Consider the following 56769-nt stretch of genomic DNA (forward strand, 5'->3'; position numbering starts at 1 on the left):
GGAAAATCTCGTCCCGCGCGTCGATCTCGTCAATCACACCGGCCAGCTGTTTGCACGGCACCGTGGTGACAAAGGAGATACCGTTGGCGACAAGATCATCCGTGATCTTTTTGTCTATGTTCATAGCAGAGGAGGCCTTTCAGAGAGATAGGGGCCGCTCGAGGCCCTGTGTAATTAAGATCGAAACGCCGTCAGCGCGTCACCCATCCGCCGACAGATCAAAATTCTCGCCCGGGAAGTATTTGGCCAGACGGACATCAGCGGCGCGCGCATGCCCCTCCATCCCCTCCAGCCGGGAAATCCGCGCCGTCGCTTCAGCGACCGGGCGCGAGCCCTCGCGGGTGGCGCGCTGCCATGTGACGATCTTCATGTATTTGTGGACACTGAGGCCACCCGTATAGGACGCAGCGCCCGAGGTCGGCAAAACGTGGTTCGTGCCCGTGGCTTTGTCGCCATACGAAACTGTTGTCTCTTCGCCAAGGAACAAAGAGCCATAGCAAGTCAACCGGTCCAGCCACCAATCCAGATCATCGGCCTGAACGGTCAGGTGTTCGGGTGCATATTCATCGGAACAGGCAGCCATATCCTCGCGACTTTCACACACGATCACCTCAGCATAATCGCACCATGCTGCGAAGGCGTTTTCGCGGTTCAACTCTGGCAGATCGTCGATGAGATCAGGGACCAGATCCATCACTTTAACGGCGAGGTCGCGACTGTCCGTGACCAACCAGACTGGCGAGTTGTAGCCATGTTCAGCCTGACTGACCAAGTCAGTGGCGACGATATGTGCGTCTGCGTCCGTGTCAGCAAGGATCAGACTGTCCGTTGGACCAGCAATCATGTCGATGCCAACGCGGCCAAACAGAATGCGCTTGGCTTCTGCGACGAACTGGTTGCCCGGCCCGACAAGAATGTTGGCCTTCGGCAGGCCGAAGAGACCATAGGTCATCGACGCGACACCTTGCACGCCGCCCATGGCCAGAATGTTGTGCGCCCCACAAATATGAGCCGCATAGACAATGGCCGGCGCAACGCCAACACCCGGACGGGGCGGTGAACAGGCGGTAATGCTGCGGCACCCTGCGACGCTGGCAGTGGTGACCGTCATAATCGCGCTGGCGATATGGCTATAACGCCCGCCGGGCACATAGCAGCCCGCCGCATCAACCGGGATCACCTTCTGCCCGGCGACAAAACCGGGGCTGATCTCCATCTCTACATCCGTCGTCGTGCCTTTTTGCAGCTCAGCAAAACGGCGCACGTTGTCATGAGCAAAACGAATGTCAGCCTTCAGCTTTTCGGGCACAAGCGCGCATGCGGCCTCGATATCGGCCTCGGTCATGAGGATGTTGCCCTCATAGCCGTCAAAACGGGCCGCATATTCAATCGCTTTGGCATCCCCACCTGCTTCGATGTCGGCGAGAATAGTCTTTACTGTCTCATGAACTTCGGATGCGTCGGACTTTGCGGTCAGGGTCGCTTTTTTCAGGTATTCGCGTGTCATGTTTTGAGGGTCCTGGCCTTGAGCGGGTGATGGTCTAATGTCGGGTACGCGATCGTCTGAACCAGCCTTGGGCAGAGACTGCGAAGAATGTGCAAAGGTATGCTGTCACAAAGCAGCGACGCAAGCGCATGAGCCTCAATCGCAACCCATTTCGCATTTATGAAACTGGACGTTCAGACTACTTAAAACTTCGTCCTCAGACGAAGCCGGACAGGGGTTATTCCGGCAGCTTTTCTGGCTTTGATTCTTTGTCCCGGTGTCGGCCACTTTTCATCAGGTCGCTGACGCGGAAGGCCGCCGGCGTTCCAATTCGGGTGCGCGTGCGCAGAACCGGTGTATTGGTCGAATTGCCGCCGCGGCTTTCTCGGAACACAATGAACAGGCCTGAGGCGATGATGATGGCCGCGCCCACACCTGTGTAAAGATCCAGTGCTTCGTTAAAGAAGATGAACCCATAGACGGTGGCCCAGAGGATTTGGGAATACTGCATTGGGGCCACGATGGCTGCTTCGCCTGTCTGATAGGCAGTAATGATTACCCTGCCACCGGTCCAGGCGAGGACAGAGATGACCGCCAGAAAGGCAAGATCCATCAGGGGCATGGGCAGGTAGACGAAAGGCAACATTGCCCCCATGACGAGGAAGTTGGCCACCATCGGGTACAACATCACCACCACCGGGCGTTCGTCCGCACCAATCTTGCGCAACACGATGGACGCAAACGCCCCGGTAAACGCTGCGAGTAGGGCCGCTGCATGCCCAAGGCCCAGTTCGGTTCCCGCACCGGGGCGCAACACCACAAGGACTCCGATCAGACCGACCAGCACAGCCAGCCAGCGCGGCAGACGCACCTGTTCGCCAAGGATCGGAATGGACAGGACCGTAATGATCAGCGGCGTGGCAAACAGGATCGCATAGGTCTGCGTCAGAGGCAGATTGGCAAAGGCGTAAAATGCTGAAAAGCCGGTGATCACGGCCGCGATTGTACGGAGCGCAATCCACCACGGATGCACGGGCATCAGCGTGCCGGGCGCACGCTCGCTCATCAGATTGATCGTCGCCAGCGGAAAGCTGAGCAAAACGCTGAAAAACACCAGCTGGATCGGCGAATATGTGGCCCCCAGCGTTTTGATAAACACGTCATGGGTCGCGTAGACGCCGAATGCGATCAGGGACAGAATGGCACCTTTGGCATTCGGGGACATTACTGTGGACCCTTTCGCGGGTTGGCTAGAGGCTGGCGTCCAGCGCTTCGAGGATCACGTCACCCATTTCAGTTGTAGACAGCGGCGTGCCGCCCTCAGGGCCCATCAGATCAGCGGTGCGGGCACCATCTGCCAGAACCTTTTCGATGGCGCTTTCAAGCCGCGCCGCCTCGTCGCCTTGATCAAAGGAGTAGCGCAGAGCCATGGCAAAGCTGAGCATACAGGCGATTGGATTGGCCTTGCCTTGCCCGGTGATGTCAGGGGCGGAGCCATGCACGGGTTCGTACATTGCACGCGTGCGCCCGTTTTCCATCGGCGCGCCAAGGCTGGCCGAGGGAAGCATTCCGAGCGAACCGGTCAGCATCGCTGCGCAGTCAGACAGGATGTCGCCGAACAGGTTGTCAGTCACGATAACGTCGAACTGCTTGGGTGCACGCACTAGCTGCATGGCGCCGTTGTCCGCATACATGTGGGACAGTTCGACCTCGGGATACTCTTCGCCCACTTTGGTGACAACTTCGCGCCACAGGATGCCGCTTTCCATCACGTTGGCCTTTTCCATGCTGCAGAGCTTTTTGTTGCGCTTCATGGCCAGTTCAAAAGCTGAGCGGGCCGCGCGTTCGATCTCGCCTTCGGTGTAACGTTGAGTATTGATACCAACGCGTTCGTTGCCTTCTTCAAAGATGCCGCGCGGCTCTCCGAAATAGACGCCCGAGGTCAGTTCGCGCACGATCATTATGTCGAGGCCAGCGACGATGTCTTTCTTGAGGGACGAGAAATCTGCCAGCGCGTCAAAGCATTGGGCCGGACGCAAGTTGGAGAAAAGGTCCATCTCTTTGCGCAGGCGCAACAGGCCGCGCTCAGGCTTCACCGAAAAATCCAGATCGTCGTAGGCAGGTCCGCCTACAGCGCCAAGCAACACCGCGTCCACTTCAAGCGCTTTTGCCATCGTGTCGTCATGCAGAGGCGTGCCATGCGCGTCATACGCCGCGCCGCCTACCAAATCGGTTGAGACGTCAAAGGGCAGGTCCCGCTTGGCACCGAACCAGTCAATCACGCGGACAACCTGATCCATCACTTCGGGGCCGATGCCGTCACCGGGAAGGATCAAAAGGGATGGATTAGACATATGCGGAACTCCTCAGATCTTGGTTTGAGGTTCGACTACGCCCGTGAGGATGCGGCGTCAATAAGGTGGGCTTCAATAAGCCAGATCAACCCAGACAAGGCGGTGTCGGCTGGCACTGGCAACCGTTTCTGCGAAGGGGTCATCGGGGGCGGGCCAAAGCACACCGCTGTCTGTCACCCGCCAATGGGTTGAGGGCAGGACATAGTCCACCCGCAAATCGCCCGGCACCGGGTCGTCCCAGTCAACCGTATCGGTCCCAAAGTGCCCGATTGGGCCAACATCCTGAACGTCCGGCGCGCCGAGCAGAGCCTCGATCGCCGCCTTGATCCCAGAGCCGCCCACCGGGTCCAGATTGGCATCGCCCGCAATCACAAAGGGGCCGGCGGGGGCGGTGCCCACTGTCCCAGCCAGCAGTTGGAGCCACAGCATGATCTCATCATGGTTGCGCTTGCCATTGCGGTCCTCAGGACCGTCAAAGACCGGCGGGCTGGCATGAAAGGTCAGCAGATCGAAGGGGCCATTGAGGCCGATGATCGGAACAACCCAGTGGCCTGTGGTCGACAAGCGTTGGATCGCCTGCGCCTCTTCACTCGGGAACGGTGCGCCATCCACGTTCGGCAGCAAGGCTCCCGGCACATCGCGCCACAAGAGACCAGACAGATCCTGCACGTTGCCTTCATCGATAGGCAAGCGAGAGAGGATGGCCATCCCACCCTGCCCTGAAAACCGTCCATAGCCTTGGGCATCTCGCGGACCGCCAAGGCGACCGTCGCCATCCATATCAAGCCCGGTTGGCATGCCCGTATTGGGGCGCAGCGCAAAGTGGTGAGGATACCCGGCAGCCTTTGCAAAGCGGCTAAGCGCCTCGCTTGTCAGGTCGTAATCAATTCCTTGAAGCGCCAGCACATCGGCATTTGCTGTTGCAATGACGGCAAGGACAGCATCGATCTGCTCGTCCTCACCGCGCGCCAGATCACGCAGGAATAGGCCGGGACCGTCGCGTTGCAATTCAGTGTTGTAGGTGGCGATGCGCAGAGTGTCTGCGGTCGCGGCTGTGCCCACGGTCAGGCACAGCAGCCACGCAATCAGGCGACCTGAAGCTCGTTCTCTGCGGTTGCGTAGGCCCGCTTGCGCTGGTCGCGGATCATCTCGGCAATCCGCTGCAAGGCGATGCCGCGCATGATCATGCTGGCGGGAAGGAAGGCCCATGCACTCATTGTCCAGATCAGGGTTTGAGGGTTCTCAAGCGAGATCGGGTTTATCAGATCAGCGGCCGGTTTGACCACCGCCGGAATGGCGAAAGGCAGCAGGAAGCCAAAGGCGATGTTAATACGCGCATCACGGCTCAGACGGTTCAACACGTCTCCACCAGTGGTCGGATCGAACATAGGCAGGTTCACCCATACGTTGAATGCGCCTTTGCGGGAAGGCCAACCGAGAATACGCACCAGCACAAGGAATGCCCCCATCACGCTGAGCGAAGCGAGATACGCAAGACCAGCCGCAGTGCGTACGATTTCGACCACTTCATAGTCAGTACCCGCAGGCAGGGTCAGAACAACCATCCGGACCGGCGAGTACGGGAAATCGATGCTGTTGCCCACAATTGTGCCGACGGATGTCAGCGCTTTTGTGGTCAATGTTGGGTCAATCTGGCCCTTACAAATCATGCTGAGCATGAACACCGTGGCAAACAAAGCAGCAAAGCGCAGCCGGTTGAACGGCGCGGCATCACGAAATTCCACAATGCTGGGACTGCTGGAGTTATACTCAACGAATGTCAGGAAAGATGCCAAAAGCGCAATTAGAACAGTAGCTTGTGTCGCGTCCGCTGACATGCCCGGCACAATCAGCGCAGGCACGGCAATCATCAATGCCATGAGTAGACCGCGTATCGCGGCACCGTATAGTCGTGCTATCACGTCTCGTTCCCTTCAAACTGGCCAGCCGCGATACATTGCCGCGAACTTGTCCCAACTTGATCCCACCGGGTCAGGTGGGTGCCTCATTGTTGCCCCATTTGTGCCTTGATTGACCCGGTCGCTCAAGTCTTGTGGTTAGTGAAACGTAATAGCTGGGGCAATTTGAGGGAGGGGGTGGTGCCTTTGTGCATCATTTGTAAGGCGGGTTTTAGGCAAGACCCAAGATATTGTGCTTGGGCCTTGTGAGACGCATAGCAGCGTCCAATTTCTACCATAGGTGGCTAGACGATACTCAAACCCAAGGACGCGCCTGTGCCGCTTCAGCCTCAAAACTCTTGATGCTATCGGCTTTGGCCATGGTGAGGCCAATGTCATCCAGCCCTTCGAGCAGGCAGTGCTTTTTGAAGCTGTCGACTTCAAAGCTGAACACCTCGCCGTCCGATATCGTCACAGTCTGTGCGTCAAGGTCGACGGTCATGCGAGCGTTGGCACCCTTTTCGGCGTCCTTCATCAGCACATCGACAGCTTCGGCAGGCAAAGCGATGGGCAGAATGCCGTTCTTAAAGCAGTTGTTATAGAAGATGTCTGCAAAGCTGGTGGAGATCACGCAGCGGATACCAAAATCCTTGATCGCCCATGGCGCGTGTTCACGCGATGACCCGCAACCAAAGTTGTCGCCTGCGACCAAGATCTCTGCCTTGCGATAGGCGTCCTGGTTCAGAACAAAGTCAGGGTTTTCGTTGCCCTGCCGATCAAAGCGCATTTCGTCAAACAGGTTCACACCAAGGCCGGACCGTTTGATCGTTTTGAGGAACTGTTTGGGAATGATCATATCGGTGTCGATATTGACCAGCGGCATCGGTGCCGCGATCCCGGTGAGTGTGTCGAATTTGTCCATCGGCCCATCCTTGTCCCAAAAGCTAAAAGGAAACGGTGAAGGCACCGTCCCAAACGCGCGTGTCTTACTAAAAGACGTATTGGAAATTTACCATACATATAACGGTTGAAAAGCATCAGTCTGCAGCCGCTCAATGGCGCCAACAAATCGGAACCTGTCAAAAGAAATAGGCGGCGCATGTGCGCCGCCCTTAGAACTGTCAGACTTGGGGAGAGGCTACTAGGCCGCTTTTTTCCGGCGGCGCATCGCTGCAAGCCCACCCACACCAGCTAGCAGCATCCAACCCGCAGCCGGGAGCGGCACAGGAGTTGTGTGGATCGACGCGATAAAGAATTCCGGCGTATTTCTGGGGCAGTAGTTAGTTGTCAAATAACCCAATGCCAATTTATCTTTGCACTTGTTGTACCGTTCGAGCGAGGTCCGGCCTCTAGCCGGGGTAAAAAACTCTTCCTCCACCAAGGATGTAAAGTCAAGTTTCAGCAAATGATCACCTGCTTCCAGCCGTCCGAGGTCCATGGACAACGCCAATTGAGTACTTGCGTCGCCGCTCACAGTTACAGAAGGACCACTCCCTACAGTTGACGCAACGGGGTCAGCATTAGTGACAGCCACCGACCCCCCTTTTGTGTCAAAAAGCGTTACGCTTTCAGTAAAACCGACAGGGTCATTCGCGCCTATCAAGTCCAGATCTTCGAAGAAGAAATTGGCTGTGGCATCTCCTGCTTTCACGTCTTCAAAAAGCAACCACATCGTCAAAGACCCACCGAGCCCACGATCTGCGGTAAAACCGCAGTTTCCAACCCCAAAATCGCAACTGCCTAGCAGTGGGATATAGTAACCAATAACGTTGGCATCGCCGCCGTTAGAAGCCGTTTTGATCGCATTAATGCCAGCGCTATCGGATGTCCCCGGCGTTGGCATATCGCTTGTATTAACTTGCGAGTTCGCATCGTTGCCAACCAAAGCTTTTCCAAAGACCGTATCCATCGTAGCGGCGCCTGCCAGTGACGGCAGTGTCAAAGCGAACGCGGCAGCTATTGCAAAATACTTCATAATCAATCTTGCGTCTAACCAAGTTCGCCAAAAAACGAACACAATATAATATTGTCGGCATCGCAAAACACGCACCGTCACGGTTATGAGAATATACTAAAGGGGGCTCACCGTTAAGTCATTGCGACGTTTTTATGGCGGAGTTGCCCCAAAAAGGTCAGAAAATGCCTCCAGCTTGCTACCCCGGATAGAAATGTCCTGCGCGTCGCTTCCCAAAGGCGGATACGGCCATTTCAGACACCTTGCCCGATGTTCGATTCGCAATGTTCCCGGCAGTTGTCACAAAAACTATTTGCGTCAACCCATCAGTGCCGGTCTTACCAGCACTGATGGCTCAAAAACGTTCATGCTTTTGGGCGCGATAATAGTCATTGATGGGCAAACAACACTGGCAAACCCACCACTGCGTTAGCAATTTTTTATGTCAGCGCATCCGCTCTTTGGTTGTTGCGGCGGCCCGTCGGACCGCCACAACAATGTTCAAACACGTCGACGCCTTTCTGCTCTTCAATAAGCAGAAGCCCGAATTCGGGGCCGAATTGATCGATCACGATATGTGTACATTCGCGTCGACCTCGTCGATTTACTTTTCAAACCGGCCTTCGAGCTCTGCTTTGAGAGCGCCCTTGGCGGTGCGCAGGAAGACCGCCAGCGCAATCAGCCCGGCACCATTGAAAAGCAACTCAATACCCAACAGGATGCCCGGCAACTGTGGTCCGGCGTCAGCGAAATTCGCGATGATGTATCCCGCGAGCAGGATCGACACCGCGCCAGAAAGCAGCATCGGCCAGAACATTGGCGTGTCTTTCATCTGATAGCCGGTCATGATCCGCGTCACGCCGTTCAACCCGATCAGGATTGTTACGACGATCGACAATGAGATCAAGCCTTCCAAAGGTTTGAACGCAAACGAAACACCCAGAAACACCATGAGTATGCCGAGGCCGAGGCCCATAAATCGAGACGACCTATCGTCGGCTTGCCAGCCGGCATAGATTTGCGCCGCTCCCATGAGGATAAACATAAAGCCAATGATCATCGTCAATGTGGCGCCAGCGGCAATCGGGTTTGCCAGAACAAAGATACCGAATACGATCGAAAGAACGCCCAGTACCAGCCATTTTACCCAGAGTTTCATCTTAGTGCTCCAATTCTTGGATTAGTTTAGGTGTAGTAACGTCACCTGAGTCTACATCAATTCACGGACATCCGTCAGCCGTCCTGTGATTGCCGCTGCTGCAGCCATGCCGGGCGACACCAGATGCGTACGACCTTTGTATCCCTGTCGCCCTTCAAAGTTGCGGTTGGAGGTAGACACACAGCGTTCCCCCTCGCTCAGCTGATCAGGGTTCATTGCAAGGCACATGGAGCACCCAGCAAGACGCCATTCAAAGCCAGCCTCTTTAAAGATGTCCGCCAGCCCTTCTTCTTCGGCTTGCGCACGCACGAGGCCCGAACCGGGCACAATCATGGCCCGTTTGACCGCGACCTTCTTGCCCTTGAGTATCTCGGCAGCGGCGCGCAGATCTTCGATCCGCCCGTTGGTGCAGGACCCGATAAACACAGTGTCGATCTCAATATCCGTCAGCGGTGTGCCCGGTGTGAGGCCCATATAGTCGAGCGAACGTTGCGCTGCGCCGACTTTGCCACCTTCGAAGTCATCAGCGGACGGCACAGTGGCCGTGATCGGCAGCACGTCTTCTGGCGAGGTGCCCCATGTGACGACAGGTGCGATGTCTTCGCCCTTGATCGTGACGACTTCGTCCCAATGGGCGTCGTCATCTGAATAGAGCGTCTTCCACCAAGCTTCTGCCGCTTCCCATTGCGCGCCTTTCGGGGCGTGTGGGCGGCCTTTGCAGTAGGCGAACGTCTTCTCATCCGGTGCGATCAGGCCGGCGCGTGCGCCACCTTCAATCGCCATGTTGCAGACGGTCATACGCCCTTCCATGGAGAGATCGCGGATCGCCTCACCGCAATATTCGATGACATAGCCGGTGCCACCAGCTGTCCCAGTCTTGCCGATGACGGACAAAGTGATGTCCTTGGCTGTGACACCGGGGGCCAGTTTGCCAGTGATCTCGACCTTCATGTTCTTGGATTTTTTCTGGATCAGCGTCTGCGTTGCCAGCACATGTTCAACCTCGGACGTACCGATACCATGAGCCAGTGCGCCAAACGCGCCATGTGTGGCCGTGTGGCTGTCGCCGCACACCACGGTCATGCCGGGCAGGGTCCAGCCCTGTTCGGGGCCGACAATGTGCACAATACCCTGACGGACGTCAGACACAGGATAGTAGTGGATCCCGAAGTCTTTGGCATTTTTGTCGAGGGCAGCGACCTGAATGGCGCTGTCTTCGGTCATGTTTTTCGGATCGTCGCGGCCTGGCGTCGTTGGCACGTTGTGATCCGGCACAGCGATGGTCTTGTCCGGTGCGTGAACAGGGCGGTTCGCCATGCGCAGCCCTTCAAAGGCTTGCGGGCTTGTAACCTCGTGCACCAGATGCCGGTCGATATAGAGCAGGCAGGTGCCGTCTTCGGCCTCGTGGGCGACGTGGGCATCCCAGATTTTGTCGTAGAGCGTTTTGGGGGACATGGTCCTCTCCCTTTGATGTGCGGTGTTTGAATGGATAACGGGCGCGCGGCCTTATAGGTGCGCAAGCACCGTGTGCGTCGCCCCGAAAAAGCGTTCACGCAAGCGCGCGCGGTCATCCATGTCAAAGAGGCGGTTCATGCAGATGCTGTTAGCGGGATTCCCCCAACCAATCAAGCAAGCGCTGCGTTCGACTGGTTGCCACCCGATTAAGCAGACGGCGCGTCACATTGCCGTCAGATGCGGCATTCATTGAAATGTCACGTTAGCGTTGTTAGCATAGGGGTGTCCCAGCGCCGGGGATTTGGGCGGCGCGATGAAAAGGAGGACAATGTCCTGTCAATTTCTGCCGAAGCGGTACGCGCCGCTGATGGGGCTGCTGGCATGATCGCCACAGCCAAAACGCAAGCCACAAGCGAGACACTCCTTGCGGCTGTCCTTTCCTCTCTCTCTGATGACAAAGCCGAAGACGTGGTGCAGATCGATCTGCGCGGCAAGACCGAGATTGGTGATTACATGATCATCTGCTCTGGCCGTTCGTCACGTCAGGTTGCGGCGATGTCCGAAAAGCTGGTCGAGCGCCTGAAGGGCGAATTCGGAGTCGTTGCCCGAACCGAAGGCAAGGGCACTGGCGATTGGGTGCTTATCGATACGGGCGACGTGATCGTCCACATCTTCCGCCCCGAAGTGCGCGAGTTCTATCAGCTCGAGAAGATGTGGCAGCCGACCACGACCAACTGACGCCGCCCTGATGCGCGTACATATCTGTGCTGTGGGCCGCCTGCGCGGCGGGCCCGAGGCCGATCTGATCTCTGATTATACCACCCGATTTGACAGAACGGGCCGGGCCCTGGGCCTCGGTCCGCTGTCTGTCGTCGAGGTCGAAGACCGCAAAGGCGGCGGTATGGCGGCCGAGGCTGATCTGCTCCGCCGCGCGCTACCCAAAGGGGCCTTGATCTGCTGTCTCGATGAAAGGGGTCGGGTTGAAGCCTCACCCGGTTTTGCCAAACGCCTTGGCGGATGGAGGGATGCAGGACGCAGCGACGTCGCCTTCGTCATTGGTGGTGCTGACGGGATAGACCCGAGCCTACGGGCAGAGGCAAATCACCTTCTGTCCTTCGGAGCGATGGTCTGGCCGCATATGCTAGTGCGCGTGATGCTGTCCGAGCAACTCTACCGCGCCGCCTCGATCCTCGCCGGGTCGCCTTACCACCGGACTTGATATGACGACCGCCTTGCGGCGACGCCATGTGCAGTTTCACACTATTGTAGATCGACGATTGTCGTGCCGTCGTTCCAGCCTTCAGGCAGATCTCGCGCCTGAACCTGGACTTGAATGGTGCCGTTAGGGATTTTCACGCCATCTAGGCTGCGGGTGAAAGGCTGTTCATTGACATGAGGGTGGTACAGCACGCGCATGCCCAGCTCATTTCCGTCCAAATCCAACACACGCCATCCGTCGGCATAGTGATCCCAGCCGGTGTCCGGGTGTCGGATCGTGACGTCAAAGCGATAGGTTTCCGGCGCAGTACGCGTGACGGTCACATTTTCGATCACCGGTTCTTCGGCGAATGTCGGACTGGCCAGCAAGGAGAGGATAAAGACTAAGCGTTTCATACCGTGACTTTAAAACGGCAGATCCCGCTTTGTCTTGTCACGTCTGCGTGCCCAGCAGAATGTCGCGCGACTTGGATGCAAATTCTCGCCGCCAGATGACCCCAAGCGTGAACAGAGTCGCGATTACCAATGGCACCGGTCCAGCCAGCCACGCTGCACAAGTGAGACCGAAATAGACCGAGCGCAGACCCCGGTTGAACGAGCGAGCAGCGGCGACATTTACCTCTGCTGCTTGCATTGCACGAGGTTCACACAAGCTGTCGCTGACGTCATTGGGGACAGCGGCCATCACCACAGCCGCATACCCAAATAACCGGTTCGCCCATACAAACTTTAGGAAAGCGTTGGTGAGGAACAGCACCAAAACGACAAGTTTGATCTCCCACACAAAGGCAGGCGTATCCATTAGTGTCAGGTCATTGGCGACGGCCGTCACCCGGTCGGCGTTTCCGATCACCGCGAGCGTGCCACCAATCGCAATCACCGACGTGGAGGCAAAGAATGCGGTGCCCTGCCGCAGACTGGCCACAACCTGCGCGTCGAAAATGCGTGGCTGGCGCGTGATCATCTGGCGCATCCATTCGCGCCGATACCCTGCCATGATCTGCGATGTGGAAAGGTGATTGGCAGTTGAAAGCTCGATCCGCCAACCAATCCCAAGCCAGACGATCACAAGCAAAGCCAATGCTGCGCCATCAAGCGTGGAAAAAAGAGCAATGCGATCGATCCAAGTCATGCCTGCGCTCTTACACCGCAACGATAGAGATTGCATCTAGTCAAAATTGGTCATATTATTTTACCAATTCGAGAGGAAGCGCCCAATGGAAATGCCAATCCCAGATCCTGATGTCCTTGCCCGCAAGGCCCGCGTTGTGTCCCGGTTGCGCGAAGTGTTGCCAGCAGACGCGGTCATCGACGACCCGGCGGAAACCCGCGCCTATGAGTGTGACGCTCTGACCGCTTACCGCTGCCCGCCAATGGTGGCTGTTCTGCCGTCGACCACGGCAGAAGTGTCTGAGGTCTTGGCTATTTGTCATGCCGCAGGTGTGCCGGTCGTACCCCGTGGCTCTGGCACGTCACTGGCCGGTGGCGCGCTGCCCACCGCTGACTGCGTGATCCTGGGCGTGGCGCGCATGAATGACGTGTTAGAGACTGATTATGACAACCGATTTGTCCGTGTGCAGACTGGCCGCACAAATCTGAGCGTCACTGGCGCCGTCGAATCGGACGGGTTCTTCTATGCCCCCGACCCTTCTAGTCAGCTTGCTTGTGCCATCGCGGGCAATATCGCGATGAACTCGGGCGGGGCGCATTGCCTGAAATACGGTGTGACCACCAACAACCTGATGGGCGTCACTTTGGTGCAGATGGACGGCACTGTGGTCGAAATCGGTGGGGCGCATCTCGATTCCGGTGGTCTGGATCTGCTTGGGGTCATCTGCGGCTCCGAAGGACAGTTGGGCGTTGTGACCGAGGCCACCTTACGCATCCTGCACAAGCCCGAAGGTGCACGGCCTGTTTTGATGGGTTTTGACAGCGCAGAGATCGCCGGTGCCTGTGTTGCAGACATTATCAGGGCAGGCGTTCTGCCCGTGGCCATTGAGTTTATGGACAAGATGCTGATCGAGGTCTGCGAAGACTTCGCCAAGGCGGACTATCCGATGTGCGAAGCACTGTTGATCGTGGAGGTCGAAGGATCAGAGGCGGAAATCAACGACCAGTTGGCTCTGATCACCGAGATTGCCAAACGCCAAAACCCGGTCGCTCTGCGTGAAAGCGCCAGTGCTGAGGAATCCCAACGGATTTGGGCGGGTCGCAAGGCGGCATTCTCCGCCATTGGACGCGTGAGTGATTACATGTGTCTTGATGGTACAATCCCCGTCAGCGAATTGCCCTATGTCCTGCGGCGCATTGGCGAGATGTCCAAGGAATACGGCCTGCCGGTTGGAAATGTGTTTCACGCCGGCGACGGCAATATGCACCCGCTGATTTGTTATGACGCCAACAAACCCGGCGATCTGGAAATTTGCGAGGAGTTCGGTGCCGAGGTGCTTAAACTGTGTGTCGAGGTGGGCGGTTGCCTGACCGGGGAACACGGCGTTGGAATCGAGAAACGGGATTTGATGACCCATCAATACGCACCCAGCGATCTGGAAGCGCAGATGGCGATCAAGGATGTGTTTGATGCCAAATGGTTGCTCAATCCGGCCAAGGTATTTCCGCTCTCCGTGTCCGAAGCACGACGCAACACAGCAATTGCAGCCGAATAAGCCCCTCAAGGACCAAAATCAGAAAAGAGAAACTGATGAATACCGAAAGCGATGTGGCCGAGGCCGTCAAAGCAGCCAAGGGGCCATTGATCATCAAGGGTGGTGGAACGCGTTCTGTCGGGCGACCCGCAAAGGGCGATCTGCTGGATGTATCCGGACTATCAGGCGTGACGCTCTATGAACCCGGCGCGCTCACTCTTGTCGCCAAAGCGGGCACGCCAGTGACTGAAATTGAGGCAAAACTGGCGGAAGAAAACCAGCGCCTGGCCTTTGAACCCTATGATCTGACGGGACTTTTGGGCACGTCCGGCGCCACGACCATCGGCGGCATCATCGCCACGAATGCCAGTGGTCCACGCCGCGTGCAGGCCGGTGCAGCGCGCGATTTTGCCCTTGGTGTCCGCTTCGTGGACGGGGCTGGCAACATGGTCAAGAATGGTGGCCGCGTCATGAAAAACGTCACCGGCTATGATCTGGTCAAACTGATGTCCGGGTCCTGGGGCACACTTGGCGTTCTGACCGAAGTCAGCCTCAAGGTTCTACCGGCGGTCGAAGCCTCCACAACTCTTGTTATTGCTGACGTCCCCCCTGCCCAGGCGGTCGCTGCGATGAGTGCAGCGCTCGGCTCGCCTTACGAAGTGTCAGGTGCAGCATGGATCGACGGAGCAGTCTGGCTGCGCCTTGAAGGTTTTGCCAGTTCAGTCGACTACCGCGCCAACGCGCTGAGCACCCTTCTGGCCCCGCACGGTGAGATTGCGCGCAGCGACAGTTGTGACTGGACGCGGGTGCGTGACGCAGTCCCCCTGCATGGCTGCGGCCATGTGTGGCGCATCTCGGTCAAACCGAGCGACGGACCTGCGGTTATCGCCGCTTTGCCAGACGGGTCGCACAGCATCATGGATTGGGGCGGTGGCTTGATCTGGGCCGGGCGTGATGCAGCGGATGCAGCACTGCACGCTCAGATCCAGTCAACCGTGGCAAATCTTGGCGGCCATTCCACGCTGATCAAGGCGCCCAAGGCGTTGCGCGCAAGTGTACCGGTGTTCCAACCCGAGTCCGCAGGCGTTGCCTCCCTCAGCGCCGCTTTACGCGCGCGGTTCGATCCGCGCGGCATCCTCAACCCGGGGCTGATGGCGGCGTAGTGCCCACCTTTTCAGTCGACCGCGCAGACCCCTAAGAATGATGTAAGTTATGCAAACCAGTTTTACCTCCGAGCAGCTGACCAAACCAGCCATTCAGCGTTCTAACGACATCCTGCGCAATTGCGTGCATTGCGGGTTCTGTACGGCCACCTGCCCCACCTATCAGGTGTTGGGCGATGAACTCGATTCTCCGCGCGGACGCATCTACCTGATCAAGGACATGCTGGAAAACGAACGCAAACCGGATGAGAAGGTCGTCAAACATATCGACCGCTGCCTGTCTTGCCTCGCCTGCATGACGACCTGCCCGTCAGGTGTGCACTACATGCATCTGGTGGACCATGCGCGCGAATACATCGAAGACAATTACAAGCGTCCTCTGACCGACCGCGTGCTGCGCTGGGTGCTAGCGCAGATTCTGCCCTACCCCATGCGTTTTCGTGTGGCCTTGCTGGGCGCCAAGATTGGCCGCCCCTTTGCCTGGGCCATGCCTGATGCGCGCCTGCGGGCGATGCTGGAAATGGCGCCCAAACACATCCCGCCTGTCAGCCGCAATGACGATCCACAAAGCTTCGCCCCCGAAACAGCGAAGAAAATGCGTGTGGCCCTGATGACGGGCTGTGCGCAAAAGGCGCTGAACACCGACATCAATGATGCCACCATACGCCTGCTGACCCGGCTGGGGTGCGAGGTTGTGGTGGCCGAAGGGGCAGGGTGCTGTGGCGCGCTGACCCACCACATGGGCAAGACCAGCGAAAGCCACGGCACGGCAACCAAAAATATCGAAGCGTGGACCCGAGAGATGGACGGCGAGGGCCTCGACGCCATCGTGATCAACACGTCTGGATGCGGCACCACAGTCAAAGACTACGGACACATGTTCCGCAACGAGCCGTTGGCCGAAGACGCAGCCCGCGTGTCGGCAATAGCCATGGACGTCAGCGAAGTGTTGATGAAACTGGACTTGCCTAGGGGCGCCCCTCAGAACATGACCATCGCCTACCATGCCGCCTGTTCGCTGCAGCATGGCCAACAGATTAAGACTTATCCCAAGGACCTGCTGAAAAAGGCCGGATTCAAAGTTGTGGAGCCGCGCGACAGCCATTTATGCTGTGGTTCTGCGGGCACCTACAACCTGATGCAGCCCGAGATTTCAAAGCAGCTCAAAGACCGCAAGGTCGACACGTTGATGGCCAAAAACCCCGACATCATCGCTGCCGGAAACATCGGCTGCATGATGCAAATCGGGTCTGCGGCCGGGGTTCCTGTGGTCCATACGGTGGAACTCTTGGATTGGGCCAGCGGCGGACCGCGCCCTCCAGCACTTGATCGCGCTAACAGTGATGTGCCAATTTTACGCTAAATGCGATTTTTGCCCTAATTCTGCCCCTATGTTCTCCTAAACAGGGGGCGTTTAATTAGGTACGAAGTAAGGTAGTTTATGCGCCGTTGGATGGCCCTTTCGATCATGACGTTGGTTGTGACGACCACGGCGTTGGCTCAGGATTCGCATTTGCGCAGACTGTCCAACGGGGATGAAGCTAAGGCATGGGAAGCAGTTGGACGCCTGAATATCGGCGGCACAGGCTTTTGTACGGGCGCATTGATCGCCACGAACATGGTGCTGACGGCAGCACATTGTCTCTTTGACAAAGACACTGGCTCCCGGATCGATCATTCACAAGTCGAATTTCTTGCCGGATGGCGCAATGGACGTGCGTCGGCTTACCGGTCGGTGACGCAAGCCGTCGTGCATCCCGACTATGAATATACCGGCGGTATCAGTTCCGAAGGCGTAAGCAATGATCTGGCGTTACTGCAACTGGACCACCCGATCCGCAACGGCAAAATCCGACCATTCTCGACCGAGGCCAAACCCGAACGCGGGGCCAAAGTGGCTGTCGTCAGCTATGGTGCCGGGCGATCCGAAGCGCCTTCATTGCAGGAATTGTGTAGCGTGCTGGCCCTGCAACAAGGAATGCTCGTGACCTCCTGCACAGTGGATTCAGGCAGCTCAGGAGCGCCAATATTCATGGTGAAGGACGGCGAAGTGCAGATCGTGTCGATCGTCTCCGCCAAGGCCGAGGTCGAGGGACAAGCGGTATCTCTTGGCACATCACTGGGCGCGCCACTGGCTCAATTGCAGGCCGAAATGGTGGCCCAGCAGGACGGGATCACCCGTAGGCTTCAACCCGGGATGCGCAATGACACTGGCGCAAAGTTTCTGAAACCATGAAGTGGCTGGCAACCCTGATTTGCCTCGCGATGGGCAGTGTAGCGAGTGCGCAAACCACGTCTTTGCGCACGCTCGACACGGATTATTCGGCCGCCAGCTGGAAAGCTATGGGGCGCATTGATTTTGGACGCCGCGCCTTTTGCTCTGGCACGCTGATCGCTCCTGACCTTGTTCTGACAGCAGCGCACTGCCTCTACCGCCCCGGTTCAAACCGGTTGTGGCCCACCGACTCGATCCGCTTTCACGCAGGCCTACGCGATGGCGACGCAGTTGCGACACGTGCCGCAAGGGGTGCGGCGGCACATGAAAAGTTCGACCCAATTGGCCCACTGACAGCCCAAAACGTGGCCCATGATGTGGCTCTGATCCGACTGGATGAACCCATCTCGACCTTCGACGTACCCCCTTTTTACATTCACAATGATCGCATCGCGCCGGGCCCGGTTAGCGTCGTTTCTTATGGGCGTGACAGGGCCAATGCACAGTCGCAGCAAAAACAGTGCCAGATGTTGAGCCAATTGGGGGACGCCATGGTGTTTGACTGTGACGTAACCTATGGATCGTCAGGTTCGCCTGTGTTTTCACATTTGAACGGGCGGGGCCGGATCATGGCCGTCATCTCCGGCATGATGGAGATCGACGGGCAAAAGAGGTCAGTTGGCATGGTCTTGCCCGAGCGGGTCAATGAGCTGAAAGGGCAGTTGCGCATGCAAGTGGCCCCGCCCACGGCGAAAGCGCGCCGGATCACCGTTGGTGGTGGCGCGCGCAACAACACGGGCGCCAAGTTTGTCCGACCGTAAGGGTCTTGAACGGCCAAAAATCCTCACCACATAAATGTCATCGGATGCCCATTCGGGGTCCGACCATAGCAACCCTGCGGGTCTGTCCGGATCGGAAGGCTCGCCTGTCATCGCTCAAGTGAGGATTACAATGCGTACATATGACTTTGCACCGCTTTACCGCGCCACCGTTGGTTTTGACCAAATCGCTGACCTGATGGACCGCGCTCTGGCGTCTGATAGCAACGCCAACACCTACCCCCCCTACAACATCGAAAAGACCGACGATGATGCATATCGCATTTCGATCGCTGTCGCCGGATTCTCGGACGCGGACCTGCATGTTGAGGTGAAAGAAAAGAAACTGGTGGTTTCGGCGAAAAAGGCGGACGGCGAGAAGAAAACCTACCTGCATCGCGGCATCGCCACCCGCGCCTTCGAGCGCCGGTTTGATCTGGCCGACCATGTGGTCGTGACGGGTGCGTCCCATGTGGACGGAATGCTCCATATCGATCTGGTCAAGGAAGTGCCCGAAGCGCTGAAACCACGCCAGATCCAGATTGCCAGCCAAAAGGCGATTGAGACCGACGTGGTCGACGCCAAGGCCGTCAACTAAGTGATACAATGGAGGCCCGGTGCTCATGCATCGGGCCACACCTTAATTCCGGGGCTTTGCGCCATCGCTTTTGCGATTTCCCGGAGTTTATTTTGCGAAGTGATGGGCCAGGTCCCGATCCGCTGAACTCCATTTCACCCCAAAACTCAAACTTGTGGAGTTTGCCCCGCCAACACAGTGCGGAACCATGCTGTGTCAATGTTGCCACCACACAGGATCACGCCGATTTTGCGGCCTGCCATTGCATCACGTTCTTGCATGAGGCCCGCGAGCGGTGCCGCCCCGGCCCCTTCGGCTACGTTGTGTGTGGCGGTGAAATAGAGACGGATCGCCTCCGCAACTTCGTCGTCGCTGACAGAGATGATACGATCCGCCCCTTTCGAATAGATGTCGAACGCCTCTTGCACTGGGACACGCACAGCCATTCCATCCGCAAAGGTGTTCGCAGAATTGGTCTCAATCAGGCGCCCCGCATCGAACGACAGCTTCGCCGTCTGCGCCCGGTCCGATACGACCCCCACAACCTTGGTCGAAAGGCCCAGCGCATCACGAGCCAGAATAGTGCCGCAAATTCCTGACCCACAGCCGATGGGAACATAAACCGTGTCGAGGTCGGGCTGCGCCGTAAACATCTCAAACGCATAGGTGGCCACGCCGCGCACGAGTTCGGGGTGGTAGGGTGGGACGATGAACAAGCCTTCTTCGTCGGCCACACGATAGGCCTCTTGCCGCGAACTGTCGAAATCGTCGCCAAACTCGACCAACTCAGCCCCAAAGGCCCGCATGGCCGCGTTCTTTTCCACAGAATTCCCGTGCGGCGCATAGACTTTAGCCCGCAGTCCAGCAGTGGTCGCCGCCCATGCCTGCCCCTGCCCGTGATTGCCCCGCGTCGCCGTGCAGATGCCCGGGACCTCAGGGTGCGTGCGCACCAGCCAATCCATGAAGGTGATGGCGCCACGTACTTTGAACGCACCTGTGGGAGTGTGGTTTTCGTGTTTGACCCATACCTCAGCCCCCGCCGCCGCACTAAGGAGCGGCCAGTGGTGTTGCGCTGTGGGTGGCATCCGGGCGTGGACAAGGTCAGCGGCGGCGGTGAGGTCAGCAAGATCAAGCATAGGCCGGACTATCAGCCCAAACCTTGTCTATTGGCAACCCGACAGAGAGGGCCGCCTAGCCCACTGCCACCCGTGGCCGCCCAGCAGCCTCGACTGTCAGGGTCGCTTCGACAAACACTTCGCGCGCTTCGGCCTGCGCAGTGCGGATATCCCGATGGACGCGCACGTCAATCTCTTCGGCCCCCGCCGCCTTGGCGGCAGCCATCGCGCGATCCCGCAATGTCTCTTCCAACCGCGCCAAGGCTGGGTCAGCACCCGCAAAATCCTCTGGCCCGGTGTCCAGATGCACCCGGAACCGACCCTCGCTGGGCGAAGTCACTGTCCCGCTGTGGCGCATCGTGACACGTCCCACCACGGCGCCGATCGCATTGGCCACACCCGCATCACCGGGCAGGATCATCTCGGTCCCAACAAGGTCACCGACGGCAGGGTAATATGTGCCCGCCGACGCCCCCAAACCAATGACCGGCACACCAAGCCCGGCGTCTACACGTATCGCCCCTCGGTGCCCCTTCATCCCCTTCTGGATCAGAACATGCGTAGCGAAGGCCTCATCCAAACCATCCTCTGCCAAGGCAGCCTGCAACAGTGCCACACCGGTCTGATGGGTCAGTTGATCCACAACCATCTGTGCCATCTGTTCAGACGTTTCAGCCAGCTTTTCGCCTGCGCCGGTACGCCGGCGGCCAAAAAGCTGACAGACCATGGCTGCGGCCTGCGTATCCCACGCCTCAAGCCCTCCCAGAACGTGGCTCGCATCCGATGGGGTTAAAGCCGACACCTGGACCAGCCCGCGTGCCACAAGGCGTTTGAGGGCCCCTTGCTCCATTCGCGTGCGCAGGACGGCACCGAGCGGATGTACGTCCTCTCCGATGCGCGCCAGCAGGTCGGCCTCGCGCGCGCTCAATCCGCCCGCATGCATGCCCTGCACTGCCCGCACAAAACGACCATCGTGATCACCCGGCGTAGTATTGCGCATTTGCGCCTCAAGCGTTGGCAAAACCACATCCGGAGCCTCAACAGCCAGCAAGGACACAGGCACCACACGGCGCGGGCCAAGTGTCACGCCGCCACGCAGACCTTCGCCCACGAAATGTACCTCGCTGTCGCCGCCAAGGCCGGTGGTGCGCATGGCGATCGCTTCGACCATCGTGCGGTGCTGGCCAACGCGCGCGCCGTCCGGATCAATGGCCGGGCGCCCTGCCTTCAGCATGGCCACATCCGTGGTTGTGCCGCCAATATCGCTAACCAGCCCGGTGTCAGCCCCCGTCAACCAGCGCGCGCCCACAATCGACGCGGCAGGCCCGCTCAGAATAGTCTCAATCGGGCGCATCCGGGCCTGTGCGGCAGACATCAACGCCCCGTCCCCCCGGACAACCATCATTGGTGCATCAATTCCGATGGTACGCAATTCCGCCTCTGCCCGCCCGATAAGTGCGTCAATCATCCCAATCAACCGCGCGTTCAACACCGCAGTCAAAGCCCGTTTGGGGCCGCCCAACTTGGCAGACAACTGGTGGCTGGCCGACACAGGCGCGCCAGTGATGTCGCGGACAAGCTCAGCGACACGGACTTCATGCGCAGGGTTGCGCGTAGCAAATTGCGCAGCCACAGCAAAGCCGCTCACGTCCTCTTTATGTGTCTCTAAAAAAGCTAATAGGGCCTGCTCGTCCAATGTGGCTGCTTCTGAACCATCGTGATTGTGCCCGCCCTCCAGTACGCAAACCGGATCGCCCGCAAGGCCATCAGCAAGGCCCTGCGCCTCAAGATCCTTGGCTCGAAACCCGACATAGATCAGGGCAACGCGCCCACCCTGGCCCTCGACCAGCGCATTGGTGGCCAAGGTGGTGGACAACGATGCCAGCCCGACTTCTGACGGGTCAATCTGCGCTTGCGCCAGAACCGCGCGCACTGCGGCGCCTACACCGATAGCCAGATCATGGCGGGTGGTCAGTGCCTTGGCGCGCGCCAGCACGACCTCTTCATCGCGCAGCAAAACCGCATCTGTATACGTTCCGCCAGTATCAACGCCCAACAAGATGGCCATGAGCTAACCCTTACTCCGAACGAAGCTGTGTGACGGCCCACCGAGCCGCATCCGCAATAGCGCCATCTGGATCATCGCAAAGGCCCTGTGCAATCGAAATCAATCGCGGATCGCCTGAATTTCCGATCGCATACAGCACATTGCGCACAAACCGATCCCTTCCGATCCGCTTGATCGGTGAACCGGAAAAGCGTGTGCGAAACCCGGAGTCATCCAAGACCGCCAATTCGGCCAACGTTGGCGCGCCGACCGCCCCGAGATAGCGCATATCGCTGGCAGCGACGGCAAACTTGTTCCACGGACACACCGCCAAACAGTCATCACAGCCATAAATGCGATTGCCCATCAAAGTGCGGAGATCTTCATCTATGGGACCCTTATGCTCGATCGTCAGATACGAAATGCATCGCCGTGCATCGAGTCGGTAGGGGGCCGGAAATGCATTCGTTGGGCACACGTCGAGACATGCCCGGCATGACCCGCAATGATCCACCTCCTGAGCGTCCGGCTCCAACTCAAGCGTCGTGAAAACAGAGCCTAAAAATGCCCAATTGCCCCAATCACGGCTCACCAAGTTGGTGTGCTTGCCCTGCCATCCAAGGCCAGCGGCCTGCCCCAACGCCTTCTCCGGCACGGGAGCGGTATCCACAAATACCTTGATTTGACCACCGGCCTCGTCAATCAGCCAACGGCCCAACCGTTTCAGCCTCTTCTTGACGATATCGTGGTAGTCGCGGCCCTGCGCATAGACGGAGACTGTACCCAGATCAGGACGTTGCAGCACCGACAAGGGGTCATGTTCGGGGGCATAGCTCTCAGCCAGCATAAGGATGGAACGCGCCTCGGGCCACAAAGCGGCCGGGTCAGCGCGCCAATGCATCCGTTCCGCCATCCACCCCATCTGCCCTTGGTGACCCGCATCCACAAAGGCGGCCAATCGCTCAGCTACATCAGGCACAGCATTAGGGCGACAGACACGGGCCGCAACAAACCCCTCTTCAAGGGCGCGCGCGACAAGAACCTCTTTCAGTCCCATGTCTTTTTCTGACTAAAAATACCACGAGTTCTGGGGTGGAACCCCAGTGCGAACCAAGAATCAGAAATCCAGATCATTGTAGTGCTTGGGCGGCGGAAAGCCTGACACCTGATCGGCCAGAATCGAACGAAAGGCCGGGCGCGACTTGATCTTGGCATACCAATCCTTGACCACCTCACTGCGGTTCCAATCCACGTCCGAGATGTAGTCGAGAGCCGACAAGTGGGCAGCAGCAGCAAAGTCGGCCAGTGTCATCACGTCACCAGCCAGCCAGCGCCGGTGGTCCAGCAGCCACGTCATGTAGTCCAGATGATACTTGATCGCCTTGGCCCCGTCTTTGACGTTGCGACTGTCGGGAAAGCCCTCGCCGGTCATCTTCTTGTTGACCCGCTCGTAGAGGAGTTTCGAGGTTACTTCATTGTGGAACTTGTCATCGAACCACCCCACAATACGGCGGACCTCGAGGCGCTCTTCGGCACCTTTCGGCATCAGGGGCGGCTCTGGTCGGGTTTCCTCGATATACTCGCAGATTGCGGCACTCTCGGTCATGGTGGCCCCATCAAGGCGCAGGATAGGTACTTTGGCCGCCGGGTTGCGGCGCAGGAAATCCGGGTCAGCTTCCCAATACCGCTCTTCGACCAGTTCCACTTCAATCTTCTTTTCAGCGAGGCTCAGACGGACCTTGCGGCAAAACGGAGATAGAGGGACGTGAAATAGTCGGGCCATGATTTTTCCGGGCGTAGTACTGGTCAGGCATCCATGCACTTAAGGCGCAACATTTTCAACTCTGGAAACATGCCGCGCGCCCATCCGTGCGGATCGTGGCCGCCCCATCAAGGATTTGCCCCGCCCGTTTTCGTACAAAAGATGACGGTTTGCTGGCGGATCGGCCTTTGGGGTCGGGAAGAATGGCAGCCAGCCGGGCCGCCTGGGTATTGGACAGGGATGCAGCATCCACGCCAAAATAATGCTGCGCAGCCGCTTCAACCCCGAACACGCCCTCATCAAACTCGGCAACGTTCAGATAAACTTCCAGAATGCGCCGTTTTGACCACAAGGCCTCGACCAGTGGGGTCATGCCCGCCTCCAGCACTTTACGGATCCACGACCGACCGTGCCAAAGGTAGACGTTTTTGACCACCTGCTGGCTGATGGTCGAGGCACCACGACTGCCGCCCGCATCAATCGCCTCACGAATAGCGGTGACATCCAAACCCCAATGCAGGCAGAAATTGGCGTCCTCCGCAGCCACAGCGGCGCGCGGCATAATCGGTGCAATCTGATCCATATCGACCCACTCGCGTTCAACTCCACCAAGGCGTCGTGATTCTTGCAGCATGTAGAAGGTCGTCGGCGGGTTCAGCAGCCCCCAAAGCACGGTGAGAGCCACGGCCAGCAGGAAGACGACTGACACCACCCAAAGCGTCCAGCGCAACAGCCAGCGTTTAATCCCAAAGGACCGCTTCTTTGTCTTCTTCGATGTCTTGGCACTGCTCTTTTTCGCCATGGCGGACATATAGAACAGTCTCGATGCAAGACGGTAGAGCAGGATTTCACACGGCGGCCACCTGTGGCTTATCGACCAGCCACGGGGCACAATGCGGTATCAGTCTCTAAAAAAGCGATTGCGCGCGATCACCGCGCAACAGATTGCGCCAGGAACGCCCCGATCCGCCGCGCTCCCTGCGGAGAGGGGTGAATGCCATCAAAAGCAAAATTGCTACGATCCTCCCGGTTCACCGCCGCTTCACTGTCTACAAAGGTCAGCCCCGGCGTCTGCGCCGCCAGACGTGCGAGCCGTGCATCATACTCCAGCAGGTAAGGGCGACAGCCGGCGAACTGGCCCGAGCGCGCACTGGCATAGTACCCCATCCAGACCACCTCGACCCCATTGGCCAGGGTTTCTGCTAGTAGGTCGCAACTTCTCCGCTCAGATCGGGGGCGATCAACCCATCCAAAACTTCATCACAGGCACGACAACTGCAATCCGCAAGAAAATCATTCGCCCCGCCATTGATCAGTAAAAGGTCCCACGGACCCGGGCGGAACTGCGCCCGTACATCAAAGCCTGCAGCGCGGCCGAGGCCCGAGGCATTGGAAAATCGCGCGCCCGCTACCGCGTCATTTTCCACCTGCGCACCCAGCACCGCACCCATCGCAGACGGGATGTCGCGACCTGTCCACTTGTGCCAGGCCAAAATACTGTCTCCGATGGCCAGCACACGGAGCGGCTCCGCGCCCAAGGGTGCGGCCAGGCACAATAGCATCGCAAGAACATATCGCATGGCCAATCAGATATGCCGTCCCGCGAACGTTGCCAGAGATTAACGCCCTGCTCACCAGAACTTGAGAAAACTCTAATCAATTACAAAGCGTTAATTGCTCACGCCAAATCGCTGATTCTGGTAAACTGTTGGTATCGAAACCATACAAACCTTGTCGGAGATTGGAGATGATTGAACCAACCACAAACAGCATCCCAGGCGCAGTGCCGCCTCAATACCGCGTGTTGAGTGCAGCGGATGCCGCGATGGTTTGGGTGCTGAAATGGTCCGGTGACGCGGATCACGTGATCGCAAACAAGCTTGGCACCATGCCCAGCCGTGTTACCAGCATCCTGACCGAACAGACCCACGTGGGCAGCAAGGACAAGGCGACCAAGATGATCGCCTCGCCTGAAAAGGTCTGATCACTCGGCCGGGATCGCCCCTTTGTCGAGAGACAGCGGGGCTGGCAGATGCACTAGCATCTCCTTCGGGCACACCTGAAGGAAGTGATGCTGTTCGTTGTCCCAGTGCTGCAGAATGTCCGCCGCCTTGGCACTGCCAGTTTCGCGCAAATGCCGTTCCAGCAACTCTTCGAGCTGGGTCATCCAGTGCAGAACCGTCACGGGGCACGCCACCAGCGTTTCCATGTTCATCCGGTCCATGGCGATGCCGTCGGGATCATAGAGATACGCCATCCCGCCGGTCATGCCAGCGCCAAAGTTCGCGCCGATTTCGCCAAGGATCACTGCGACTCCGCCGGTCATGTACTCACACCCGTTGGATCCACAGCCCTCAATCACCACATGCGCACCCGAGTTGCGCACCGCAAACCGCTCACCCGCGCGCCCGGCAGCAAACAGGAACCCGTCTGTGGCCCCATAAAGCACCGTGTTGCCGATGATGGTATTGTCGGCTGCCACGATAGGTGAGGCCATGGGCGGACGCACAACAACAGTGCCGCCCGACAGACCCTTACCCACGTAGTCGTTGGCATCCCCGGACACTTCCAGTTTCAGCCCCGGCGCCGCAAAAGCACCCAAAGACTGCCCGGCGCTGCCGGTCAGCTTCACCGTCAGGTGATCCGGTTGCAGCGTATTGCGCATCCCGAACTGTTTCACGATGTGGCTGGACGTGCGCGTGCCCACAGTCCGGTGTGTGTTCTGCACCGCGTAAGACAATTGCATCTTTTCACCGTCTTCGAGGAAGCGCGCGGCATCCCGTACGATCTGAGCGTCGAGCGTGTCGGGCACCGCATTGCGATCCTTGTCACGGTTGTAAACGATGTCTGACGCCCCATCTACGGTGATGAGCAGAGGATTCAAATCCAGATCATCCAGATGGGCCGACCCACGCGATACCTGCGCCAGCAGGTCGGCACGGCCAATAACGTCATCCATGCTGCGCGCACCGATCTCGGCCAGCAATTCGCGCACCTCCTGAGCGTAGAAAGTGATCAGGTTGACCACCTTGTCCGCGTTGCCAGTGAACTTGTCGCGCAAGGCTTCGTCCTGAGTACACACGCCCACGGGGCAGGTGTTGGACTGGCACTGACGCACCATGATGCAGCCCATCGCAATTAGGGCTGCTGTACCAATGCCGTACTCTTCAGCCCCCAACATCGCAGCCATGACGATGTCCCGGCCCGTCCGCAAACCACCGTCCGTCCGCAATGTCACCCGTTCACGCAGGTTGTTCATCGCCAGCACCTGATGCGCCTCGGTGAGGCCCATTTCCCAAGGCAGACCCGCATATTTGATCGATGTCGCAGGCGACGCACCCGTCCCACCGTTGTGGCCCGAGATCAGGATCACGTCCGCCTTGGCCTTCGCCACACCGGCGGCAATCGTGCCGACGCCGCTGGACGCGACCAGCTTGACCGTCACCTTACAACGCGGGTTGATTTGTTTGAGGTCATAGATCAGCTGCGCCAGATCCTCGATCGAATAGATATCGTGGTGCGGCGGGGGTGAGATCAGAGTCACACCCTTGGTCGAGTGACGCAGGCGAGCAATCAGGTCAGTGACCTTCATCCCCGGCAATTGACCACCCTCACCGGGCTTGGCGCCCTGCGCGACCTTGATCTCCAGCTCTTCGCACTGGTTCAGATACTCGGCAGTGACACCAAAGCGGCCAGAAGCCACCTGTTTGATCTTGGCCGACGGGTTGTCGCCGTTGGGTTCAGGGTGGAAGTGAGCCGGGTCTTCACCGCCCTCGCCACTGTCCGACTTCGCCCCAATGCGGTTCATAGCGACGTTCAGTGTTTTGTGCGCCTCCGGGCTCAATGCGCCCAAGGACATACCCGGTGTGACGAACCGCTTGCGGATCGAAGTGATGCTTTCCACCTCTTCCAACGGAATGGATGCACCCAGCGGTTTGATGTCCAAAAGGTCGCGCAGATGGATCGGCGGCGCCGACTTCATCTTTGCCGAGTACTGCTTCCACATCGCATATGAGGCTTTGTTACATGCCATCTGCAGCATGTGCATGGATGTCGCTTCCCACGCGTGAGTCTCGCCCGAGTTGCGGGCCTTGTAGAACCCACCGATGGGCAGGACGTTGGTGCCGCCCCAACCCAAACTATGGATTTCTTCTGCCTTGGACTGGATGCCGGTGATGCCGATACCGCTGATGCGGCTGGTCATGCCGGGGAAGTATTCAGCACACATCGCTCGGGACAAGCCAACAGCTTCAAAGTTCAGACCGCCGCGATAAGACGACACGACGCTAATACCCATCTTGGACATGATCTTAAGCAGGCCCTGATCAATAGCGTTGCGATACCGCGCAACCGCCTCGGTCAAGGTTCCATCGATCAAGCCGCGATCAATGCGGTCCGCCAGCGAGTCTTCGGCCAGATAGGCGTTCACCACCGTCGCGCCACACCCGATCAGAACCGCAAAGTAATGCGGATCGATGCACTCGGCCGAGCGCACATTAAGCGAACAGAAAGTGCGCAAACCCTTGCGGGTCAGGTGGCTGTGTACGGCAGACGTCGCAAGGATCATCGGCATGGCGATTTTCTCGCCATCCGAATGCTGGTCGGTCAGCACAATGTGCCCCGCACCCGAGCGCACGGCATCCTCAACCTCGCGGCGGATCTTGCCCAGCTCGTTGTTCAGGGCACCGGGACCGGGGGTAAAGGTACAGTCGATCTCCACCAGTTCAGCATTGAACTGACGCGCCACCTCATCCCACTGCGCATTGCCAACAAAGGGGCTGTCGAGCGTGATGATCTCGGTCTGCGCACTGCTTTCATCCAGCACGTTCTTGAGGTTGCCGAACCGGGTCTTGAGGCTCATCACTCGGAATTCGCGAAGCGAGTCGATGGGCGGGTTCGTGACCTGAGAAAAGTTCTGGCGGAAGAAATGCGACAGCGGGCGATACTTCTTGGACAGAACAGCAGAGGGCGTGTCATCGCCCATCGAGGCGAGCGCCTCTTTGGCGTCCTCGGCCATGGGCGCAAGGATCTGCTCCAACTCTTCAATGGAGTATCCGGCTGCAATCTGACGGCGACGCAACTCATCCCCGGTAAACAGAGCATTTTCTGTAACCCCCGCGATGGCGGGTTCCAGTTCTTTGATCTTGCCGACCCACTCGCCAAATGGCTGGCTGGCCGCCAGTCTATCCTTGATTTCGGTGTCGTGGTACATCTTGCCTTCGGCCATATCGACGGCCAGCAATTGCCCGGGGCCCAGCGCGCCCTTTTCGACGATATTGCTTTCTTCCAGCGGGACCATGCCGGTTTCAGAGCCAGCAATCACCATCCCATCGCGCGTCACAACATAGCGCATCGGGCGCAAGCCGTTCCGGTCGAGCCCGGCACAGACCCAGCGGCCATCAGTCATCGCCAAAGCGGCCGGACCATCCCAGGGCTCCATCACAGAGTTGCAGTAGGAATACATATCGCGCCATGCTTCGGGCAGTTCGACGGCCTGCTTGGACCAGCTCTCGGGCACCAGCATCGTTTTTGCCATCGGTGCATTGCGCCCAGCGCGCACCAGCACCTCGAACACTGCGTCTAGCGCAGCAGAGTCACTCGATCCGGACGCCACAATTGGTTTGATGTCTTCGGCCATGTCGCCAAAGGCACCGCTTGCCATGCGAATCTCGTGGCTCTTCATCCAGTTGATGTTGCCTTTGAGCGTGTTGATCTCGCCATTATGGGCCAGCATGCGGAAGGGTTGCGCCAGCCACCACTGCGGGAATGTATTTGTGGAATAACGCTGGTGATAGATTGCAAAGGCGGACTCGAACCGCTCATCCATCAGGTCGGGGTAAAACTCCGCCACCTGTTCGGCCAGCATCATACCTTTGTAGATGATCGACCGGCAGGACATCGAGGCGATGTAAAGGGTCGGCACCTGTGCCGCCTGTGCCGCCTTTTCGATGCGACGACGGATCACATACAACTCGCGCTCAAACGTCTCTTCATCCACGTCCTTGGAGTTTGATATCAGGATCTGTTCAATCTCAGGCCGGGTCGCATTCGCCTTTTCGCCAAGGCACGAAATATCCACGGGCACGTGCCGCCAGCCATAGATGTAATAACCCATGCGCAGCACTTCGGTTTCGACGATGGTTCGGCAGGTTTCCTGCGCGCCAAAGTCGGTGCGGGGCAAAAACACTTGCCCTACAGCCATTAAACGATCGCGATCGGGCGTATGGCCGGTGCGCTCAATCTGATCATAGAAGAACGGCACAGGAATTTGCACGTGAATGCCGGCACCATCGCCAGTTTTGCCGTCGGCATCGACCGCGCCACGGTGCCAGATCGCCTTCAGCGCCTTGATGCCGTTTTCGACAACCGCCCGGCTCTTGGAACCATCCACCGACACAACAAGGCCAACGCCACAGGAACTGTGCTCTTCCTCTTGCGAATACAGACCCGTCTCGGCCATCAACGCGCGTTTGGCTTCCTCGCGGGCCACCCATTCGGCATCATATTTGGTCATTGGTCATATCCTTTCGCAGTCGGGACGTAGCGGGCCAAAGAGGCTTCGCAGTCATAAAGTGGGGTCTTTGAGAAGAAGCCGGGCTCGCCCGGGTAGATGAAATCGACAGGTGTCTTGTCAATCTCATAGGCACCGTTCGCGCCCTGGCCCTTGTAAGTTCCAGCGATGAAACGGCGATGACGGACAGAGACGTATTCGCTACCGGTCACTTCCAGCACGATTCCATCGGTGGTCTCGTGGCGAGCGTTGAACTCGGTGACAAGCAGAGGCTCACCATCAATCACCACTTCTTCGCCAGTCAGTCGGTCATAGCCGACCACACGAACGGGGCCGGACTCGCCACGTTGAACGAAGTCATAGGCATCGGTGCCAGTTTCCAGCAGTTCGGTCAGGCTCGCCGGATCATCCGCAGGCTGCACCAGAACCTCACGACTGATGGGGAAAAGATCATAGCTTTCCAGCCACTGGGTCTCGTAGTCGATCTTGGAAATAAAGAACGGCCCATCGACATCAAATTCTACGCGCCAGTTCTCACCAGGTTGATCGGCCTCACACGTATAGATGTTGGACAGGGAACAACTGCGCGATTGCACAGTCAGTTCCGCGGTGCACCCGTCGGGTGGATAAAACAGTGTAGGGTCCTGTGCCGCAACAGGCCCGGCCATCAAAGCGGCGCAAAGAGACAACGCATATCTCACTGCGGCCCCTCCAGATCAGGGTTCAACGCCAGAACATCCGCGCGGGTCAGTCGTTTATGACCTTCACCGGCATAGGCAAAGCTGTCAGGCTTATGGTCGATAAATATCTCGTGCGTTAGGGTGAACCCGTCAGGGTCGTCAAACAGACCAATGGGCAAATCAGTGCTGCCGAACCACTCGCCTTCCTTCGTCTGGCGGAAATAGAGATTGGTGCCGCACTGGCGGCACCACGCCCGCTCAGCCCAGTCGCTGCCAGCACGGGTCGCGATATGCTCTTGCCCATGCCAAGTCAGATCCTCAGTCTTGATGCTCACCTCAAGCAAAGCAGACCCTGTCCAGCGGCGGCACATCTCGCAATGACAGATGCCGAAAGTGTCAGGCACATTCGCGGCTTCAAAGCGCACAGCTCCGCAAAGGCATCCTCCTGACTTGTTCATCTCATTGCTCCGCGTTTGTCAGCCGAGCTGACCTATGTTTCTACCGTCTCAAAGGCTGTGCACGTTTCGGTGCACGTCCGGTGCACAGGTTGTGCACACTTAGTGCATCGTCTTTTCGGGTCTATTCCGCCGCAATCGCCGCTGTTCCAAAGTTGGCCAGGATCGCCTCCGCACAGTCACGCCCATCCCGAATGGCCCAGACCACAAGGGAGGCACCTCGCACGATGTCACCCACCGCATAAACGCCGTCCATCTGCGTCTTGCCGGTGGTAAAGGCCGCCTTGATCGTGCCCCAGCGGGTCACTTCCAACTCAGGTTGATCCCACATGGTTGGCAGCGCCTCAGGTTCAAAGCCCAGCGCCTTGATGACAAGATCCGCATCTTCGACATAATCCGCGCCCTCGATGACTTCGGGCGCCTGACGCCCTGTGGCATCGGGCGCGCCAAGACGCATCTTTTGCACCATCACGCCGGCGACCTTGTCGCCGTCCGTGGTGAACCCCTTAGGCGCACTCAACCATTCGAAGATAACGCCCTCTTCCTCGGCGTTTTGCACTTCGCGCTGGCTGCCGGGCATGTTGGCCCTATCACGACGATACAGACATTTAACAGATGTCGCACCTTGTCGGATCGACGTGCGTACACAGTCCATCGCCGTATCACCACCACCGATGACCACAACGCGCTTTCCTTCTGCATTCAGTCGGCCCGTATCGAATTCGGGAACCTCGTCGCCAAAGCTTTTGCGGTTGCTCGCGGTCAGAAAATCAATGGCCTTCTCAATGCCCGCAACTTCGCCGTTAGGCATTGTAAGGTCGCGGCTTTTGTACACACCGGTCGCAATAATCACGGCGTCATGTTCCGCCTTGATCGACGCAAAAATGTCAGCGTCAACCTCGCAGTTCAGTTCAAACTTCACGCCACCCTGCTCAAGCTGTTCGTTGCGGCGCATCACCACGTCTTTCTCCAGCTTGAAGCCGGGTATGCCATAGGTTAGCAACCCACCCGCACGATCGTAGCGGTCATAAATAATAACCTGAACGCCCGCACGGCGCAGCACATCGGCGGCGGCCAAGCCACCGGGGCCGGCGCCAATGATACCGACAGATTCGGCACGCTCAGTGACTGGTTTGATGGGCTGCACCCATCCTTTTTCCCAGGCCGTATCGGTGATGTATTTTTCGACCGATCCGATTGTGACGGTGCCGTGACCAGACTGTTCGATTACGCAATTTCCCTCGCACAGGCGGTCTTGCGGGCAGATGCGACCACAGATTTCCGGGAACGTGTTTGTCGCCTGGCTGACCTCGTAGGCCTCTTGCAGGCGTCCCTCAGCGGTCAGCCGCAGCCAATCGGGAATGTTGTTGTGCAGCGGGCAGTGGGACTGGCAATAGGGCACGCCACACTGCGAACACCGGCTGGATTGCTCAGCGGCCTTGGCAGTCGCGTACTCTGCATAAATCTCGTTGAAATCCTCACGGCGTATCTCTGCGTCACGCTTTTCAGGCATGTCGCGTTCGATCTTGGTGAATTTCAGCATCGGCTGTTCAGCCATAGTCGTCTCCTGCCAGTCTTGGGTAGTTCGGGCGCAATAGATGATCTGAAGTCGGAATAAAAGGCAGTACTGCTTACCTAATAGTAGAATCTTTGCGTGAATTAGGCAAGTTACCACACTTTATTTGCATGTTTTGGGTCCGAATCGGACTTTATTGGCCATTTGCGTTCAGAATCATGGGCTTGTAGACGTATGGTAGCACAAGGGCACATAGGCCATGACTCTTTTTCAACTTCTGATAGTGGCCATCGTGCAAGGGGTGACCGAATTCTTGCCGGTCTCATCCTCTGGCCACCTCATTTTGTTACCAGCGCTTACAGGCACACAAGACCAAGGACTCGCCATCGACGTGGCCGTTCATGTGGGCACCTTGCTGGCCGTCATCATCTACTTTTGGACTGATGTGCGGATCGCTGCAGGCGGCGTGAAGCGCCTTGTTCGCGGCCGCATAGACACTCCGGGTGCCTTCCTCGCGCTTTGTCTCATCATCGCGACAATCCCGGCACTGATCGTCGGCTTTGCGATCAAGGTCACGGGGTTTGATGAAGCCATGCGTTCGGTCGCAATAATCGGCTGGACCATGCTGATCTTCGGCCTTGTCCTCTTTTGGGCCGATCGCTTCGGGGCGACCACGCGCATGGCAAAAGAATGGACACTCAAGCATGCAGCCATCATGGGGATGGCCCAATGCCTTGCCCTGATCCCAGGCACTTCGCGATCGGGAATCACGATTACCGCCGCACGACAGTTGGGGTATGGGCGTGAGGGGGCAGCGAAGCTAGCTATGCTCATGTCTATCCCGGTCATCCTCGCCTCAGGCGCGGTTCTGAGTCTTGATATCGTCGGGCAAGCCAACTGGGCACTCGCTCGTGATGCTGGAATCGCTGCGGCCTTCGCCTTCGCTGCGGCCCTTGCAGCACTGGTGCTGATGATGCGTCTGCTGCGTAGCGTCAGCTTTACACCGTATGTGATCTACCGCGTGATATTCGGGATCGGACTACTGATCTGGGCCTATACTTAGGCGCGCAGGTTCTTGGCGCTTTCCTTGATCGCGTCATACTGACCCGACGGGCGGAACCGCCACAGGTAGTCAGGCAGGATCGACTCCATCGCAACAGGTTCAATTCCCAGATCTGCCAAACCCTTGGCTCCATTGGAAACAACGTTGTCGTTGCGCAGGTTGCACACCTGATCACGGGTAATCTGCGCGTGGATCAGACCAAGCGACAGGACCTGCACGGCCTCAAGTCCAAAGGCCATGATGTTTGCGACAAAGAACGGGATATTCACAACGGAACGACGACGACGAATGATGTCCAGCATCATGGTCATCAGTTCGCGGAACGACCGAACCTCCGCACCACCCAATTCGTAGACACCGGGATCAATATCGCGGGTGAAAGCAGCTTCAGCCGCTTTGGCCACATCATCCACATAGACAGGCTGAAACAGCGTGTCCGCCCCGACAACAGGCAGCACAGGGCCCATACGCGTCATACCGGCAAAACGGTTGAAGAATCCGTCCTCAGCTCCGAACACGATAGACGGGCGCAGGATCACAGCTTCTGGCATATGCTCCAGCACAGCCGCCTCACCCTCACCTTTGGTGCGGGCGTAGTCGCTGTCGCTGTTTGCATCCGCGCCGATGGCGGAAATCTGCACCATCTTGGCGACACCGGACGCCGCAGCAATGCGGGCAACCCGGCCTGCACCTTCGGCCTGCACGGAGTCGAACGTGTTCTTTCCATTGCGCGCCAGAATACCGACGCAGTTTACAACGGCATCGGCCCCTTGCATGACCTCGGCCACTGACGCGTCATCACGGATATTGCACAAGACCGGTTCGACCTGACCAACAACTCCATAAGGTTTGACAAACATTGCTTCGTTCGGGCGCCGCACGGCGACACGAACGCGCCATCCGGCCTTGGCCATCCGCCGCGCGATATACCGCCCGACAAAACCCGATCCGCCATAGATTGTGACCAGCTTGGACATAGCCCGCTCCTCGCGCTTGATGCATATGGTCTAGCGGTCCCATGTCAGCCAGACAAGACGCCAATTTGGCGCGGTGGTGTTCGTTTCACTGATTTTGAGACACTGACCTTTTAACCCTCTCAACGGGTCTAGAATCGGATTGACACCTTATGAGACTGCGCATACACGCCTGTCCACCAACCCGTGCCCAGATGGCGGAATTGGTAGACGCGCTGGCTTCAGGTGCCAGTGACCGCAAGGTCGTGGAGGTTCGAGTCCTCTTCTGGGCACCATTTTTTCAAAAAATTTTGTTTTATATTGGCGTTTTGGACGTTTTGATCTTTTTTATATCCCCCTTATTGTCCCCCTTGGTGCCGTTGGTGGATTTCTGTTTGGGACCTAGACCTACAAAATTCTAACGCACCAAAATGCCACAAAGCGGCCGTTCGCTGCAGTCTGCACCAATGACCGCCTTGCGGACTTTTCAGACCATCTTTCTATTTAGCACAACTGGTGCTTTCGGTCCGATGCAGCCATTAAACAGACACAGAGAAGTTGCGGCGCGGCTCGTCATTCCTACCGCTAATCACCAACTAAATGACGTTATGCTATAAAACGCAGCTAAAAATTTTACCTCTGCTCTCTCCTCAGGACAGCACTCTGCCTTCCTTGGCATCCAAACGCATCACAAGGATCAGGGGGTGCAACTATTTTCATGGCCAGATGTTGCCGCGAAATGTCAGCAAGGTTGGCGATCGACAAAAATAAACCAAAAAGCAGTCAGGGTCGCTCGAGGATGTAGTCCGGCTGGATTCCGGACGCTTTGGTCGGGCCAATGACATCGTGACCTGCGAAAAAACCGTATCCGGAGATCAGCGCTGTTCTGAGGCCTGCCGCCTGCCCACCAAGAATATCTGTATGAAGACTGTCACCGACCATGACGGTGCGGTCCGGGTCAAAGCTGCCCAATCTTGCAAATACCAGATCAAAAATGTTCTGGAAGGGTTTGCCAAAAAAGCGCGGTTCAACGCCTGTAGCATCGCCAAGTCGGTGCGCAAAGCTGCCGGGTTCAGTCGAAAACCCTTTTTCGCGGGGGGCCACGATATCTGGATTGCCGACGAGGACAGGGCGCGGGTTTCTTATGAGCGAGGCCGCAAGCAGTGCCTGTCGCTGCTCGGTCCAGACGGCGCTTCCCATCAGGATGTACCCCTCCGCCGCGTCATAGGCTGAGGGGTCTTCCGCCAGATAGGTGATGTCGAGATGTTCGAGGTCTTCGCGCCCCAAGCTTTCAGTCGCCATAAGGCCCCACCGGGTCGCGGACATGTCGCCAAGCCCGGCGAGTGCTGCCTTGCGGCTTGTTATCACGTCGTCCGGATCGAAATCATACCCAAGGCGCGCGTACTTTCGCATCAGATTGGAATGCGGAAACCCGGCGGCATTGGATACCACGATCACACGCTTGCCCGCCTTTTGCAGCCCTGCGACGCGCTCCGGCACGCTGGGAATGGCGGTCTCACCGATGCTCAGCACGCCAAAGGCATCGAGCAGAAACACGTCCATCTCATCTGCGATGGCATCCATGTTAGGACGCCTCACGCATGCAGCGGGGCGCGTGACGGCGGGAAGCCGATGGCGCACGCGCTCATAGGTCGCAAAGGCTTCTTCCATCTTCAAATGATTGCGCCCCGCACCTTGGCGGACACCCACTCCGAGATGACAACTGCGGCTAGGATCACCAGCAAGATGAGCGACACTTGCGGCCATGCCAACACGTTGAGCGAGGACGAAAGCTGCAACCCGATGCCGCCCGCGCCCACGAGGCCGAGGACGGTGCTTTCGCGGATGTTGATGTCCCAGCGGAACACGGCGATACCAGCGAATGCGGGCAGGATTTGCGGCACTATGCCATAGGCCATCACCTGCCAGCGCGACGCGCCCGTGGCGGTGATCGCCTCGACTTGGGTCTCGTCGATTTCTTCGATGGCCTCGTACAACAGCTTGGCGCAGAACCCGATCGAACGGATCGCAATGGCGATGACTCCGGCAAAGACCCCCGGGCCGATAATGGCGATCAGCAGCAACGCCCAGATGAGCGAGTTGATCGATCTGGTTGAGACGATGATCAGAAGGGCAATGGGGCGGATGAAAAATTTGGACGGTGTCGTATTGCTCGCGGCCAGAAAGGCGACTGGCACGGCGAGGATCAGTGCAAAAATTGTGCCCAGCGTCGCGATGTTGAGGGTGTCCCAGATCGGCTTGCCCAGTTGGGTGATGTATTCCCATCGGGGCGGTGTCGCGCGGGTCCAGATGTCATTCGCAATACGCGGCGCATCCCAGACGAAAAACCACGTTGTCGCCTCGGAAATCTGCTGCCAGCAATAGGCAAATATCGCCACGCCGATCAGCCACATGACCCAATGCCCAAGGCTCTCGCGGCTGGTGCGCCGTTGCCAAACCTGTTGTCCTTTCAGATCCTTGACCGGCATTATTGCACCCTCTCGCGGATGATGCCGGATATGTATTCAAGCGCCATCACGATCAGGATGATCATCAACAGGATCGCCGCTGCGGTGTCGTATTCGTAGCGGTCGAACGCTGTGTTCAGGGTCGCGCCGATGCCGCCTGCACCCACGAGGCCCAAAATGGCGCTTTCTCGAAAGTTGATGTCCACACGGTATATCGACAGACCAATAAGCCGCGGCATGACCTGTGGCTGCACACCGTAATTGATCCATTGCGTCCACTTGGCCCCAGAGGCCTTGATCGCCTCTGCCTGAACACGGTCCATGCTTTCGATATCTTCGGCAAGCAGTTTGGACAAAAAGCCGATGGTCGCAAAACTGAGTGTCAGGAACCCGGCGAGTGGGCCAAACCCAAAGATCGCCACGAGTAGAATGGCCACGATGATCTCTTGCAATGCACGGCTGACCGCGATGATCGCGCGGCAGATCAGGTAGATCGGTAAAGGGGCGATGTTGCGCGCCGCCCCCAGTGCAATCGGGATCGAAATGATGATGCCCACGACAGACGAGGCGACGGTCATAATAATGCTCTCGATCATGCCTTCCCAGATGTCGCTTGAGCGGGACGTGAAATCAGGGCTTGTGAAGGCGAGGACAAATTGCTTGCCGCGTTCCAACCCCTCGTAGACCCTTGCCCAGTTGACGTCGATGGTCATGTAGGCGGCGACCAGATAGGCCGCAAATCCAAGGATCAAAGCCCACCGCAACCATGCGCGCTGCACGAAGGGTGGCTTTTTCCACGGCTTGCCGATGCGTGTGTCCAGCGCGCTCATTCCGCGGCCTCGCTGTCGTCATCGACCTTCTCAATCGTCTCTTCCCAGTCTTCTTCGCCGTAGATGTTGGTCAGCACGTCCGGCGTCAGACCTTCGGGCAGGCCATCAAATTCAATAGCCCCAAAACGCAGGCCGATCACCCGTTGGACGAACATCTGCGCAAGTGCCACGTCGTGGATGTTGATAATCGCTGCCAAGCCACGCTCTTTGCACAGCTCACAGATCAACCGCATGATTTGACGGGACGTCTTGGGGTCAAGCGAGGCGGTTGGCTCGTCCACGAGCAACAACGCCGGGTCTTGGATAAGGGCGCGGCAGATGCCGACCCGCTGACGCTGTCCCCCTGACAATTCGTCCGCGCGCTTGTCTGCCATATGCGCAAGCCCAACGCGGTCCAACAAGCGAAACGCTCCGTCCACGTCCGATTGTGGAAACCTGCGCAGAAAGCTGCGCCAGAACCCGACATAACCCAAGCGACCGGACAGCACGTTTTCCATCACCGTCAGACGTTCAACCAGCGCATATTCCTGAAAGATCATGCCCATACGCCGCCGTTCGCGCCGCAACGCACCAGAAGACAGTCCAGTCAGCTCGACATCACCCAGATAAACGTTGCCTGACGTCGGCTCGACTAACCGGTTGATGCAGCGGATAAGCGTGGACTTACCGGCCCCAGATGGCCCAATCAGGGCCAGAACCTGACCCTCGGGCACGTCCAAATCGACCGCCTTCAAGGCCTGATCGCCTGTCTTATATGTCTTCACAAGCTTCTCAAGCCGCAGCATGAAAGCCTCCCCGCCCCAGTTTTTCTAATTGGAAAGGGCGGACCAAAAGGCCCGCCCGATCAGAGTTTATTCGCAAGCGTAGCTGACGCCGTTTGCAGCATCGATCTTGCGGATCACGTCCCAGAATTCCTGATAGGTCATCGGCAGGAACTGGCCTTCATTCGACTTTTCGAACTCGGCTTGCAGCGATGTGCCTTCCCATTCAAAGTTGAAGAACGCGTTGCGAATGCTTTCTTTCAACTCAGGCGTCAGGTTGTGCGCTGTGCCAAAGCCTGTTGTCGGGAAGGTTTGCGATTTGTAGATCGTCACAACCTGATCTTCGGTGATAACATCGCGGCTGAGCATCCGTGCCTTCACCGAGTTGGCGATAGACGCCGCCATATAGTCCTTGTTGGCCACACCGAGGATAGAGTTGTCGTGCTTGCCCGAATAGACCGGTTCAAAGTCCCGCTCGGGCAGCATGTCAAAATCGCCCTTCAGGATCGCGGATGGTGCTTTGAAGCCCGAATTCGACGTGGGCGAGGTGAAGGCGAGTTGCTTGCCCTTGATGTCCTCGACCTTTTCGATGCCCGATCCAGGATAGGTGATGATCTCCATTTCATATCCAAAATTACCGTCTTTCGAGGCCATGATGGTGAACGGGTTAAAGCCCGCACAGTTCACCGCCAGCGGGTTCGACCCGGTGTTGAAGCCCGCAATGTGCAGACGTCCCGAGCGCATCGCTTCGATTTGAGCTGCGTTGTTTTGCACGGGGAAGAACACGACCGATTTGCCGGTTTCCGCTTCGAGGTGGGTCAGAAAATCAGACCACGCTTCCTTGTAAACCGCCGGATCTTCGACCGGGGTATAGGCAAAGATCAGAGTATCCGGATCAACCAGATCAGCCGGATCAGTTGGCGTGTCCGCAATCAGATCGCCGTCAACGTCACAAAAGCGCGTGTCCAGATCGCCGCGCGGACAATCCTGCGCCGCCACCGGACCCGCCAGTGACAGGGCAACAGCCATAGCTGCGCCAGACAAAAGTGTATTCATTAGTTTCATGTAAGTGTCCTCCCAGATGCCAGAGGCTAACCGGAACAGACAAATTTACAAGCCGGATTCATGACCTTGTTTCAACTGACGGCAATGCCGTGCGCCGCCCAACTGGAAAACTGGTCACGGCTCGGCAGATCGGGCAAAGCCGCGTTTAGGTATCCTTCGGAAAACAGACGAAACGGGATGTCGGCGTTGCGGGCAGTATTGTAGTCGATGGCGCTGTCCCCGACATACAGGACCTGTGCCGGGCGGACGCCAAGCAGATCACAACATCTCAAGAGCGAGTCTGGGTCCGGCTTTTTGGGCTGGCCCGGCATAGCTCCCTCGATCACCTCGAAAAATCGGCTGAGGTCCAAGAGATCACAAATTTGCCGCGCAGGCCCCGCAGGCTTGTTTGTGCATATGCCTAGCGGGACACCCGCCGCACAAAAACCCTTGAGGGCTGCAACCACGCCCGGATAGGGCCGCGTCAGCGTCGTCATATCCGCCGCGTATGCTTCCAAAAACAGGGCGTGAGCAGTTTGCTGGCTCTCAACGTCACAGCCACCGGTCGCGGTGAGGCAGCGTTCAACTAGCACCTCAACACCATTCCCGATGAATGAGATGATTGTCGGCAGATCAAGCGTGTCTCTGCCAATACCCACAAGCATGACATTTGCAGCGGCATGCAGATCCGGCGCGCTATGAATCAGCGTGCCGTCCAAATCGAACACAATTGCTTTAGGGTCTTTCATTTCAAAGTCACGACCTAGTGGAATTTGTCTACACAATGGAGCACTTCCACGCTGCGGGCCATACTTCACCGGCTTTTCACGCCACAAATCTGAGCTGCCATAGCGTCGCAGCAAGTCAGTTTACTCTTTGACCTAAGCAACATCTCAGCGAATGGCAGCAATGGGTTTTCTTCGGTCATTGATCGGCGAAGCAGCAACGAGCATTCTAGGCTCAGAGCAGCCATTCGCCGCAGTCTGCACCAATGACCGCCTTGCGGACTCAGCCGCCGTTTACTGATGCAGCACAGATCAGGTTACAGGAGGGAAGATGTTAAGGGCGCAATGGGGCATGTTGTGAAGTCTGACGTGGAACGCGCTTATAGGCGTGGGGACTTCATGGACCATGCGCCGCGCCCTGATGGAAGCTTGGCAAGAGAAACTAACTAAACAGCAACAAAGATTTCTCTAGAAAGAGGAAATGGTTCATAATCAGAGTTTCCTCTGACACGGCCCCTTGCCAAAAATGGTTGCCCATTCCATCATTGCTGCACTGCTTCCGTAAAGGAGAGGACGCTCTGTGAAATATCTGTCTTTTCTGCTGATCTTTTTGACCCTGTCCACCAACCTCACTGCCGACACCCTCATCATCAACGACGCAAAGGACGGATGGCTGAATTTGCGAAGCGGCCCGGGGACGTCCTTTCGCGTGATCCAACGAATGGACAACGGCCTTCGTGTACAGGAACTGGAACGCAACGGCAATTGGTCCAACATCGCCTTGCCCGATGGCCGAGAAGGCTGGGCCTTTCGAAAAAGCATGAAAACCGCGTCCTCTGACAGTGGGAAAATGGTCCGCTCAGGCCCCGGCGAATGGTATTATCAGGACGGAGAAGCCGCTTGGGATCTTTCCCGAAACGGACAAGTGATCGCCAGCGTCTTTGTCGGGCGTGATCTTGAAACGGGCGACTACTACTACGGCCTCTACCGTATGTCTCCCGATCCAATGATCCATTTCATGGGCGTCAGCGTCGCGAAGTCCGGCGGAAAAGTCACAGAACTTGCCGCCGGCGATTGTTATGGGCGCAATTGCATGACGTCTTATGACAATGGCAGCGCACAGGTGCGCATTCCCATCAGCCGACAGAACGAAGCTGCCTTGCTGGAAGAAATGAAGTCCGGCAAGGACATCACATTCCGCTATCAAACCAAAGCGAGCTATGCCGATGACGCTTTCAAACGGATGAAAATGGGTCTCAAAGGCTCCAGACGTGCTATCGAAGCGCTTCAAAACGACCGCCGTCTTCCTCAACGCGCGCCCCCCCAAAAAACAAGTTCAACGCCTCAAAACACACCAACACCGACCACAGATACCGCAACATCGGAGCCCCAAGCCCCCACCACTGGATCAGGTAAATCCTATGTCGTGAACGAAACCCGACACGGGGACGACTTCTGCGATGCGCCTGAACTGCCCGGCCTTCCGCCACAATTGGATGCACCCGAAATGGCGTGGTACAAAAGCAACCTTCTGAACGATGCTTATCACGTCAAATATATCAGACCTCTGTCGATGGATTTTGTGGGGCGCGGCATGACGCTTTGGGACCAATTTCCCCGCAATTCCACTGACACGGCTTTTTATGCCAACGGCGCTGTCGTCGCACGCGGCACGATGATCAGCAATGGTCAGCCCCGCCACGACACCCGCTGGAAAGGCAGTTGGCAACAAGATCCGGGCATGGGTCTGCGCATACGTCTCAAATCTGTGGAAAAAATGTCTTGGGGGTACGAATACTACGAATGCTCGCATGGCGTATTGACCAACAGCCTGTCGAGCGGCAATCGACCCACGACAGACAAAAATGGCAACTCCATAATGAAAAAAGCAAGTTGGCGTGGATGTAGCATTCACATTCACTGCGAGCGGTGGACTGATGAGCATCCAGAACGAATACCAGACAGAAGTAGCGCCAATCTGGTGGAATGGTCTCGGTCCCAAATTCCGGCATCGGAATTCCGCTGGGACAAAGACTACTAAGCGAAAGCCGAATGGGTGCCGGTGCAGATCGGGCAGTTCGGTGAACTACACTGCGTGTGATCGCTTTCACAGACCGGCTTGCACTTGCCACACCGCCACGTCTCGTCCGCCATGCCAAGCACCCAGCAAACTCAAGATAACGCTCACCAGTATTTACATTGGACACTGTGAAATCTGATTTCCTGCGCAATTGTCACTTCCGCTTCGGGCTCAAAGCGGTAGTTCGCTGCGCCTTGCAATAATGTCCGCCTTGCGGGACGAAGCTGCCATTTGTTACTCTACGACCAACGTCGGCTTTCCGGTCATGGAAGGCTTAGTCGCGGTCTGACACACTGCTTTGATAGCGGTCTAGTTCTTCAATCAACTTCTGACCGTTTGGAACGTTTTCACGCTCAGAAAACTCACTCCAAACGGAGCCGAACGGCATGTCCTTGAACTCTTCTGTCAGCGTTAATCGTGTTGTGAAGTCCAGATTCGTTTCGGCAGTTTTCAGGGCCTCCGTCGGCATCAATAGCGCGCGCAACAGTGCTTTTTGCATATTACGGGTTCCAATGACCCACGCGGCAGTCCGGCTGATGGTCGCGTCAAAGAAATCGAGCCCGATGTGAGTGCGATCCAGCAAATCCGCGCTGACAAGTTCTTGTGCCATTTGAAGGATATCGTCGCTAAGCAAGATCACATGATCGCTGTCCCAGCGCATAGGGCGCGAAACGTGTAGCAGGATTTCGTCCAGCGACAGGGCAACGGAACTGAGCTTGTCTGCGATGTTTTCCGTTGGGTGGAAATGCCCCATATCAAGGCAAAGCAACGTCCCTTTGCGGATCGCATACCCCATGTAGAATTCATGGCTGCCGACCGTGCAGGCCTCCACACCGATTCCAAATAGTTTGCTTTCTACGGCGTCCAGCATCTGTGCCTTGTCTTGCGGTGACGCCAGCATCGCATCCAGTGACGCCTCCAGCCGCACGCGAGCAGACATCCGGTCAATCGGCGTGTCTTTGTAGCCGTCAGGTACCCAGATGTTGTTCACGCAGGGCGAGCCCAGTGCCGCACCCATTTGTGCGGCAATCTCTCGGGACCGGCGGCCATGTTCGATCCAGAAATCGCGAATGCCCTCATCAGGATGGCTGAGGGTCAAGTTGTCGTCTGCTTTTGCGTGAGCAAAGAAGGTTGGATTGAAATCGAGCCCAAGCTTCTGATCACGGGCCCAGTCAACCCAAGGTGCGAAATGCTGATACTCAATCTCATCTCGATCAGGGTTTGCGTCGGTATCAAGATACATTGCATGCAGGTTCAAGCGGTGATTTCCAGGGATCACTGCATAGGCGAATTCCAAATCGGCCCGCAATTCGTCCGGTGTGCGGGCACGTCCAGGATGGTTTCCAGTCGCCTGAATACCTCCCCCCGAGGATCCGGACTTTTGTTCGAACCCCACTACATCGTCGCCCTGCCAGCAATGCATCGAGATGGGAATGGTCTTTAATCGGTCCAGTGCCGCTTCAGTATCGACACCCCAATCGGCAAATGCCGCCTTCGCTGTTTCATAGCTCATTGCCGGTTCCTATCGCGTAAAGGCTTGGACGTTACCGGCATCAACATTGATGATGTTACCAGTTGATTTGGACGACGTATCAGCTGCAAAGAAATAGCAGGCTTCGGCAATATCCTCGGGCAGAACCGAACGCTTGAGCATGGACCGCTGGCGATACATCTCTTCCAGCCCGTCTTTGTCCGTGCCGTAGGTATCCGCGCGTTGTTCGAGCCAGTCCCCTTCCCAGATCTTTGAGCCGCGCAAGACCGCGTCAGGATTGACTACGTTGACGCGAATGCCTGCTTCAGCACCTTCAAGCGCAAGGCACCGTGCCAGATGAATTTCCGACGCCTTGGCAGTGCAATAGGCGGCTGCATTGGGCGAGGCCGCGAGGCCGTTCTTGGAGGCAACGAAGACGACTGCTCCGCCCATATCCTGCACCCGCATTAACTTGAATGCTTCGCGGCTGACCAGAAAATACCCTGTGGAGAGGATATCCATGTTCTTGTTCCAAAGCGCGAGCGAGGTGTCCTCGATCGGTGCTGAAGACGCGATGCCAGCATTGGAGACCAAAATATCGACACCGCCAAACTCAACGGCGGCGTCTGCAAAGGCAGCGGCAACCGCATCTTCGCTGGTGACGTCCATGCGGACCCTCCGCACGACGTCTTGGCCATAAGTGCCAACAAGATTTTTCTGAGTAGATGCGAGGGCTTCTTCGTTTATGTCTGCCAACACGACGCAGGCGCCTTCGGACAGATAACGCTTCGCCGTGGCAGCGCCGATGCCACCAGCACCACCAGTGACCAGGGCGACCCGGCCAGCGAGTGATTTAGGTTTGGGCATGCGCTGGAGCTTTGCTTCCTCCAGCAGCCAATATTCGATGTCAAAGGCCTCCTGTTCGGGCAGGCCCTGGTATTCGCTGACAGCAGAGGCGCCGCGCATCACGTTGATCGCATTGACGTAAAACTCGCCCGAGATGCGCGCGGTCGCCTTGTCCTTGGCAAAGGTGATCATCCCGACACCGGGCACCAGATAAACAACCGCGTTTGGGTCGCGCAGTGCTGGGCTGTCATTGTGTTTGCAACGCTCATAGTAGGCTGCATAGTCCTTGCGGTAGGCGCCAACCTGATCCGGCAACCCTTCCAGAACAGCGTCAATATTGCTCGTGGCGGGATCAAATGGCACCACAAGTGGGCGGATTTTGGTGCGCAAAAAGTGGTCGGGGCAAGACGTGCCCAAAGCTGCAAGCGGTTCCATGTTCCGCGCATTGACAAATTCGAGAACAGTATCGCTGTCATTGAAATGACCGACCATGTGCTGATTGCCTGACACGAAACCACGGATGGCGGGCATCAGTCGGGCTGCGATCGCGCGCCGCTCGTTGACAGGTAAACTGTCATGTACAGGCCCGCCAAAGGGGGCGACACCGTCACTGCGGTCTGCCAGCCATTTGGTCGCCACGTTGATGACGTCGATGGTCTGGTCGTAACAGTCTTTGGCCGTATCTGCCCATGTGAACAGCCCATGACTTTCCAGAACGACACCGTCGGCATCAGGATTTTCAAGACAGAACTTTTCCAACCACAGGCCCAGTTCATACCCGGGCTTTTTCCATGGCAACCAACCGATGCAGGCACCAAAAATCTCTTGTGTGAGTTCCTTGGAGTTTGTCGACGCCGCAATCGCAATGATGGCATCTGCGTGCACATGGTCCACATGTTTGCGCGGCACGTAGGCGTGGAGCGGAGTGTCGATGGAAGCGGCCCGAGAATTCAAGTTATATGTGCAGTGCGGCAGATACCCCACCATCTCATCTTCAAACTCCACGCCACGGTAGAGCGACTTCAGCGCCTGCAGCTTGTCCATATAAAGCGTGGAAAAGCCATCCATCTTGATCGAGCCAATGTCGCCGCCCGATCCTTTGACCCACAACACCTCGACATCGTCACCGGTCAGTGGGTCAACCTCCATCACCTTGGCTGATGTGTTGCCGCCGCCATAATTGGTCACACGCTTGTCCGAACCCAGGATGTTGGAGCGATAAAGCAATAGTTCCGATTCGCTCATGCCTTGCGCCGCATCGTCATCCCAGCGGCTTTCAAGAAGCTGAGTTTGCACTGTTTTCAACATGTTTCCTCCCGGTTGGCTTTACGAGCCCATCATTAATCTTCGCTACAAGGCTGATCGGAGTGCGGCGGTTTGTCAATCACAAACAATCATTATCAATCATGCTGCACTGCAAAATGATTGATAATGATCGAAACTGATTGACAGGTGCAACGAATCTCGACAGGTTGCGAGATCAGGGAGGCCAGCAATGCACGAAAAAGAACGCCATACGATCATTCTGTCGGCGGTCGAAGAACGGCCCGTTGTGACCGTGGTTGATCTTTGCAATCTGACTGGCGCGTCAGAGGCGACGATCCGGCGTGATATCGCAACGCTGGATCAGGACAAGCTGCTGCGCCGAGTGCGTGGCGGTGCCGAAGCCCTGAGCCCGCCACAATTCGTTGGCCTTGCTGGACGTCCGTTTTCGGTCAATGAGGCCATGCGCATTGACGAAAAGCAGGCCATCGCCGCCGCAGCCGTCGACCTGTGCGAAGATGGCGATGCGATCATCATCAATGGCGGCACGACGACGTTTCAGATGGTGCATCCTCTGGCCAGCCGCCGCTTGCAGGTCTTTACCAACTCTTTTCCGATTGCCGAGCATCTGCTCAAGCATTCCAAGAATACCATCATGCTGTCGGGTGGCACGATCTATCGTGAACAGAACATCATCCTGTCGCCGTTCGACAATGACGTGACACGGAACTTTTGTGCGCGGCGCATGTTCATGGGCGCGCAAGGGCTAGGGCCACTTGGGCTGATGGAAGCGGATCCCCTGCTCATTCAAGCCGAGCAAAAATTGATCGGGCAGGCAGATGAACTTGTCGTTCTGGCTGACAGCACAAAGTTCGAGCAACGCTCAAGCCTCGTTCTGTGCCCGTTGAACCGGATCACAACCGTCATCACCGATGACCAGATAACAGACAAAGCGGCTTCCATGCTCGAAGCGGCCGAAGTGACGCTGATCGTCACCCAATCAGGGAGCGCTCAGAAAAACGTGGCCTCTTGAAAGGGGCTTTACCAGCGAACGTACTTTAGGGAGGAAACCAATGAAACGTCGCACTTTCACTACTCTAACTGCAGGCCTTAGCCTCGCAGCAAGCCTGTTCGGGACCACAGCCATCGCGCAGGACAATATGCGTATCGCACTGGTCGTAAAGGCCCTCGGCATCGGCTTCTTCGAGGCCGCCGCCGAAGGCGCTCAAGAGGCTGCTGATGAACTTGGCGGAGTCGAGATCATCTACACCGGTCCAACCGATACAACCGCTGAAGGCCAGATCGAGGTGATCAACTCGCTCATCGCTCAGGGGGTGGACGCAATCGCGGTATCGGCAAACGATACCGACGCGCTTGTGCCGACACTCAAAAAAGCCATGCAACGTGGTATCACGGTTATCTCATGGGACTCCGGCGTCGCAGATGAGGGTCGTCAGATGCACCTCAATCCATCTTCCAACGCGCTGATCGGCAACATGATCATCAAACTGGCCGCTGATCACTTGCCTGATGGCGGGGACGTGGCGGTGCTGTCGGCTACGACCACATCGACGAACCAGAACATCTGGATCGAGGAGATGACCAAGGTGATGGGCAACTATCCCGGCATCAACGTCGTCTCGACAGTCTATGGAGACGACCTTGCCGACAAGTCCTATCGCGAAGCGACAGGTCTCATGCAGTCGTATCCTGACCTCGACGCCATCATCGCGCCGACTTCTGTCGGCATCGTGGCTGCGGCACAGGCCGTTGTCGACGCTGGCAAAGTGGGTGAAGTCAACGTCACCGGCCTTGGTCTGCCGTCCGAAATGGCGGGTGCTATCGAGAGTGGTGCGTCACAGTCCTTTGCAATCTGGAACCCAATTGATCTTGGATACTCCGCAGCAATGATTGCCCATGCACTGGTCTCCGGTGCTGCAACGGCAGAGCCCGGTGCCGAAATCTCGATTGGTCGGGTCGGCACCATCACTTTGGATGAAAGCAATTCGGCTGCCATGGCCGACCCATTCATCTACGATGCGTCCAACATCGATCAGTTCAAATCGATCTTCTGATCATCTGACGTGATCGCTGGCGCGGCCCAATCGGCCGCGCCGACATCCCCCATCTGAACAAGTCGAGACCTGAAATGCTGAAAAAATCAGACAGCGCGATACCGTCTGAAGGTTCGACTGCGCAAACAGCAATTCTTGCGCTCGACGGGATTACGAAAACCTTTCCGGGCGTCAAAGCCTTGTCCGAGGTCTCGCTGCACCTGATACCGGGCAAAGTCACCGCTTTGATCGGTGAAAACGGCGCTGGTAAATCCACAGTCGTAAAGATCCTAACAGGCATCTATCAACCTGACGGCGGTGCCATTCTGGTCGATGGGCAGCCCACAACCTTTCCCGCACCGCAGGCCGCAGCTGACAACGGCGTGACCGCGATCCATCAGGAAACGGTACTTTTTGATGAACTGTCAGTGGCAGAAAACATTTTTCTGGGCCATGCCCCGCGCGGAGCGTTTGGCCTGATAGACCGAAAGACGATGAACCAGAAGGCGGGTGAAATCCTTGACGGTGTTGGTGCCAAGATTGAGCCCGATCACAAGCTCAAGGATCTCGGCATCGCCAACAAGCATCTGGTCGCCATTGCCCGCGCTCTGTCGATTGATGCCCGCGTTGTCATCATGGATGAACCAACAGCGGCACTGTCACACAAGGAAATCGAGGAACTCTACGAGCTTGTTGAAAGCCTCAAGGGCCAAGGAAAGGCTATCCTGTTTATCAGCCACAAGTTTGACGAGATTTTCCGGATCGCTGACAACTACACAGTATTTCGCGACGGACAATTGATCGGTGATGGCGCGATTGCTGATGTGACTGAGGCTGACCTCGTCAAGATGATGGTAGGCCGCGATGTCAGCCAGATCTTTCCGCAGCGCACGCCCAATCCGGGCAACGACATTCTAAAAGTTGCAGGCTACAGCCATCCAACAGAGTTCGAGGACATTGGGTTCACCCTGCGCACGGGCGAAATCCTTGGCTTTTACGGTCTCGTTGGGGCGGGTCGGTCCGAGTTTATGCAAGCGCTGTTTGGCATGACGCGCCCCTCAGCCGGCACCGTTGAAATTGATGGAGCGTCCGTCCAGATCAAATCCCCCGCTGATGCTGTCGATCATGGCATCGTCTATGTGCCCGAAGACCGCGGGAAGCAGGGTGCGATACTTGATCTGCCAATCTTTCAGAACGTTACGCTGCCCTCTTTGGGGCGGCTTTCCAACAATGGGTTTCTGAAGTTGGCCGAAGAATTCAAGCTGGCGCGCGAATATACCGAGCGACTGGATCTGCGCGCCGCGTCTTTGGATACACATGTTGGGAACCTATCCGGTGGCAACCAGCAAAAAGTCGTCATCGCAAAATGGCTGGCGACCCAACCAAAGGTGATCATTCTCGATGAGCCAACCAAAGGCGTCGACATCGGCTCCAAGGCTGCGGTGCACGAATTCATGGCTGAACTTGCCGCGCAAGGTCTTGCGGTGATCATGGTCAGCTCGGAGATCCCGGAAATTCTGGGGATGTCCGACCGCGTTATCGTGATGCGCGAAGGCCGTATGGTTGCTGAATTGTCTGATAAAGACCTGCAACCCGAAACGCTTGTCCGCCACGCCGCCGGTATCTGAGGGGAACACAGCATGCTGAAACGACTGATCACATCGCGCGAGGCCCTGCTGGTCGGAGCCATTGTCCTGTTGCTGGCGCTTATCTCGTCCCGCTTTCCGGGCTTCATCACACCAGCCAATCTGGCAAACGTATTCAATGACACGTCGCCACTGATCCTTTTGGCCATCGGTCAGATGATCGTGATCCTGACCAAATGCATCGACCTGAGTGTCGCGGCCAATCTGGCGCTAACGGGCATGGTGGTGTCCATGGTCAATGTTGCTGCCCCGGGACTTCCGATTATCGTTATCCTTGTCATAGCAATCGGCCTTGGTACCCTTTTGGGGATGATCAACGGCGTATTGGTGTGGAAGCTGGCCATCCCGCCAATCGTGGTCACGTTGGGCACAATGACCATTTTTCGGGGGATCATCTTTGTCATTTCGGACGGGAAATGGGTCAACAGCCACGAGATGAGCCCAGCGTTCAAAGCGTTCCCGCGCACCGAATTGCTCGGGTTGCCGGTCTTGGGTTGGATCGCAATTCTGGCTGTAATTGTGTTCACCATCGTGATGACGCGCACAACTCTGGGCCGGGCGTTTTATGCGGCTGGCGGCAACCCACATGCCGCCACCTATGCCGGGATCAACGTAGGCAAGACGCAATTCTGGGCCTTTACGATCTCCGGCGCGCTCGCGGGTTTGACGGGGTATCTCTGGGTATCGCGCTTTGCCGTGTCCTACGTTGATATCGCCGGGGGTTTTGAGCTGGACGTGGTCGCCGCCTGCGTGATCGGCGGCGTGTCCATCATGGGGGGCATCGGTACTGTGGCCGGTGCGCTGCTGGGGGCCTTGTTCCTTGGCATCATCAAAAACGCATTGCCCGTCGTCGACATCTCTCCTTTCTGGCAGTTGGCCATTTCCGGTGGCGCGATCATCGTCGCTGTGGCGCTGAACGCGCAGGCCAATCGAGAAAAAGGACGCATTATCCTCAAACGTGCGGAGCAGGCATCATGAGCACCACCGAACGCATCATCCCTGACCGCCTGCGCTCGCCGCTAGAACAAAGGCTCAAAAGCTGGGAAACACTGCTTTTGCTGGTGGCCATCGGCATCTTTATCGCCAACAGCCTTGCATCGCCCTACTTCCTCAACGCGTGGAACCTCAGTGACGCGACTTTTAACTTTACCGAAAAAGCGATGATCGCCTTTGCCATGGCGCTGCTCATCATATCCGGAGAGATCGACCTGTCCGTGGCTTCGATTATCGCGCTGGCCTCGACCGCGATGGGTGCGGCTGTGCAGATGGGCGTTGGCACACCGGGCCTCGTGATGATCGGACTTGGCGTTGGGCTGCTTTGTGGTGCCTTCAATGGCGTGCTCGTTACCCGTATGGGTTTGCCGTCTATCGTGGTGACGATCGGCACGATGAGCCTGTTTCGCGGCATCAGTTACATCGTATTGGGCGATCAGGCATTTCGTGGGTATCCGGCCAGCTTCTCTTGGTTTGGTCAGGGCTATGTCTGGTGGGTAATCTCGTTTGAATTCGTGCTTTTTGCTATCATTGCTGTGGTCTACGCAGTGCTATTGCACAAGACTAACTTTGGCCGCGCCGTCTATGCTATTGGCAACAACGCGACGGGTGCCATGTTTTCCGGCATCCGGGTGCAACGGGTAAAATTCATCCTGTTCTTGCTCACAGGCCTGATGTCCGGCGTCGCCGCCATCTGCCTGACGGCGCGGCTCGGCTCAACCCGGCCGTCCATCGCGACAGGCTGGGAACTTGAGATCGTGACAATGGTTGTGCTGGGCGGCGTCAGCATCTTGGGTGGTTCTGGTACGATCGTCGGGGTTGTCATTGCCGCCTTCGTGATGGGGTTGGTCACGTTTGGACTGGGGCTGCTGAACGTGCCTGGTATCGTCATGTCCATCGTAATTGGCGCACTGTTGATCGGTGTTATCGCCCTGCCGCGCCTGTGGTCCATGTGGCGGTCGCGGTGATGGAAAAATACGCCTTCAAAATGCGCCTGAACCCCGGATGTCGCGCAGAGTATATCAAACGCCATGACGAGATCTGGCCAGAGCTTGTTACACTCCTCAAGGATGCGGGCGTAACGGATTATTCGATCCATCTGGATGCAGACACCAACACCCTTTTCGGAGTCCTGTGGCGACAGGACGGGCACAATATGGACGCGTTGCCCGATCACCCGGTCATGCAAAAGTGGTGGGCACATATGGCAGACATCATGGAAACGCACACTGGCAACGAACCGGTTGCAACGCCACTAGAAACCGTTTTCCACATGCCATGACACATCACGTCGCGGTTATAGACATTGGAAAGACTAACGCAAAACTTGTGCTGGTCGACAGGGAAAGCCTGACCGAGATTGTGGTGATTACCCGACCAAACACCGTCTTGCCGGGGCCGCCATGGCCGCGTTTTGACGTGGAGGGGCATTGGGCCTTTCTGCTCGAGGGCCTGCGCGACTTTCATGCAGCGCACGGCATTGACGCGATTTCCATCACCACCCACGGTGCCTGTGCCGCGCTGCTCGATAGCAGTGGATATCTCGCAGCACCCATCCTCGATTACGAGTTTGCCGGGCCGGATGAGTCGGCTGACGACTACAACGCCATCCGCCCCCCTTTTTCCGAAACTGGATCACCACGATTGGCGGGTGGGTTAAACATCGGCGCGCAACTGTTTTGGCAGTTTCAGGTCGATCCGGATTTGAAGGCAAAAACCGACCAGATCGTGACCTATCCACAGTTCTGGGGCGCAAAGCTGACGGGCAACACCGCCATGGATGTCACATCACTTGGGTGCCACACGGACCTTTGGAACCCGCACAAGGGCGACTTTTCGTCATTGGTGGACAGGCTCGGCATCTCGGACAAACTGTCACCCGTTCGCAAGCCGTCAGAGGTTCTGGGCCCGATCTTGCCGACAATCGCTGAACAGACCGGCTTGCCGCCCGGTACGCCCGTTTATTGCGGCATCCACGATTCCAACGCTTCGCTTCTGCCTTACGTCCTTTCGCAAACACCGCCGTTTAGTGTGGTTTCGACGGGAACATGGGTGATTGCGATGTCAATCGGTGGCAATTCTGTTCAGCTTGATCCCCATCTTGACACTTTGATTAACGTCACCGCCCTTGGCGATCCGGCCCCGTCTGCACGCTTCATGGGTGGTCGCGAACACGACCTTGCCACGGGTGGCACTTGTCCGGAGCCAACGCCTCAGGATGTGCGCGATGTTCTGACGGAAGGGATCATGCTGATGCCCGCCGTCGTCGAAGATACCGGGCCATTCCGGGGGAATCCCTCGGGTTGGGAGGGGCTTGAACCAAACGTCGGCACCGGCACAAGAGTGGCTGCTGTGGCGGTTTATCTGGCGCTGGTGACTGCGGAATGTCTTTCCAACATTGGCCACAAGGATACGATTGTTGTCGAAGGTCCATTCGCAAACAATCAGCTGTATCTTAAGATGCTGGCCGTCGCAGCGGCTTCCAAAGTCTATAGAGCGGCTGGCAGCACTGGCACTAGTGCGGGCGCGGCCATGTTGGTGACGGGCAAGACGGATGTACTCGCGGCAGAGACCCTATCATTGATCAACCCGGACATCGGCGAGTCACTGGAGGCCTACGCGTCTCATTGGCGTCGGACCGTGCAAAATCGTCGCCGACAGCAGTAGTCCTCGATGATGGTTTGCAAGTAGTCCAGAAGAAAATTACGCCTGTTTCGGCAGACTGGCAGTACAACCAGTTTTTAATTTGTTCCTGCACTGTGAATATTGCCGCACGATTAGCGGCAGTTTAGCCCGAAACCGCTGGAGCAAATGCCAGTGGATTGCAGTTAGCGGTCATTAAATGGCCGCGCAATAATTGTGAATTGGGCTCAGAGCGGTCATTCGCTGCAGAGCGGCTCAATGTCCGCTTTACCATCAATCGCCAGTTTTTGGTATTATCGGTCCCGAGCCACAACTAAGTCTGCGCTCCATCCAAAGAAAAGCAAAACAAATTTGGCAACAAACAACGCTAATTGTCCGGTGGAACAACCTGCGCCTGTCCGCACCGATTGATACGTTCCCTAAACTCCACTTCAGTTTCGCTGTCTATCCGTTCGAATGACTGTCCAGAATTCATGCCGTATGCGGAGACCGCTTCTTTGGTTTGCGCACAGATGCCAACAAGGAAAACCTCTGTAGGGCGTTCACTTGCTGGCATGGGCGCCCTTGCAGCAAGCATATCTAGTCGCCTTCTAAGGGTCATTTGCCCACCTCCACTTCGAGCGCCGCCATCCGCTCTTCCAGTTCGGTTGTTTCCAGCGTCCGCCGGTAGGTTTCGATCAAGGCCATAACATGCGCGCCTTCGGTTGGTGTTAGTTCGCCCAGCGCCACAGCATCCAGCAAGGCACCAGCCGCCTTTGCAGCATCCGCAGCCGATTGCATCGGGGGCAGGTTGAAAGTCACCGGGGCGTCTTTCTTCGCGGGTGCAATGCGTTCGAGGCACAGCCGCAGCGCCGTTGTATCGCCTTCCAGAGCGATTTCCACAGCTTTGCGTGTAAGGGCGTCGGCTTCGCCTTCCAGAAGCGCAAGAGCCGCTTGTGTAGCCTTGTGGCGCGTACCCTTGGGCTTGCCTGGGTTGCCGAATCCAAACGTGCCATCCGCATTTCGTCCGCTTTTTCGGTCCGTCATGACTTTGCCCCTTCCGGCTGTTCCCATTGCCTTGTTATGCCGTTCCAGTGTCGCCCATCAGGTCCGTGCTTTTCCCATTCGGTCAGGTTTCGCCAATCGGCCAGCGACACCACACGCCCCGTCCAAGTCAAAGCCCGCCCCCCCACGGATACGCCATCTGGCTCTGTACTGGGCGCGCTGGGCGTTGCTACAATCGCGACTTTCGCGACAAATGAGTGATTTTCAGCCATGGGGGCTTGCGACACTCGCGACAATTGCGACACCGGCGGGGTTTGTGTCGCGGTTGTCGCAGAAGTCGCAGGGGGGTGCCCCGTGATTTCCGCCAGTTTGGCGCGTGCATCAAACCACATCGCCACCACCCCGCACGATTGCCCATGCTTCCGCCCGAGCGGCACCCCGCACTATGGTTCCCGGGTCTATCGGCACCAGCCAACCATGCTTTTCGAGGATGCCCAGCGCGGCCCGAGCCTTGGGGCTTTCCCGCAGCGCGTTCGGTCCGAGCCGCACCACATCCCGCAACAGCACATCCGGTTCCGACCAGTTTTCCAGAAGCCACCGCCGCAGCTTTTCGGCCTTGTCGATTTCAGATGAAACAAGCGCAGCGCTTGCCAGCCGTGAAGCTTCGGACAGGTAGAATTGCGCAAGGTTAATTGCGTCGGCCATGTCGCGGGCTTCCACCTTCGGGGCTTCCAAGTCGCGCCAAAGGGTCAGCACCCCGGCAATTCGTGCCGCTTGTTCCGCCGCCTTTGAAGCCGTGCCGGTGATGTGGGCCAAGTCGCCACCGGGGGCTTGTTCCTTTTCGATAGCGTCGGCAAAACCCCCCAGAAGCGCACGGGCTTCGGGGGCAAGGGGTAAAATGCGGGGTTCAAGCTCGCGGGTTTCCGGCTCCATCGGAAGGGGGCTTTCCAGAATGTCGCGCAGCCGCCCCGCAAAGCTTGCAAGCGCCGTATCATCCCGCCGGGCGTTCGCTTGCATACGGGTGCCGATAGCGCTGGGCGGTTCGCATATCAGAAAGCGGGGCAGAAAGCCCGTATCCGCCGCCAGCGGGTCAGCCATGAAGCCGTGCGCCACAGTCGGTTGCACCATAAGATGCACCGCCAGCCGCCGCCCGTAGAGCGTGATATGCCCATCGCCGCCGCGCGTCCGCCGTATGGGGTTGCCTTGCCAAAGGTCATTGAAAGCGGCCAGCGTCTTTTGCCTGTTTTCGCTATTCATCGCGTGCCCGCCCAAGAATTGCCCGCCTTCATCCGAGAAAACCCCAAGGCTGGGTTGCCCATGCGCCAATAGCTTTGTCAGCCCTTCAAATGTCGGTTCGCTTACCGTCCGGTCTGGCACCACGGGGGCAATCGGGGGTTGCCCGAGCGATTCAAGGTCGGCTTGTGCCGCCGTGCTCTTTTCACCTTTTGCCTTTTTCGCCTCGGAAAAAATCTTGTCCCGTGCATCTTCCCAAAGCTTATAGTCGTTTTCCCATGCCCGCACATCTTCGCGGTATGTCTTGGATTGCTCCCGTTCATAGGCGCGCAACGCGGCCATCAAAGGGGCGTCACAAGCGCTTTTGCGTTCACCGCTTCGGGCTATGGTCAGGGCGTAAAGCGAAGTCGCGCGCGGCCCGCCCAGCGTTTCCACATCGGCAAAGCCTTGCAGCACCAAAGATGCCACCGCCATCGCAGATTGTGCCGGGATTGCCACGGGGGCTTGTGTCACGCCTTGCACCGCTTCCACCGCCGCGCGCAGCGGCCCCAGAGCGTGAACGGGATAGTCCGCGCCAGGGGGCGTTTCCCGCACCAGCGGTTGTGGCCCTTCGGGCTTGAATTGGATAGGTTGGGGCGCGTTCATGCGGGTTCCCCTTTCATGGTCAGAATGTCGTTCCAGTCG

Annotated in this window: 52 protein-coding genes, 1 tRNA gene and 1 pseudogene; 19 read left to right on the plus strand and 35 right to left on the minus strand. The window is 57.4% G+C overall.

Annotated features, from left to right (window positions below; translation table 11 throughout):
- The 10 genes and pseudogenes from ABJD00_RS11240 to leuC all read right to left on the minus strand — a co-directional run.
- Positions 1 to 124: pseudogene (locus ABJD00_RS11240) on the minus strand (sulfopyruvate decarboxylase subunit alpha); the annotation flags it as partial.
- A gap of 75 nt (positions 125 to 199) precedes the next feature.
- Positions 200 to 1507: a histidinol dehydrogenase gene (gene hisD / locus ABJD00_RS11245; RefSeq protein ID WP_413833964.1), complete on the minus strand. Its 1308-nt coding sequence runs from the start codon at positions 1505 to 1507 to the stop codon at positions 200 to 202.
- Positions 1508 to 1724: 217 nt separating this feature from the next.
- Positions 1725 to 2711, minus strand: a complete 987-nt coding sequence (locus ABJD00_RS11250) for a DMT family transporter (RefSeq protein WP_413833966.1) — start codon at positions 2709 to 2711, stop codon at positions 1725 to 1727.
- Positions 2712 to 2736: 25 nt separating this feature from the next.
- On the minus strand, positions 2737 to 3840 hold the full coding sequence (gene leuB, locus ABJD00_RS11255) for a 3-isopropylmalate dehydrogenase (RefSeq protein ID WP_413833968.1): 1104 nt from the start codon (positions 3838 to 3840) through the stop codon (positions 2737 to 2739).
- 72 nt (positions 3841 to 3912) lie between these two features.
- Positions 3913 to 4902: an endonuclease/exonuclease/phosphatase family protein gene (locus ABJD00_RS11260; protein ID WP_413833971.1), complete on the minus strand. Its 990-nt coding sequence runs from the start codon at positions 4900 to 4902 to the stop codon at positions 3913 to 3915.
- A gap of 23 nt (positions 4903 to 4925) precedes the next feature.
- Positions 4926 to 5762, minus strand: coding sequence for a hypothetical protein (locus ABJD00_RS11265; RefSeq protein WP_413849890.1), 837 nt, complete (start codon positions 5760 to 5762; stop codon positions 4926 to 4928).
- Positions 5763 to 6054: 292 nt separating this feature from the next.
- Complete coding sequence (gene leuD / locus ABJD00_RS11270) at positions 6055 to 6660, minus strand: 3-isopropylmalate dehydratase small subunit (protein ID WP_413833977.1); 606 nt, start codon at positions 6658 to 6660, stop codon at positions 6055 to 6057.
- 219 nt (positions 6661 to 6879) lie between these two features.
- Positions 6880 to 7713 carry a VPLPA-CTERM sorting domain-containing protein gene (locus tag ABJD00_RS11275; RefSeq protein ID WP_413833979.1) on the minus strand — a complete coding sequence of 278 codons (834 nt, stop codon included), beginning with the start codon at positions 7711 to 7713 and terminating at the stop codon, positions 6880 to 6882.
- 583 nt (positions 7714 to 8296) lie between these two features.
- Entirely contained in the window at positions 8297 to 8851 is a 555-nt protein-coding gene (locus ABJD00_RS11280; protein WP_413833982.1) for an HdeD family acid-resistance protein, read from the minus strand.
- 51 nt (positions 8852 to 8902) lie between these two features.
- A complete protein-coding gene (gene leuC / locus ABJD00_RS11285) occupies positions 8903 to 10306 on the minus strand; it encodes a 3-isopropylmalate dehydratase large subunit (RefSeq protein WP_413833985.1) in 1404 nt (467 codons plus the stop codon).
- Positions 10307 to 10588: 282 nt separating this feature from the next.
- Between leuC and rsfS the strand changes: the two genes are divergently transcribed.
- Positions 10589 to 11044, plus strand: a complete 456-nt coding sequence (gene rsfS, locus ABJD00_RS11290; RefSeq protein ID WP_413833988.1) for a ribosome silencing factor — start codon at positions 10589 to 10591, stop codon at positions 11042 to 11044.
- Positions 11045 to 11054: 10 nt separating this feature from the next.
- A complete protein-coding gene (gene rlmH, locus ABJD00_RS11295; protein ID WP_413833991.1) occupies positions 11055 to 11525 on the plus strand; it encodes a 23S rRNA (pseudouridine(1915)-N(3))-methyltransferase RlmH in 471 nt (156 codons plus the stop codon).
- Positions 11526 to 11566: 41 nt separating this feature from the next.
- On the opposite strand, the gene ABJD00_RS11300 is transcribed toward rlmH, so the two are convergent.
- Positions 11567 to 11920, minus strand: a complete 354-nt coding sequence (locus tag ABJD00_RS11300; protein WP_413833994.1) for a hypothetical protein — start codon at positions 11918 to 11920, stop codon at positions 11567 to 11569.
- Between the two features lie 37 nt (positions 11921 to 11957).
- Entirely contained in the window at positions 11958 to 12656 is a 699-nt protein-coding gene (locus ABJD00_RS11305; protein WP_413833997.1) for a DUF599 domain-containing protein, read from the minus strand.
- A gap of 85 nt (positions 12657 to 12741) precedes the next feature.
- On the opposite strand from ABJD00_RS11305, the gene ABJD00_RS11310 reads away from it, so the two are divergent.
- From ABJD00_RS11310 to ABJD00_RS11335, 6 genes are all read left to right on the plus strand, one after another.
- Positions 12742 to 14190 (plus strand): FAD-linked oxidase C-terminal domain-containing protein, encoded by a 1449-nt coding sequence (locus tag ABJD00_RS11310; protein ID WP_413834000.1) that lies wholly within the window; start codon positions 12742 to 12744, stop codon positions 14188 to 14190.
- A 35-nt stretch (positions 14191 to 14225) separates the two neighbouring features.
- The gene (glcE, locus tag ABJD00_RS11315; RefSeq protein WP_413834003.1) at positions 14226 to 15332 is read left to right on the plus strand and encodes a glycolate oxidase subunit GlcE; all 1107 of its coding nucleotides are present in this window, start codon (positions 14226 to 14228) and stop codon (positions 15330 to 15332) included.
- Between the two features lie 49 nt (positions 15333 to 15381).
- Complete coding sequence (gene glcF / locus ABJD00_RS11320) at positions 15382 to 16695, plus strand: glycolate oxidase subunit GlcF (protein WP_413834006.1); 1314 nt, start codon at positions 15382 to 15384, stop codon at positions 16693 to 16695.
- A 78-nt stretch (positions 16696 to 16773) separates the two neighbouring features.
- Entirely contained in the window at positions 16774 to 17568 is a 795-nt protein-coding gene (locus tag ABJD00_RS11325) for a trypsin-like serine peptidase (protein WP_413834009.1), read from the plus strand.
- The gene (locus tag ABJD00_RS11330) at positions 17565 to 18368 is read left to right on the plus strand and encodes a trypsin-like serine peptidase (RefSeq protein ID WP_413834012.1); all 804 of its coding nucleotides are present in this window, start codon (positions 17565 to 17567) and stop codon (positions 18366 to 18368) included. Before ABJD00_RS11325 ends, ABJD00_RS11330 begins: the two co-directional genes overlap by 4 nt.
- Positions 18369 to 18498: 130 nt before the next feature.
- Complete coding sequence (locus tag ABJD00_RS11335; protein ID WP_413834015.1) at positions 18499 to 18963, plus strand: Hsp20 family protein; 465 nt, start codon at positions 18499 to 18501, stop codon at positions 18961 to 18963.
- 146 nt (positions 18964 to 19109) lie between these two features.
- On the opposite strand, the gene ABJD00_RS11340 is transcribed toward ABJD00_RS11335, so the two are convergent.
- From ABJD00_RS11340 to ABJD00_RS11370, 7 genes are all read right to left on the minus strand, one after another.
- Positions 19110 to 20078 (minus strand): threonine dehydratase, encoded by a 969-nt coding sequence (locus tag ABJD00_RS11340; protein ID WP_413834018.1) that lies wholly within the window; start codon positions 20076 to 20078, stop codon positions 19110 to 19112.
- A gap of 55 nt (positions 20079 to 20133) precedes the next feature.
- Positions 20134 to 22125 (minus strand): hydantoinase/oxoprolinase N-terminal domain-containing protein, encoded by a 1992-nt coding sequence (locus ABJD00_RS11345; protein ID WP_413834021.1) that lies wholly within the window; start codon positions 22123 to 22125, stop codon positions 20134 to 20136.
- Positions 22126 to 22135: 10 nt separating this feature from the next.
- Complete coding sequence (queG, locus tag ABJD00_RS11350; protein WP_413834023.1) at positions 22136 to 23161, minus strand: tRNA epoxyqueuosine(34) reductase QueG; 1026 nt, start codon at positions 23159 to 23161, stop codon at positions 22136 to 22138.
- A gap of 60 nt (positions 23162 to 23221) precedes the next feature.
- Positions 23222 to 23887 carry a glutathione S-transferase family protein gene (locus ABJD00_RS11355; RefSeq protein WP_413834025.1) on the minus strand — a complete coding sequence of 222 codons (666 nt, stop codon included), beginning with the start codon at positions 23885 to 23887 and terminating at the stop codon, positions 23222 to 23224.
- A gap of 55 nt (positions 23888 to 23942) precedes the next feature.
- The gene (gene mtgA / locus ABJD00_RS11360; RefSeq protein ID WP_413834100.1) at positions 23943 to 24668 is read right to left on the minus strand and encodes a monofunctional biosynthetic peptidoglycan transglycosylase; all 726 of its coding nucleotides are present in this window, start codon (positions 24666 to 24668) and stop codon (positions 23943 to 23945) included.
- Between the two features lie 128 nt (positions 24669 to 24796).
- Entirely contained in the window at positions 24797 to 25033 is a 237-nt protein-coding gene (locus ABJD00_RS11365; RefSeq protein ID WP_413834028.1) for a hypothetical protein, read from the minus strand.
- 35 nt (positions 25034 to 25068) lie between these two features.
- On the minus strand, positions 25069 to 25446 hold the full coding sequence (locus tag ABJD00_RS11370) for an SGNH/GDSL hydrolase family protein (protein WP_413834031.1): 378 nt from the start codon (positions 25444 to 25446) through the stop codon (positions 25069 to 25071).
- Positions 25447 to 25613: 167 nt separating this feature from the next.
- Here ABJD00_RS11370 and ABJD00_RS11375 point away from each other — a divergent pair, with 167 nt between their 5' ends.
- On the plus strand, positions 25614 to 25850 hold the full coding sequence (locus tag ABJD00_RS11375) for a hypothetical protein (protein ID WP_413834033.1): 237 nt from the start codon (positions 25614 to 25616) through the stop codon (positions 25848 to 25850).
- Here ABJD00_RS11375 and gltB read toward each other — a convergent pair whose 3' ends face one another.
- From gltB to ABJD00_RS11395, 4 genes are all read right to left on the minus strand, one after another.
- The gene (gene gltB / locus ABJD00_RS11380) at positions 25851 to 30380 is read right to left on the minus strand and encodes a glutamate synthase large subunit (protein ID WP_413834036.1); all 4530 of its coding nucleotides are present in this window, start codon (positions 30378 to 30380) and stop codon (positions 25851 to 25853) included.
- Positions 30377 to 31078 carry a hypothetical protein gene (locus ABJD00_RS11385; protein WP_413834038.1) on the minus strand — a complete coding sequence of 234 codons (702 nt, stop codon included), beginning with the start codon at positions 31076 to 31078 and terminating at the stop codon, positions 30377 to 30379. Before ABJD00_RS11385 ends, gltB begins: the two co-directional genes overlap by 4 nt.
- Positions 31075 to 31515, minus strand: a complete 441-nt coding sequence (locus ABJD00_RS11390; protein WP_413834041.1) for a GFA family protein — start codon at positions 31513 to 31515, stop codon at positions 31075 to 31077. Before ABJD00_RS11390 ends, ABJD00_RS11385 begins: the two co-directional genes overlap by 4 nt.
- A 121-nt stretch (positions 31516 to 31636) precedes the next feature.
- On the minus strand, positions 31637 to 33070 hold the full coding sequence (locus tag ABJD00_RS11395) for an NAD(P)-dependent oxidoreductase (protein WP_413834044.1): 1434 nt from the start codon (positions 33068 to 33070) through the stop codon (positions 31637 to 31639).
- 217 nt (positions 33071 to 33287) lie between these two features.
- Here ABJD00_RS11395 and ABJD00_RS11400 point away from each other — a divergent pair, with 217 nt between their 5' ends.
- A complete protein-coding gene (locus tag ABJD00_RS11400) occupies positions 33288 to 34091 on the plus strand; it encodes an undecaprenyl-diphosphate phosphatase (protein ID WP_413834046.1) in 804 nt (267 codons plus the stop codon).
- Here the strand turns inward: ABJD00_RS11400 and ABJD00_RS11405 are convergent.
- Complete coding sequence (locus tag ABJD00_RS11405) at positions 34088 to 35068, minus strand: complex I NDUFA9 subunit family protein (RefSeq protein WP_413834049.1); 981 nt, start codon at positions 35066 to 35068, stop codon at positions 34088 to 34090. The genes ABJD00_RS11400 and ABJD00_RS11405 overlap by 4 nt on opposite strands.
- Before the next feature lie 185 nt (positions 35069 to 35253).
- On the opposite strand from ABJD00_RS11405, the gene ABJD00_RS11410 reads away from it, so the two are divergent.
- A tRNA-Leu gene (locus tag ABJD00_RS11410) sits at positions 35254 to 35340 on the plus strand.
- Between the two features lie 487 nt (positions 35341 to 35827).
- Here the strand turns inward: ABJD00_RS11410 and ABJD00_RS11415 are convergent.
- The 6 genes from ABJD00_RS11415 to gph all read right to left on the minus strand — a co-directional run bounded on the left by ABJD00_RS11415 (position 35828) and on the right by gph (position 40896).
- Positions 35828 to 36628, minus strand: coding sequence for an HAD-IIA family hydrolase (locus ABJD00_RS11415; RefSeq protein WP_413834052.1), 801 nt, complete (start codon positions 36626 to 36628; stop codon positions 35828 to 35830).
- Between the two features lie 89 nt (positions 36629 to 36717).
- Positions 36718 to 37533: a phosphonate ABC transporter, permease protein PhnE gene (gene phnE, locus ABJD00_RS11420; protein ID WP_413834055.1), complete on the minus strand. Its 816-nt coding sequence runs from the start codon at positions 37531 to 37533 to the stop codon at positions 36718 to 36720.
- Complete coding sequence (phnE, locus tag ABJD00_RS11425; protein ID WP_108839275.1) at positions 37533 to 38342, minus strand: phosphonate ABC transporter, permease protein PhnE; 810 nt, start codon at positions 38340 to 38342, stop codon at positions 37533 to 37535. The genes phnE (ABJD00_RS11420) and phnE (ABJD00_RS11425) overlap by 1 nt, the downstream gene beginning before the upstream one ends.
- Positions 38339 to 39127, minus strand: a complete 789-nt coding sequence (gene phnC / locus ABJD00_RS11430) for a phosphonate ABC transporter ATP-binding protein (protein WP_413834058.1) — start codon at positions 39125 to 39127, stop codon at positions 38339 to 38341. Before phnC ends, phnE (ABJD00_RS11425) begins: the two co-directional genes overlap by 4 nt.
- Positions 39128 to 39193: 66 nt before the next feature.
- Positions 39194 to 40168 (minus strand): phosphate/phosphite/phosphonate ABC transporter substrate-binding protein, encoded by a 975-nt coding sequence (gene phnD / locus ABJD00_RS11435; protein ID WP_413834060.1) that lies wholly within the window; start codon positions 40166 to 40168, stop codon positions 39194 to 39196.
- Positions 40169 to 40239: 71 nt separating this feature from the next.
- Positions 40240 to 40896, minus strand: coding sequence for a phosphoglycolate phosphatase (gph, locus tag ABJD00_RS11440; RefSeq protein WP_413834063.1), 657 nt, complete (start codon positions 40894 to 40896; stop codon positions 40240 to 40242).
- 556 nt (positions 40897 to 41452) lie between these two features.
- Between gph and ABJD00_RS11445 the strand changes: the two genes are divergently transcribed.
- A complete protein-coding gene (locus tag ABJD00_RS11445; protein WP_413834065.1) occupies positions 41453 to 42913 on the plus strand; it encodes an SH3 domain-containing protein in 1461 nt (486 codons plus the stop codon).
- Between the two features lie 313 nt (positions 42914 to 43226).
- Here the strand turns inward: ABJD00_RS11445 and ABJD00_RS11450 are convergent, their stop codons facing one another.
- Together ABJD00_RS11450 and ABJD00_RS11455 are read right to left on the minus strand one after the other, a co-directional pair.
- Complete coding sequence (locus ABJD00_RS11450; protein WP_413834067.1) at positions 43227 to 44465, minus strand: L-rhamnose isomerase; 1239 nt, start codon at positions 44463 to 44465, stop codon at positions 43227 to 43229.
- A gap of 9 nt (positions 44466 to 44474) precedes the next feature.
- Complete coding sequence (locus ABJD00_RS11455; RefSeq protein WP_413834069.1) at positions 44475 to 46577, minus strand: bifunctional rhamnulose-1-phosphate aldolase/short-chain dehydrogenase; 2103 nt, start codon at positions 46575 to 46577, stop codon at positions 44475 to 44477.
- Between the two features lie 187 nt (positions 46578 to 46764).
- Here ABJD00_RS11455 and ABJD00_RS11460 point away from each other — a divergent pair, with 187 nt between their 5' ends.
- From ABJD00_RS11460 to ABJD00_RS11490, 7 genes are all read left to right on the plus strand, one after another.
- Positions 46765 to 47565 (plus strand): DeoR/GlpR family DNA-binding transcription regulator, encoded by an 801-nt coding sequence (locus tag ABJD00_RS11460; protein ID WP_413834072.1) that lies wholly within the window; start codon positions 46765 to 46767, stop codon positions 47563 to 47565.
- Between the two features lie 40 nt (positions 47566 to 47605).
- The gene (gene rhaS, locus ABJD00_RS11465) at positions 47606 to 48607 is read left to right on the plus strand and encodes a rhamnose ABC transporter substrate-binding protein (protein ID WP_413834075.1); all 1002 of its coding nucleotides are present in this window, start codon (positions 47606 to 47608) and stop codon (positions 48605 to 48607) included.
- A gap of 74 nt (positions 48608 to 48681) precedes the next feature.
- Positions 48682 to 50214 (plus strand): sugar ABC transporter ATP-binding protein, encoded by a 1533-nt coding sequence (locus ABJD00_RS11470; protein WP_413834078.1) that lies wholly within the window; start codon positions 48682 to 48684, stop codon positions 50212 to 50214.
- A 12-nt stretch (positions 50215 to 50226) separates the two neighbouring features.
- The gene (locus ABJD00_RS11475) at positions 50227 to 51210 is read left to right on the plus strand and encodes an ABC transporter permease (protein ID WP_199913683.1); all 984 of its coding nucleotides are present in this window, start codon (positions 50227 to 50229) and stop codon (positions 51208 to 51210) included.
- On the plus strand, positions 51207 to 52193 hold the full coding sequence (locus ABJD00_RS11480; protein WP_413834082.1) for an ABC transporter permease: 987 nt from the start codon (positions 51207 to 51209) through the stop codon (positions 52191 to 52193). Before ABJD00_RS11475 ends, ABJD00_RS11480 begins: the two co-directional genes overlap by 4 nt.
- A complete protein-coding gene (rhaM, locus tag ABJD00_RS11485) occupies positions 52193 to 52507 on the plus strand; it encodes an L-rhamnose mutarotase (protein ID WP_413834085.1) in 315 nt (104 codons plus the stop codon). The genes ABJD00_RS11480 and rhaM overlap by 1 nt, the downstream gene beginning before the upstream one ends.
- Positions 52504 to 53892, plus strand: a complete 1389-nt coding sequence (locus ABJD00_RS11490) for an FGGY-family carbohydrate kinase (RefSeq protein WP_413834088.1) — start codon at positions 52504 to 52506, stop codon at positions 53890 to 53892. Before rhaM ends, ABJD00_RS11490 begins: the two co-directional genes overlap by 4 nt.
- Before the next feature lie 573 nt (positions 53893 to 54465).
- On the opposite strand, the gene ABJD00_RS11495 is transcribed toward ABJD00_RS11490, so the two are convergent.
- The 3 genes from ABJD00_RS11495 to ABJD00_RS11505 are packed head-to-tail and all read right to left on the minus strand — an operon-like array spanning position 54466 to position 56730.
- Positions 54466 to 54894 carry a DUF5681 domain-containing protein gene (locus ABJD00_RS11495; protein WP_413834091.1) on the minus strand — a complete coding sequence of 143 codons (429 nt, stop codon included), beginning with the start codon at positions 54892 to 54894 and terminating at the stop codon, positions 54466 to 54468.
- Positions 54891 to 55244: a hypothetical protein gene (locus ABJD00_RS11500; protein ID WP_413834094.1), complete on the minus strand. Its 354-nt coding sequence runs from the start codon at positions 55242 to 55244 to the stop codon at positions 54891 to 54893. The genes ABJD00_RS11495 and ABJD00_RS11500 overlap by 4 nt, the downstream gene beginning before the upstream one ends.
- On the minus strand, positions 55234 to 56730 hold the full coding sequence (locus ABJD00_RS11505; RefSeq protein WP_413834097.1) for a YfjI family protein: 1497 nt from the start codon (positions 56728 to 56730) through the stop codon (positions 55234 to 55236). The genes ABJD00_RS11500 and ABJD00_RS11505 overlap by 11 nt, the downstream gene beginning before the upstream one ends.
- Positions 56731 to 56769 lie beyond the last annotated feature (39 nt).

The organism is Tateyamaria sp., assembly GCF_039945315.1.
GTDB lineage: Bacteria > Pseudomonadota > Alphaproteobacteria > Rhodobacterales > Rhodobacteraceae > Tateyamaria.

What these genes read in the sequence shown, in the direction of transcription:
- hisD (WP_413833964.1), bottom strand. Translation starts at nt 1,507, where the DNA reads ATGACACGCGAATACCTGAAAAAAGCGACCCTGACCGCAAAGTCCGAC.
- ABJD00_RS11250 (WP_413833966.1), bottom strand. Translation starts at nt 2,711, where the DNA reads ATGTCCCCGAATGCCAAAGGTGCCATTCTGTCCCTGATCGCATTCGGC.
- leuB (WP_413833968.1), bottom strand. Translation starts at nt 3,840, where the DNA reads ATGTCTAATCCATCCCTTTTGATCCTTCCCGGTGACGGCATCGGCCCC.
- leuD (WP_413833977.1), bottom strand. Translation starts at nt 6,660, where the DNA reads ATGGACAAATTCGACACACTCACCGGGATCGCGGCACCGATGCCGCTG.
- ABJD00_RS11275 (WP_413833979.1), bottom strand. Translation starts at nt 7,713, where the DNA reads ATGAAGTATTTTGCAATAGCTGCCGCGTTCGCTTTGACACTGCCGTCA.
- ABJD00_RS11280 (WP_413833982.1), bottom strand. Translation starts at nt 8,851, where the DNA reads ATGAAACTCTGGGTAAAATGGCTGGTACTGGGCGTTCTTTCGATCGTA.
- leuC (WP_413833985.1), bottom strand. Translation starts at nt 10,306, where the DNA reads ATGTCCCCCAAAACGCTCTACGACAAAATCTGGGATGCCCACGTCGCC.
- rlmH (WP_413833991.1), top strand. Translation starts at nt 11,055, where the DNA reads ATGCGCGTACATATCTGTGCTGTGGGCCGCCTGCGCGGCGGGCCCGAG.
- ABJD00_RS11300 (WP_413833994.1), bottom strand. Translation starts at nt 11,920, where the DNA reads ATGAAACGCTTAGTCTTTATCCTCTCCTTGCTGGCCAGTCCGACATTC.
- ABJD00_RS11305 (WP_413833997.1), bottom strand. Translation starts at nt 12,656, where the DNA reads ATGACTTGGATCGATCGCATTGCTCTTTTTTCCACGCTTGATGGCGCA.
- ABJD00_RS11310 (WP_413834000.1), top strand. Translation starts at nt 12,742, where the DNA reads ATGGAAATGCCAATCCCAGATCCTGATGTCCTTGCCCGCAAGGCCCGC.
- glcE (WP_413834003.1), top strand. Translation starts at nt 14,226, where the DNA reads ATGAATACCGAAAGCGATGTGGCCGAGGCCGTCAAAGCAGCCAAGGGG.
- glcF (WP_413834006.1), top strand. Translation starts at nt 15,382, where the DNA reads ATGCAAACCAGTTTTACCTCCGAGCAGCTGACCAAACCAGCCATTCAG.
- ABJD00_RS11325 (WP_413834009.1), top strand. Translation starts at nt 16,774, where the DNA reads ATGCGCCGTTGGATGGCCCTTTCGATCATGACGTTGGTTGTGACGACC.
- ABJD00_RS11330 (WP_413834012.1), top strand. Translation starts at nt 17,565, where the DNA reads ATGAAGTGGCTGGCAACCCTGATTTGCCTCGCGATGGGCAGTGTAGCG.
- ABJD00_RS11335 (WP_413834015.1), top strand. Translation starts at nt 18,499, where the DNA reads ATGCGTACATATGACTTTGCACCGCTTTACCGCGCCACCGTTGGTTTT.
- ABJD00_RS11340 (WP_413834018.1), bottom strand. Translation starts at nt 20,078, where the DNA reads ATGCTTGATCTTGCTGACCTCACCGCCGCCGCTGACCTTGTCCACGCC.
- ABJD00_RS11345 (WP_413834021.1), bottom strand. Translation starts at nt 22,125, where the DNA reads ATGGCCATCTTGTTGGGCGTTGATACTGGCGGAACGTATACAGATGCG.
- queG (WP_413834023.1), bottom strand. Translation starts at nt 23,161, where the DNA reads ATGGGACTGAAAGAGGTTCTTGTCGCGCGCGCCCTTGAAGAGGGGTTT.
- ABJD00_RS11355 (WP_413834025.1), bottom strand. Translation starts at nt 23,887, where the DNA reads ATGGCCCGACTATTTCACGTCCCTCTATCTCCGTTTTGCCGCAAGGTC.
- mtgA (WP_413834100.1), bottom strand. Translation starts at nt 24,668, where the DNA reads ATGGCGAAAAAGAGCAGTGCCAAGACATCGAAGAAGACAAAGAAGCGG.
- ABJD00_RS11365 (WP_413834028.1), bottom strand. Translation starts at nt 25,033, where the DNA reads ATGGGGTACTATGCCAGTGCGCGCTCGGGCCAGTTCGCCGGCTGTCGC.
- ABJD00_RS11370 (WP_413834031.1), bottom strand. Translation starts at nt 25,446, where the DNA reads ATGCGATATGTTCTTGCGATGCTATTGTGCCTGGCCGCACCCTTGGGC.
- ABJD00_RS11375 (WP_413834033.1), top strand. Translation starts at nt 25,614, where the DNA reads ATGATTGAACCAACCACAAACAGCATCCCAGGCGCAGTGCCGCCTCAA.
- gltB (WP_413834036.1), bottom strand. Translation starts at nt 30,380, where the DNA reads ATGACCAAATATGATGCCGAATGGGTGGCCCGCGAGGAAGCCAAACGC.
- ABJD00_RS11390 (WP_413834041.1), bottom strand. Translation starts at nt 31,515, where the DNA reads ATGAACAAGTCAGGAGGATGCCTTTGCGGAGCTGTGCGCTTTGAAGCC.
- ABJD00_RS11395 (WP_413834044.1), bottom strand. Translation starts at nt 33,070, where the DNA reads ATGGCTGAACAGCCGATGCTGAAATTCACCAAGATCGAACGCGACATG.
- ABJD00_RS11400 (WP_413834046.1), top strand. Translation starts at nt 33,288, where the DNA reads ATGACTCTTTTTCAACTTCTGATAGTGGCCATCGTGCAAGGGGTGACC.
- ABJD00_RS11405 (WP_413834049.1), bottom strand. Translation starts at nt 35,068, where the DNA reads ATGTCCAAGCTGGTCACAATCTATGGCGGATCGGGTTTTGTCGGGCGG.
- ABJD00_RS11415 (WP_413834052.1), bottom strand. Translation starts at nt 36,628, where the DNA reads ATGGATGCCATCGCAGATGAGATGGACGTGTTTCTGCTCGATGCCTTT.
- phnE (WP_413834055.1), bottom strand. Translation starts at nt 37,533, where the DNA reads ATGCCGGTCAAGGATCTGAAAGGACAACAGGTTTGGCAACGGCGCACC.
- phnE (WP_108839275.1), bottom strand. Translation starts at nt 38,342, where the DNA reads ATGAGCGCGCTGGACACACGCATCGGCAAGCCGTGGAAAAAGCCACCC.
- phnC (WP_413834058.1), bottom strand. Translation starts at nt 39,127, where the DNA reads ATGCTGCGGCTTGAGAAGCTTGTGAAGACATATAAGACAGGCGATCAG.
- phnD (WP_413834060.1), bottom strand. Translation starts at nt 40,168, where the DNA reads ATGAAACTAATGAATACACTTTTGTCTGGCGCAGCTATGGCTGTTGCC.
- gph (WP_413834063.1), bottom strand. Translation starts at nt 40,896, where the DNA reads ATGAAAGACCCTAAAGCAATTGTGTTCGATTTGGACGGCACGCTGATT.
- ABJD00_RS11450 (WP_413834067.1), bottom strand. Translation starts at nt 44,465, where the DNA reads ATGAGCTATGAAACAGCGAAGGCGGCATTTGCCGATTGGGGTGTCGAT.
- ABJD00_RS11455 (WP_413834069.1), bottom strand. Translation starts at nt 46,577, where the DNA reads ATGTTGAAAACAGTGCAAACTCAGCTTCTTGAAAGCCGCTGGGATGAC.
- ABJD00_RS11460 (WP_413834072.1), top strand. Translation starts at nt 46,765, where the DNA reads ATGCACGAAAAAGAACGCCATACGATCATTCTGTCGGCGGTCGAAGAA.
- rhaS (WP_413834075.1), top strand. Translation starts at nt 47,606, where the DNA reads ATGAAACGTCGCACTTTCACTACTCTAACTGCAGGCCTTAGCCTCGCA.
- ABJD00_RS11470 (WP_413834078.1), top strand. Translation starts at nt 48,682, where the DNA reads ATGCTGAAAAAATCAGACAGCGCGATACCGTCTGAAGGTTCGACTGCG.
- ABJD00_RS11475 (WP_199913683.1), top strand. Translation starts at nt 50,227, where the DNA reads ATGCTGAAACGACTGATCACATCGCGCGAGGCCCTGCTGGTCGGAGCC.
- ABJD00_RS11480 (WP_413834082.1), top strand. Translation starts at nt 51,207, where the DNA reads ATGAGCACCACCGAACGCATCATCCCTGACCGCCTGCGCTCGCCGCTA.
- rhaM (WP_413834085.1), top strand. Translation starts at nt 52,193, where the DNA reads ATGGAAAAATACGCCTTCAAAATGCGCCTGAACCCCGGATGTCGCGCA.
- ABJD00_RS11490 (WP_413834088.1), top strand. Translation starts at nt 52,504, where the DNA reads ATGACACATCACGTCGCGGTTATAGACATTGGAAAGACTAACGCAAAA.
- ABJD00_RS11495 (WP_413834091.1), bottom strand. Translation starts at nt 54,894, where the DNA reads ATGACGGACCGAAAAAGCGGACGAAATGCGGATGGCACGTTTGGATTC.
- ABJD00_RS11500 (WP_413834094.1), bottom strand. Translation starts at nt 55,244, where the DNA reads ATGTGGTTTGATGCACGCGCCAAACTGGCGGAAATCACGGGGCACCCC.
- ABJD00_RS11505 (WP_413834097.1), bottom strand. Translation starts at nt 56,730, where the DNA reads ATGAACGCGCCCCAACCTATCCAATTCAAGCCCGAAGGGCCACAACCG.